Raw genomic sequence first — 53,697 nt, 5'->3', positions numbered from 1 at the left:
CCCCAATTGTGGCTGGGGGCTTGGTCGCGTATGCGGTATACCAATCTCACTCTTCAGCGACTGACCCACCGCTTTCGCGAGCAAGCCCGCTCCCACAGTTTCAACCGAGTTCGACAGGCAACACCGAACAACTCCAAGGCCGCCATGTTACTGAGGAAGTGGAAAGCTCACCGCCTCACCAGCCCTCTTTCAACATCCGCAACTCCAGGTGCTGCAGTAGCAGGATGGTCTTCCCATCCACAATCTCCCCAGCCTGTACCATCGCCAGCGCCTGTTCGAATCCCAGCTCCAACACTTCGATATCCTCGCCCTCTTCTTCCAGCCCGCCGCCATCCCCCATCCGGTCACCCGGCTGATATTCGCCGATAAAGAAGTGAATCCGCTCAGTCACCGACCCGGGACTCATGAACGCCGCATAGACCTTCTCCACCTGCCCCACGCGGTAGCCGGTCTCTTCCTCCGCTTCCAGCCGAATGCGCTCCTCGGGGCTGGCATTGTCCAGCAGCCCGGCGGCCGTCTCGATCAAGTAGCCGGGGTAATCGTTGACGAACGTCGGCATGCGGAACTGACGAATCAGCAGCACCGTGCGCTGCTCGCGGTTGTACAGCAGGATCGTCGCGCCATTGCCCCGGTCATACACCTCACGGGTCTGGGCCTGCCAGCTGCCATCACGGCGACGCAGGTCGAAGCTGTATTTCTTCAGGATGTACCAGTTGTCCGAAAGGGTCTCTTCGGCCGTGATGCGAACGGGGCTGTTGTCCATGGTCAGGTCTTTGCTCAAGGGAGTCATCGGGTTCACGCCTGTTTGATGCGAGGCCACGCGGCGGCGACAGCTTCGGCGCTGTCCGCCTTGATCCGGGCGAGATTGCGCGGGTACTCCACGCCGGGATTTTCAGTGAAGCGCGTGGCAGTGAATTGGCCATTGCTGGCGCGCAGGATGTAGCCCGTGTCCTCGCACTGCGCGGAGGCCAGGAAGACCACGCCCGGCGTCACCCACTCCGGCTTGAGTTCGTCCGGCTCCTCGCTGACACCCCACATGCGCGTCTTGGCCACCGGCGAAATCGCGTTGACGCGGATCCCGGCCTCGGCGCCCTCATGGCTCAACGCGTTCATGATCCCCAGTTGCGCCATCTTGCCAGCGCTGTAGGCCACCAGGCCGGTCTGCTCGTACTGCGCATACATCGCGCGGTCGGACGTGGTGAGGATGATGCGCGGCGAGGCCGATCGCAGCAGGTGTGGCCACGCGTGCTTGCACAGCCACAGCGGCGCGTAGAGGTTGATGTCCATGGCGCGCTGCAGGAACGCGGCATCCAGGTCGGCAATGTTCTGGTAACCGACCCAACCGGCATTGTGGATGAGGATATCGAGCTGCCCGAACGCCTCGATGGCCGAGGCGATCAGTTGCCGGCTGCCTTCTTCGGTGGACAGGTCACCTGCGTGACCGATCACCTGCAAGCCTTCGGCCTGCAAGGCCCTGGCCGCCGTCTCGACCACCGTGGCGTCGTTGCCGGCGCCGACCGGGTCGGCACCAATGTCGCTGATCACCACCCGCGCCCCGCCCAAGGCCAGCGCCCGTGCATAACTGAGCCCCAACCCGCGGGCGCCGCCGGTGACAATCGCGGTTTTGCCTGTGAAATCCATGTGCTTGCTCTCCTGTGTAGCCGCCCACCCTAACAACCGGTGCAGGGGTAATTCAATGCTGTAACACTTTGCAAGCAATCGCCGTGGACGGCTGTCGAATTAATTCCTGCCTGCGCGGGCCATCTGGTAAAACCCGTGCTTCACCTTTGTCCTGGAACCTTCATGTCTTCTCGTTTTCTGTCTCGCCTGGGCCTGCGCTGGTTTCCCCTGCTGTGCATGGCGCTGCTGATCGTCGGCCTGCCGGTGGGGTGTGCCGTGCTGCAACACAAGGAGCGCGAGCTGGTGTTTCGCATAGAGCCGGGGACTGCCAGCTGGTACAGCGGTTTGCCCAAGGCAGTGCAGGAGTTCGAACTCAAGCCTGCCAGTTTCAAGTCCGGGCAGAACATCCATGGCTGGTGGTACCCGGCGGCCAAGGCCGAAGCGCCGGCGATCCTCTACCTGCACGGCGTACGCTGGAACCTGACAGGGCAGCTGTTTCGCATTGAGCAGTTGCACGCCCTTGGCTACTCGGTGCTGGCCATCGACTATCGCGGGTTTGGCCAAAGCCACGGCGAGCTGCCATCGGAAACCACCGTGTACGAAGACGCCCGCATCGCGTGGGAGCGTTTCCAGGTGCTGCAACCGGACCCGAGCAAACGCCTGATCTACGGACATTCCCTGGGCGGCGCGGTGGCCATCGACCTGGTCGCCGAACTGGGCAAGCAAACGCCGTTGCCGGTGCGCGGGTTGGTAATTGAATCGACCTTCACCTCCCTGGCGGATGTGGCCACGGCGGTGGCGAATACCTCGTTGCCGGTACGCTGGCTGCTGTCACAGAAGTTCGATTCCATCGACAAGATCGCCGCTATCCATATGCCCCTGCTGGTGGTCCACGGGCTGGCCGATCAATACGTGCCGCCGCGTTTCAGCCAGCAGTTATTTGAAGCCGCCCAGGAACCCAAACGGCTGTTGCTGGTGCCCGGCGCCACGCACAACAACAGCATGAGCCTGGCCGGTCGCAATTATGGCCAGGCACTCGATAGCCTGATGCAAGCGAAGATGCCGCCGCAGGTTGTCACCCACTCCACAGCACGCAACGGCGACTCATAAAAGCGCTTTTCGGCACTGGGTTCGCGCTTGCGTGTCAAGCGCAAACCCTGCCCATACTGGCCCGCGTCGAAAGTTGATCAAATATTAACCGAGGGTTAAATCACCAACCCTGCCGGGCCTTCGCAAAGTTATCCACAGAGATACCCACGGTTTTCGTGGACAACTCTTTTTATTTTTTTACGATTTTTTTGCTCAGTAAACGTTTTCGGGAAATGTACCGGGCAACAAAATCTCGCGATTCACATCGCGTATATCGTTATAGCCGCACAATGCCATCGACACGTCCAGCTCACGCGCAATGATCTGGAGTGCCTTGGTCACGCCCGCCTCGCCCATCGCGCCCAGGCCATACAGGTGCGGGCGACCGATCATGGTGCCCTTGGCGCCCAATGCCATCGCCTTGAGCACGTCCTGGCCGGAGCGAATGCCGCCGTCGAGCCACACTTCGATGCGCTCGCCTACCGCGTCGACAATCGCCGGCAACTGGCTGATGCTCGACGGCGCACCGTCCAGCTGACGGCCACCGTGGTTGCTCACCACCAGTGCATCGGCACCGGAATTCGCCGCCAGGCGCGCATCCTCCACATCGAGAATGCCCTTGATGATCAGCTTGCCGCCCCAGCACTTCTTGATCCACTCCACATCGTCCCAGCTCAGGCGCGGGTCGAATTGCTGGGCGGTCCACGACGACAACGAACTCATGTCCGCCACGCCCTTCACATGCCCGACAATATTGCCGAAGCCGCGCCGCTGGGTGCCGAGCATGCCCATTACCCAGCGCGGTTTGGTCGCCATGTTGAGGATATTCGGCAGGGTCAGCTTGGGCGGCGCCGACAGTCCGTTGATCAAATCCTTGTGGCGTTGGCCGAGGATCTGCAAGTCGAGGGTCAGCACCAGCGCATCCACGCCAGCGGCCTTGGCGCGTTCGATCAATTGCTCGACAAACGCGCGATCACGCATCACATAAAGTTGGAACCAGAATGGCTGGCCGACGTGTTCGGCGATATCTTCCAGCGAGCAGATGCTCATGGTCGACAAGGTGTAGCGCAGGCCAAACGCGGCGGCGGCGCGAGCGGTGAGAATCTCGCCATCGGCATGCTGCATACCGGCCAGGCCGGTGGGTGCGAGGGCGACCGGCATGGCCATGTCCTGGCCGATCATGCGGGCGCGGATCGAGCGCTCATCAATATTGCGCGCGACCCGCTGGCGGAATTTGATCCGCGCGAAATCGCTTTCATTCGCCCGGTAGGTGCTCTCAGTCCAGGAGCCGGAATCGGCGTAATCGTAGAACATCCGTGGGACACGTTTTTGCGCCAGCTTGCGTAAATCTTCGATGGTTGTAATCAACGACATCTAGGTCACCTCTCCCTGAACTGAACACAGAGAGTAACCGCCCATCGGCTGCGCAACCAGCCATTGCGTTTAGATGGGCAGGAGACTAATCTCGCATAAAACCGCAAAAAAGCGCAAAAACATGCACGCCACTCATCAAGCCATTGACCTGCCTTCGTTGCGCAAACAAAAGATCCTGTTGCTGCTCGAGCGCGATGGCAAAGTCACCGCCGCCGACCTGGTGGAGCATTTCGCCGTGTCCCAGGACACCATCCGCCGCGACCTCGGCGAACTCGCGGCTGCTGGCCTTCTGCAACGCGTGCATGGCGGCGCCCTGCCCCGGCCCAAGGACACCGGCAAGGACTTCTTCACCCGGGTCGGCGAGACCAACGACGCCAAGCGTCACCTTGCCCACCGGGCCGCCAACCTGGTGGAAGACGGCCAGATCGTGTTGTTCGATTCCGGCTCCACCACACTGCAGATTGCCCAGTCGTTGCCGCGCTCGATCCGCCTGACCGTAGTCACGCCGTCGCCGATGATCGCCATCGCGCTGGCCGATCATCCCGAAGTGAAGGTGATCCTGGCCGGTGGCCAACTCAACCCGGCGACCTTGTCCACCACGGGCCAGGACGCCGTGCGCCTGATCCAGAGCGTCAAGGCCGACCTGCTGTTCACCGGCGTATGCGCACTGCATCCGCAGGTGGGTATCAGCTCGCTGCATTTTGATGAAGTGGCGGTCAAACAAGCCCTGCTCGACAGCGCCTCGCACGTGGTAGCAGTGACCATGGCCGACAAGCTCGGTGCGGTGGAGCCGTTTGTGGTGGGGCCGTGTGAGCGTATCCACACATTGATCACCGAGTGGCACGTGCCGAGCGTCGAAGCGTACCAACGGTTAGGCCTGGAAGTGCTGCAGGTGGAGGTCGAGTGACCTGTGGCGAACAGCTTTTGGGGGTGAGCGGGTTTGCCAACAAAGATCGCTCGCCGCGAAAGCTCATAGGCGGCGAAGTGCTGAAGAGATAATCGAAAGCCTCCTTGTGGTGAGCGGGCTTGCCCCGCGTTGGGCTGCGCAGCAGTCCCAAAACCTGCAACCGCGTTTTACCTGAAAGAATTGCGCTGGCTGGGTCAGGGCCGCTTCGCGCCTCAACGCGGGGCAAGCCCGCTCGCCACAAAAAGCGGGCTTTCCACAGCTAATTTGCTTGCCACTAGAGCGGGCTTGCCACAATCAAACTGCTTGCCAACACAGGTCGCTCGCCGCGAAAGCTCATAGGCGGCGAAGTGCTGAAGAGATAATCGAGAGCCTCCTTGTGGTGAGCGGGCTTGCCCCGCGTTGGGCTGCGCAGCAGCCCCAAAACCTGCAACCGCGTTTTACCTGAAAGAATGCGCTGGCTGGGTCAGGGCCGCTTCGCGCCCCAACGCGGGGCAAGCCCGCTCACCACAAAAAGCGGGCTTTCCACAACTAATTTGCTTGCCACTAGAGCGGGCTTGCCACAATCAAACTGTTTGCCAACATATGTCACTCGCCGCGAAAGCTCATAGGCGGCGAAGTGCTGAAGAGGTAACAATCGAGGCCCCCTTGTGGTGAGCGGGCTTGCCCCGCGTTGGGCTGCGCAGCAGTCCCAAAACCTGCAACCGCGTTTTACCTGAAAGAATGCGCTGGCTGGGTCAGGGCCGCTTCGCGCCCCAACGCGGGGCAAGCCCGCTCGCCACAAAAAGCCGGCTTGCCACAAAAAAGTCACCACAAAAAGGCCGCAGCACATCTGTCACAGCAGCCCCATGCTGCAATTAAAAAGCAGGGTCAAAACAGCACCGCAGCCGCATCGCGCATGAAAATCTCAATGGTCTTGGGCCCCACTCCGTCAAATTCGCCCAGGCGTTTTTCGAACGCCTGGCGGTCTTTGCTGGCACTGCGCATGTGGGTGATCTTGCCAGCGTATTCGGCGTTGAGCTTGGCACTGAGGTCGAGCAGGCGCTGCGCGGTGCTCTCGTCATAACGCACGTAATGCGCACGCCCGAGCATCGAGACCAGCTCACGCGATGTGCAGTGCTGCAACTTTCGCGGTGTGTCGCGGCCCTGCTCTTCGACGATCACCTTGTAAGCCTGTGCCGCGATGGGCGCCTGGATGCGCTTGCCCATCAGGAAACTGGCGACAAACCATTTGAACAGGCTGGCGTCATCCGCAGGCTTGAGATCAATCCCCAGTTCCGACGCGGAAATTGCCTTGGCCATGTTCAGTGGCCCAGCTTGCGCTCGGCCTTGGCGGCCTGCTCGTTGATCGCATCGGTCTGACGCTCGGTGTCCTTGATCGAGGTCGGCGTGAGCACCTTGTCGACGGTTTCGGTCTTGGGGTTCGGGCGCTCCAGCGTCTCGCCCTTGGCGGCGGTGCCGGCACCTTTCTGCGCCTGTTCGGAGCTGATGGGGTCAGGGGTTTTATCGGCGGTCTTGTGATCGGTCACGGTGTCTCTCCTGGCAGTTGAAGGCGTGCAAGAAAATCGCACGCATCTGTGCAGCAGAGGCCAACGGATTTCGATAGTTCAAGGAATTTGCCAGCCATGCCCGCTGGTGAGAAAAGCGCGAATTAATTTAAACCTTTTGCAGTCGGGCCGGCTCAACACTCAGGTAACGGCATCCCGCCATGTTCAAGGAGATCCACCATGACCACGCAACTGATCAAACAAATGGGCCTGACTTTCGTGCTGGTTGCCGGCTCGATTTCCACGGCCATGGCCGCGACGTCCAACAGCTTCGTAGAAGACGCGGCACAAGGCGGCATCACTGAAGTCGAGGCCGGCAAACTCGCCCTCGAAAAAAGCAGCTCGGCCGATGTGAAAACCTTTGCCCAGCACATGGTCACCGACCACACCAAGGCCAACCAGGAACTGGCAGCCTTGGCGAAAAAACTCGATATCGAAGTGCCGGACGATGCCGCGCTGACCGACAAGGCCAAGAAAGCCATTCTCGAACTGCGCGATGAATCGTTCGACAAGGCCTACGCCAACAACCAGGTGGCGGCCCATGAAAAAACTGTCGAACTGTTCCAGAAAGAAGCCGCTTCCTCGGACAACGCCGAGCTGAAAGCCTTCGCCACCAAGACCCTGCCGACCCTTGAAGCCCATTTGAAAATGGCCAAGGAACTGCAAGCCAAACACGACCATTAATCTACCCCTGACCCAAGGAGACACTCGACCATGAGCGCGCAACTCAACGGCAAGCACATCCTGATCATCACCTCCAACACCGGCATCGAGCGCGACGAGCTGGTCAAGCCGCTGGAAGCGCTGCGCGGGTTCGGCGCCACCGTAACCCACGCATCCAGCAAGGGCGGCACCACCCAGACGTTTGTCGGCGATACCGAGAAAGACAAGACGGTGGAATCCGACGTGCAACTGTCGGACGTGGTCAGCAGCGAATTCGATGCGCTGGTCATCCCTGGCGGCACCGTCAACGCCGACACCCTGCGCCAGGATGCCTCGGCGCTGCGGGTGATCAACGACTTCGTCAAGGCCGGCAAGACCGTGGCCGCGATCTGTCACGGCCCATGGGCGCTGATCGACGCCGGCGTGATCAAGGGCAAGACGCTGACTTCCTACAAAAGCGTGCGCATCGACCTGGAAAACGCCGGTGCCGCCGGCTGGGTGGATGCCGAGGTCAAGGAGTGCAAGGCCAATGGCTGGACCTTGATCACCTCGCGTACACCGGATGACTTGCCGGCATTCAACCAAGCCATCGCCAAGGCACTGGCGAGTTGATATCGATGGGTTGAAACGCAAACAGGCGCCTCTCGGCGCCTGTTTTTTTACCTATGAACCTTAACTTCTGCGCTGCTGCGCCATCTCTCGCTTGGGACCAAACATCGCCCAGGCAATCAGCCCCAACAGCGGCACGAAAATCAGCACTACCACCCACAGTCCCTTGGTCTCCCAGCCACCGGTGCTGCGCAATACGACGTTGATCGCCCACAATTCCAACAGCAGCAAAATCACCGCCAACGCGATCCAGATATATTCTATTTGCATGGTTCACCTCCTGAGGTCTATGCATTAGGTCAAGCATCTGGCCCGAGGGTTCCATCCGATTTGCACCCGGGCACATCGCGGGCAACCTTCTAGACTCAACCTCAGTCACCCCTCTTGCACTGAATTCCGGAGGTTCAGGATGACCGAGCATGTTATCCACTTTCATTGCCAGATCGACCAAGGCACCACCGAGCGTTTTCGCGACTGCTGCCTGGATGCGATCGACGAAGGCGCCAGTTCGCTGCTGCTGAACCTGTCGACCACCGGCGGCAGCACCAACTTCGGGTTTACCCTCTACACCTTCCTCAAGGCGCTGCCGGTGCCGCTCTGCGCGATCAACGCGGGCAATATCGAATCCATGGGCATCATCATGTTCCTGGCAGCGAACCGGCGTATCACCACGCCGCATTCGCGCTTTCTGATCCATCCGATGAACTGGTACTTCAGCCAGAGTTCGGTGGACCACCAACGGCTGCGCGAGTACCTGTCGAGCCTGGATAACGACCTGGCCCGCTACGTGAAAATCTATGAACTGGAGACGTCCCAAGCCGACACCCAGCTGGATATTTTCAAGTGCCTGTCAGCCGAGGAAAAGGTCATTGCCGCGCACGAATCGCTCGCCTACGGGATTGCCCATGAGGTCAAGCAGGTGGTGTTCGCTGAAGACATCAAGCATTGGAAAGTCAGCGGCGGCTAGGGACGGCGTAATGCAACTCAAACCTTGCACGACCATGCAAGCTGCACGACCGCCATACTCACGCTCATGACATAAGCTACTGATTCATAAATAATTTATAAATACGTTCAAGTTGGTATAACTGATGCACTACCTACCTGACGAGGCGCGCACTTCGACGCGCCCGCTTGCTATCCGTGAGGTTCCACCATGAATGCCATCGACCTTCTCAAGGCTGACCACGAACGCGTCAAGGCGTTGCTGACCCAACTGAGCGAGTCCACCGAACGCGGCGTCAAGAAGCGCACCGAGCTGCTGGCCAAACTCGAGATGGAGATCAGCCTGCACACCAAGCTCGAGGAAGAGATCCTCTACCCGGCCTTCCGCAAAGCCGGCGGCAAGGAGCAAGACATCATGTACCACGAAGCCAAGGAAGAGCATCGCACGGTCGACGCCCTGGTGCTGCCCGACCTGAAGCAGACCGAGCCATCCACCACCGAGTTCTCCGGGCGCGTCAAAGTGGTCAAGGAACTGCTGGAACACCACATCGAAGAAGAGGAAACCGAGATGTTCCCCCAGGCCAGGAAGCTGCTGGGCAAGGCGGTGCTGGAAGAACTCGGCGCTGAAATGGAAGCGATGAAAGCGGCGCACAAGAAATCCATGGGCGCCAAGCCGCTCGCGGCGTGACGTCCATTCGTCGCATGGTCGCGAACTTTTTCAAACTTTGCTTTCGGTTGAGTATTCCCAATTAAGCGACACCATTGATTCACTCATTGATGAGGGATTTGAAAATGGCTACCAGCGGAAAAACCACCACGGGTGCAGGCGGCAAAGCCAAGCCCGACACACAGAAAAAAAGCGGCGGTCAAGGTTCGGGCGGCAACTTTGCCAATGACCGCGAAAAGGCTTCTGAAGCCGGCAAAAAAGGCGGGGCGCACAGCTCCGGCGGCGGCAAGAAGTCTTGATTGAAGCAGTACTGGAGCCCGGATTTTTCGGGCTTCAGTCATGATCAGAGCAACAAGGGGATCGCGTCATGAAGACCAGAATGTCCCAAAGGATTTTGCTTATCGTCGGCCTGTCGGTCCTGCTGGCCAGTCCGGCCTTCGCCGCCTTCGGCGATGACACCGCGCCGTCACCGAATACGCTGAGCGACAGCAGCGCCGCGGGCTCTGCCCTGCCGCCGGGCACCTACCCCAGCAGCCCATCAGACAGCGACAAAAAAACCGAGACTGCTCCCAAGGAAAAAGCCTCGCCGAGCCCTGCGCCGCACAAACAGCCCAGCAGCAAGGCGACGAAAAAGAAAACCGCGCATACCGGCAGTTGACGCTTTACATCAGCGGGATGCTGTAGCTGACAATCAGGCGCGTTTCATCTTTGTCTGCGGTGTCATTCCCGCGCAGCACCGCACTGCGCCAGGTAAACCCCAGGCCCTTCAACCTGCCGGCGGGGATCACATAATCCAGGCGCAGGTCGCGTTCCCATTCGCTGTTATCGCGGCCGGCGGTACGGATATGACTGCCGTGGATATAAGTCACGCTTGAACGCAGGCCAGGAATGCCCAGGCCGGCAAAGTCATAGGCATAGCTGCCCACCGTCGCCTGCTCGCCGGCATTCACGAACTTCAGTGACTGCGAATTGGTGATCAGGTAGAGCGAGCGGCCCTGGCCTTGGTTGATATGCGGGAAGTCACTTTCGCCCGTGGTTTTCTGGTAGCCAAGACTCAACGCGTGCCCGCTCAGACCATACGTGAACAGTGCGCTCCACAAGCGGTTGTCGACCTTGCCCGTGTTGATGCCCGGCGCGTAGTAACCCGAACTGACATACCCTTCACTGCGCCCCGCCGCGCTGCCATTCTTGCCATCAGCGGTGCTGTAGAAATAGCGCAGGTCGCTCTTGAGCTGCCCCACTGGCAACTGCCAGTTGTGCACCAGGCCGAGGAAGTGCTGCTGGTAGAAATTCTCCAGGTTGGCGTAGTAGTACTGCAGCTGCAGCTGCTTGGTGACGCTGTAATCAACCCCGCCGTAATAGAACTGGTTGCTGGACTTGCCTTTGATCGGGTCATTGGCGCCGGCAATCGACATGCCCTGGCCGTTGCTGGAATTGCGGTCGACAACCTGCTCAAGCTTGCCGGCAACCAGGTTCAAATCCTTGAAGTCCTTGGAATCCAGTTGATAGCCACGAAAGGTCTGGGGCAGCAGGCGTCCGTCTTCGGTGGTCAGCACCGGCAGCTTGGGCATCAGGCTGCCGACTTTCAATTGAGTCTGAGCGATGCGCATTTTGCCGGTGACGCCAGTCTTGCTGAAGTCATGTGCAGCCTTGCCGTCGTCCAGGGGGAAAACGCTGCCAGGAGTGTTGTCTGCACCGGCCTTGCCGGCGCGGCCCGACGCATCCAGGCGCAGGCCATACCATTGTTGCAGATCCAGGCCCAGGCCGACCAAGCCCTCAGTGAAACCGGACTGGTAATTGAACATGAAGGCCTGGCCCCACTCCTTGTCCGAGGCGCCCCTGGCATTGCGGGTGTCCTGGTTGTAGTAGAAATTGCGCAGGTCGAGGCTGGCTTTGCTGTCATCGATAAAACCGGCGGCAGCCGCCTGCTGCGCCGCGCCGATGGACACGGCGAGCGCCAGGCAAGTGGTGTGCTTCATGAAGGCTCCGAGAAGTGATTGAGGCGACCCCGTCACGGCCCGACCCTGTTCTTTGTCAGTCGGGTCGGTGCCGCATTCAACGGGAGCGCGCACGGTATAGAGTTGAGCGGCACAGAAACAGCCGCCAAAACCGCCAATCACTTTTTCAGTTTGCGTAACAATCCAGGCCTGCCTCCGCTCGCGTCTGCCCGGCTGTTTCCCGATCAAGCCTGATCAAACTGCTCCCGCGCCTGGCGAAACGCCTCGCCGTTCTCCACCACCCAGGTCCACAGCGGAATCATGTGCACCAACAACTGCGTGCCGAGGGGCGACAGGGCGTATTCGACCCTTGGCGGCACTTCCTGAAAGTCATGGCGCAGCACCAGGCCGTCGCGTTCCAACTGGCGCAAGGTGCGAGTCAACATGCGCTGGGTGACGCCTGTCATGCGTCGACCGATCTCGGCATGGCGCAGGCGACCGGACACGCCGAGCACGTGCACGATGCCCAATGACCAGCGGTTGCCAGCGTGGCTCAACACCTCGCGCTTGAGGCCGTCATCGTCGGCGCTGAGGGCGTCGCAGGCGGCCTGCGAGCGGCGGATGATTTCGTCGTTATCCATGGGGGGCTCTCGGTATCACGCGTGTGCCTTCTTATGCGCGGCGTTTAATTCTGCAAGCATGCCACGACTTTCACTGTTGACGGAGAACCCTATGACTTCCCCTTCCATCCTGGTGCTCGGTGCCGGTGAACTGGGCATGGCCGTGCTGCGCGAACTGGTCGCGCTGGCGCCGCAGGGCACCCGCATCGCCGTGCTGTTGCGTGCGCAGTCGACTACTGCGAATGGCTTGAGTGAGCTCGGCGTCGAGCCATTGGCCGGCGATCTGCAGAACGATAGCCAGGACACGCTCGCCGCGCTGTTCGCGCCGTTCGACACGGTGATCAGTTGCATCGGATTTGCCGCAGGCCCAGGCACCCAACGCAAGTTGGCACAGGCGGCGATCCGCAGTGGGGTCAAGCGCTATGTGCCGTGGCAGTTTGGCGTGGACTACGACGTGATCGGCCGTGGCAGCCCGCAGGACCTGTTCGACGAGCAACTGGACGTGCGCGACCTGCTGCGCGGCCAACAGACCACCCAGTGGCTGATCATCTCCACCGGGATGTTCACCAGCTTTCTGTTCGAGCCATCGTTTGGCGTGGTCGACCTCGCGCAAAACACCGTGCATGCCCTGGGCGACTGGGACACAGCCGTCACCGTCACCACGCCCGAGGACATCGGCCGGCTGACGGCGCAGATCGTGCTCGCTGAACCCGCCATCGCCAACCAGGTGGTGTACACCGCTGGCGACACCCTGACCTACGGGCAGTTGGCCGACACGGTCGACGCCGCCATGGGCATCCAGCTCCAGCGCGAACCCTGGTCGGTGCCGGCGCTACTGGCTGACCTCGCCAGCAGCCCCGACGACAACCTGAAGAAGTACCGCGCGGTGTTCGCCCAGGGCAACGGCGTGGCCTGGGACCCCGCCGTCACGTTCAACGCCCGGCACGGCATCGCCGTGACCGACGTCGACGCGTGGATTCGCCAGCACCTTACGGCACCGGCAACCAGCCGCTGAATTCGCCCCGCGTGTCCAGTGAGCCCCAGACAAATTCCCCCGCCGGCACCGGCATGCGCGGTGGCTCGACGGTCGCTAGCGGGGTGCCCTTCCACTCCAGTACGGTCGAACCTTGCCAGGCCAGGATCACACCCTGTGCCGGGCTGTCGTCGGTATTGATCCAGCGCGCTGCGGCGGCGGCCATGAAGGCTTCGATCGGCTCATCGTCGATCTGCGTGCGATACGGCGAGCCCAGCAGCCAGCGACCGATGTTCAGGTGATAGGTCCAGTCCTGCGCTGGCTGGTTGCGGTAAGCCCAGGTCATGAAGCTGCGAAACAGGTTCAGGCCCTCGGGTGGGTCGAGCTTGAGCAGCGCCGGGCAGATGTCGAACACGCTGTGCCAATACGGCAACAGGCGCGCATCCAGGTGTACGAAACAACGGGAATTGCTCGGGTAGTCAGGCTGCACAGGTTCCGCGCGCAGGCGACGCGACGCCTTGCGGACCAGGCGGCTGGCGCCGGCAGGCAACAGGTGGTTCATGAAACGCACTCTCAGTCGTGACGATAGAACGCCCCCTGGTTACAGGGAGCCCAAGGCACACGTCAGAAAGTCGGGGAAGCGCGGGGGTTGGCCGAGGGCCAGGAATAACGCGGTGGCGCCTTGTTGCGCCGCTCATGCGCCGGACGCGGGGTTTGCGCCAGGCCCAACAGCCAGGCGAGACCGATCAGGAACACCAGCGCAACGGTGACGGCGTTGCACACAGGGCAGGCAAAGTAGTTCGAGATGTTGCTGGAAGACGGGCTGCCCAACCCTTTGTCGGAAAGTGGCGCCTGGCTACCGTCCACCGAACAGAACGCCCCGCCAATCCCGTTGAGTTGCTGGCCGAGCATCTGGCCATGCCCCAAACCGCACGCGAACAGGTTCATCAGCACGCAGAAGTACAGGGTCCAGACGATCAGCGGACGGGCGGGATGGCTCGATTTCATGGCGGCGACTCTACCATCAGAGCCGCAAAAGGATGAAGCACCGCATGCCCCTGTGGCAGAACGTCGCAGATTACGTGCGCTTCCCAGGGTTGGTAGACTTGGCGCCCTCAAAGCCTGATGTGTAGATCCAGAGCAATGCAGGCGTTTCACAGGATGCACAGTTGATGAGTACGTTATTTACCCGCCGCAAGGTCCTGACCGGCATGGGCCTGCTGGGTCTGGGCCTGCTGGCCGGTTGTGACAACAGCCCCAGGTTGAACTTCAAGTACGGCAAGGACTTGAGCGACAAGATCATGGGCCGCACCTTCAAGCTCAAGAACACCGAGGGCGAAACCGTCACCCTCAGCTCCTACCGTGGCCTGATGCCGGTGGTGTTCTTCGGCTTCACCCAGTGCCCGGCCGTGTGCCCGACCACCCTCGCCCGCGCCGCCCAGGCCAAGAAGCTGATGGGCCGCGACGGCGAGATCATGCAAGTGATCTTTATCACCCTGGACCCGGAACGCGACACCCCGGAGATTCTCGACAAGTACGTGAAAGCCTTCGACCCCAGCTTCGAAGCGCTGTATGGCACCCCGGAAGAAATCGCCGTGGCCGCCAAGGAGTTCGGGATCTTTTATGAAAAGATCCCCGCCGGCGACACCTACACGCTGTCTCACACGGCCACCAGTTTCGTGTTCGACACACGCGGCAACCTGCGCCTGGGCCTGCAGGCATCCCTTAACGCTAAAGAGTGCGCAGAAGACCTGCTCACCGTCATGGAGGTCTGCTAATGACTGCCGTTCAACACCTCAAGCGCACCCTGATCGGCCTGTCCCTGCTGGGCCTCGCAGCGCACGCCAGCGCCCAGGTACTGGTCACCGACGCATGGGTACGCGCCTCGGTGCCGGGCCAGCCGTCCAGCGGCGCGTTCATGACCCTGACCGCCGACAGCGACAGCCAGTTGCTGAGCGTCGCAACGCCTGCGGCCAAGGACGTGCAGATCCATGAAATGAGCATGAAGGATGACGTGATGCGCATGGGCCCGGTGGATTCCGTCGCCCTGCCGGCGGGCAAGGCCGTCAAGCTCGACCCGGATGGTTATCACGTGATGCTGATGGGCCTGACCAGCCAGATCAAGGAAGGCGACCAGGTGCCGCTGACCCTCACGGTGAAAAACGCCAAGGGTGAGAAACAAGCCATTGAAGTCAAGGCCACCGCACGCGGCCTGGATGGGATGGACCATAGCAAGATGCATTGATCTGGTGTCGCTGGGTTTTCTGGGCAGCACCAGGTTTCAGTGGCAAGCATTGCTGTAGTGGTGAATTGGGTTGTTGTGGCAAGTGGGACTGTTATTGCTAGTGGGTTTGTTGTGGCTAGCGAGCTTTTTGTGGCGAGCGGGCTTGCCCCGCGTTGGGCTGCGCAGCAGCCCTGAAACCTGACAACCCAAATCCACCTGAAGAACCGCAGTGCATGCCTGGGGCCGCTGCGCGCCCCAACGCGGGGCAAGCCCGCTCACCACAATAGCCCCCGTTCACCACAACAACCTCATTCACCACAACTGCCCCCGCTCACCACAACAATCTTATTCAACACAACAGCCCTCTCCCTACAACAACCTCATTCACCACAACAGCCCCTCACCCAACACCCCCCTTCATTCAACGCAAACCCTCCCAACGCCATACCTAAAACCTCTGCCTTCAACACTTACTATATATTTTCAATCTGCAAACAGACCCGATAGCCTGATCCTGCCGCCTGTGCCCTGCGCCCGGCTGGCCCCCAATTCCAAAAATAAATCGGGTACTCCTGTGAACACATCCCCCCGCGCCCTGAAAAGCCTGCTGCCTCTGGCGGTGGCCTTCGCCCTCTTCAACAGCTTCGGCGCCCAGGCGGCCAACACCGGCGAATTGCCGTGTACCACCACCGAACAATGCGCGGCCCAGGCGGCGAAAGTCGGCGCCACGCCCGACAGCTCGCAAACCGAACACAAGGCCAAGGCCGATCCGACCCAGACGCAATTCGCCTGGCTGAATCGCATCAACAAAGCCTCGATCGTGATGCTCACCGAAGAAGGCATCGTCAAGCCGGACATGGGCCAGAAGATCGCCGGCGGTGTGCGCTACGCCATTGCCCAGGCCGATCAGCCCGGCGGCACGCGCCCCAGCGATGTGCTGCAACTGGAAAAGATCATGACCGACAAGATCGGTCCCGAGGCCTCGCTGATCCACTCCGGGCGCAGCCGCCAGGACATGCTCGCCACCTACCGCCTGGCCGCGTTGCGCAGTCAGGTGCTGGCCTACAGCGAGGCACTCAACGCCACGCGCCTGCGCCTGCTGAACATTGCCGACAAGAACGTCGACACCCTGGTGCCCGCCTACACCAACGGCGTGCAGGCCATGCCGATCAGCTATGCCCACTACCTGCTGGCCTTCGAAGCCGCGTTTGACCGCGATGGCCAGCGCATCCGCGAACTGTACGCACGCTTGAACAAGAGCCCGATGGGCACCGCAGTGTTGGCAAACTCGGCCTACCCGCTGAACCGCGAGCGCCTGGCTGAGTTGCTGGGGTTTGATGGCGTGCGCGAGAACTCGCTGGATTCGAGCCAGGTGTCGACCTACGACATCCCGATCGAAGCAGCCAACCTGGCGTCGTCCTCGGCGATTCGCGTCGGCGCCATGATCGGCGACATCCACACCCAGTATCACCAGATCCGCCCGTGGCTGCTGCTCGATGAAGAAGCCACCTACACCAGCAGCGCCATGCCGCAAAAACGCAACCCCGGCTTGCTGATGCGGGCGCGGGAGACCGCCTCGGACGTGGTCGGCCTGGCCCAGGCCGTGACCTTGCGCGCGCATAACGTCACCACCGGCATGACCGACTACAAGTTCGCGTTCGATTCGCTGGGCGTGTTCCGCTCGACCAAGGAGATGTTCCAGGCCATGGACGCAGTGCTCGACGCGCTGCAGATCAACCCACAGCGGGCCCTGGAAGAACTGGAGTCGGAGTGGACCACGTCGATGGAGCTGGCCGACACCCTGGAGCGTCAATACAAGGTGCCGTTCCGTATTGGTCACAGCTTTGCCTCGCTGATCGTCACCGAAGCACGCAGCAACGGCACCACGCCGAAGACCTTCGCTTACGCCGACGCACAAAAGCTGTATAGCCAGGCAGCGGACAAGTACAAGTGGACTCCCAACACCTTGCCGCTGGACGAGGCCGGTTTTCGCGCGGCGTTGTCGCCGACCACCATGGTCCAAACCCGCAAAGGCACCGGCGGCCCGCAGCCGCAGGAGGTCAAGCGCATGCTGGTGGAGGCGCGCAAGACGCTGGAAGCGGATCAGCAGTGGCTGAAGGAGCGGCGTGAGAAGCTGCAAAGTGCAGAAGGCAACCTCGACAAGGCCTTCGACAAACTGGCCAATACCAAAGGCTGACCCCTCACCAGTAGGAGTCGGCTTGTCGGCTCCTACTGGGTGGGCAGTGCCTGTTTCAACACCTCACGATCAATCGACTTCTGCCACCCGCAAATCGCCAGGCACGCCACGCAGTTGCCCAGCACATTGGTCAGCGAGCGGCACTTCATCAAGCGCTCCACTCCCAGCAGCAGGCCCACCCCTTCCAGAGGGACCAGTTGCAGGATGTTCAAAGTGGCGATCAAGGTGAACAGCGCCGACCCCGCCACACTGGTGGAACCCAGTGACGTCACCAGGCAGATCACCAACACCGCGAGCAGCTCCGGCAGGGCAATCTCGACCCCGGCCATATGCGCCAGGAACATGATCGCGGTAGTCAGGTAGAGGTTTGTCCCGGCCAGATTGAAGGTGTAGCCGGTGGTCAACACCAGGCGCACTAATTGGCGATCGCAGCCCAGGGCTTCGAGTTTATCCACGCAACCGGGAAGTGCCGCCACGGAAGAACCGGTGAATGTCACCAGCAACAACTCTTCTTTCAAATAACCCATCAAACGCGTGAGCTTTATTCCAACTAAACGCGTAATAAAGGCCAATACCACGACCACAAATAACGCACTCACCAGGTATATAACCAGCACGAACTTCAACAGCGGCAAGACCGAACTAAGCCCATATTTACCCACCACAAACGCCATCGCCCCAAACGCCGCCAGCGGGGCAAACGTCAAGATTATCCGCAGTACGAAAAATACCCCCTGCACGCCCGCCTCCAGCCAGCCCAGGCAGCGATTGCCGAGGCTGCTGCCGCGCCCCAGCAGCAGCCCGCAGAGCACGGCGGCGAACATCACTTGCAGCACCAGGCTCTGGGTAAACACGCGGTACAGCGTGGAGGATGCCGACAGCAGCGACAGTTCATGCAGGAAGCTTTCGGGCGGTAACGGCGGCGCCGAGACCGCGCTGGTCTCGAGGTTGAACACCCAGCCCGTGGCCATGCCCAGCATCAGCGCGGCACACGACATCAACTGGAAATACACAATGATGCGCCGTACGACATGGCGGTGCTGCGGCGCGCGCTTGATACCGGCAACACCGGTGGACACCAATACAAACAACAGGAACGGCATCAATAAGCCGACGCACTTGATGAAACCGTCACTCAACACTTTCATTTCAATCGCCAGGCTCGGAGACACCAGGCCCAGCGTCATGCCAAGTGCGATGGCAATCAAAATAGGCAGGGTGGCGTTCTTGGCGTATCGGGTCGGCATCGGTACTCCAGCCTGTTTTTATTTATTGTTATTGTCGCTGCGCGCCGCTTTCGGCATATTGGGCGCCTGGCCGCTGCCGGCCGCAAATAATAAAGTCTTGTCACGGGATATACCACCATGGAACTTCGCCATTTACGCTATTTCATCATGGTGGCTGAAGAGCGACATTTCACCCGTGCCGCTGCGCGCCTGAACATGCAGCAACCGCCCCTCAGCCAGCAGATCCGCGCGCTCGAGCAAGAGCTGGGCTTCGACCTGTTCAAGCGCCACCCCAAGGGCGTCGACCTGACGGCCGGTGGCCTGGTGTTTCTCGATGAAGCGCGGATCATCCTCGCCCGTGTCGAACAAGGCTCGCTCAAGGCGTCCCGCGCCGCCCAGGGCATCGAGGGCACGCTGGTGATCGGTTTCACCAGCTCCGCCGCCGCCCACCCGCTGATCCCACGGATCATTCGCGCGTACCGCGAGCGCTACCCCGGCGTGGAACTGTCGATCAACGAAGGCAGCGCCCGGGAAGTGACCGAGGACAGCGTCGAAAAGCGCATCGACATCGGCATCCTCCGCGCGCCGGTCAGCACTCACCAAAGCCTGACTTTCCACCGCCTGCTCAACGAAGCAATGCTGCTGGCGCTGCCCACCGGCCACCCACTGCTGAAAGCCCCCGGCACCGACATCGCGCTCGACGCGCTCAAGGATGAACGCTTCATCCTCGTGCGCCGCCCCGGCGCGCCGGGCATGTACGCCAACCTGATCAAGGCCTGCCAGAACGGCGGCTTCGAACCGAAGATCGCCTTTGAAGTGGAGCGCATGCTCACCAATCTCAGCCTGGTGGCCGCCGGTGAAGGCATCTCGGTAGTCCCTGCGTCGATGCGCGACGTACACCGCGAAAGCGTGGTGTATTGCCGGATCAAGGACGCACGGCCGAAGCTGCTGGCGCCGATTACCCTGGTGCGGCGCACATTCAATCCATCGGCGCCGCTGCAGAACTTTATCGGGCTGGCGCGGGAATTGGCCGGGGTGTATCGCAAGCAGGCGCTCAATCCACACTAAACAGCGTCGCACTCACCTGGCGCGGCACCCGATAGACATAGATAGCGGTCGGTCATCCGGCTTGTTTGCCGGCAAGCCGCCCCCTACAAAGTGTGGTCTCAGGGGCTGAGCTGTTTGGTCATCGGGATACATGCCAGCTGCAAACCGGACGGCGAATGGTAAATCGCCTGCTCATCCCCCACGTACCCGCACGCCCGATAGAAACTGGCCGCATTCAACGTCGAGTCCAGGACCAATGCGGTCATGTCGAGCTCGCGTGCCAAGTCTTCCAGAAACGCCAGCATCGCCTTGCCATAACCGTGGCCGGTGTAATCGGGCAACACGAACAGCGCGCCCACTTCGTTATTGCGCGGGTCGAGCATTCCGGTGGCTACCGCCTCGCCGTTGACCCAGCCCAGGTAAAACGGTTGATCCATCAGGGCGTCGTAGCCGTCCTCGGCTTTACCCCGCGTCCACAGCAGCATTTGCTCGGACGTATAGGCGCCGATACATTGGCTGCGAATGGCCCGCAAGCGGATGTCGAACGCCACCTGGGCGTGCTCCGGGGTGGCGCGTTTTATCTCCAGCATGTGCATCTCCCTGCATGAAATCATCGTGCCACTAGCACACTTGTGCTAATCGACCGCTTCCCCCGGCGGCGCTATATTCGCCGCCACTTCCAACGTTCCCCAGGCACCGCGCATTCATTGCGCGCGGGTTCGTTGTGCGTTGGAAAAACCATAACAACCCAAGGAAGAATCACCATGAAACTGCACGCCTCCATTACCCGTCTCACCCTGCTCGGCGCCCTGATCATCGGCGTCGCCGGCTGCAGCAACGTCAAGCCCAACGAAGACCACCTCAAGACCCTGTCGGAAACCAACCTGGGCGAACCGGTCAAGCGTATTTCCAATGTACGCAGCGATTCGATGACCACCTACTACATCGCCAGCGCTGCCTCCGGCGAGTACAACTGCTCGGTGCCCAGCGGCGCCAGCGGTGGCTTGTTCACGGTGGCCAGCTTTGGCTTGATGAAGCCCGCCGCTTACTGCCAGCCCAAGGGCGCACGCGGCAACGCACTGCAAGGGTTCACCCAGTAACCGTCTCCTGGCTCAGGTCCCGCAGGGTGCCGCGCAGTTCAGCGGGACGCACGGGCTTGGAGAGAATGGCGATCTGACGGTCGTGCAAGGCGGCCTGGATTTTCTCCACATCGTGCCCGGTGAGGATCAGGGCAGGGACCGCCCAGCCGCGTTGTTCGCGCAGGGCATCGATGCATTCGATGCCGGTGGCGTGATTCCCCAGGTCGTAGTCGGCGACGATGATGTCGCAATCGCTGACCAGGTCGCGTCCCGATGATTCGGCCTGGACCACGCAGCCCCAGCGCTCCAGCAGGGCCTGGGTGGCGAGCAAGACGTTGTGATCATCTTCCACCAGGCACACTTTCAAACCGGTCAGCAGGCCCGCCTGGCGCGTTTCGTCGCGGGCGGCCGGTGCACGCGGTGCGGTGGCGAGGGTCAGGCCGTAGAGGCTCACGGACGTGCCATGGCCAACCCGTGAACGCAGGCTCACGTGTACCCCCATCAACTGCCCCAGGCGCTTGACGATGGACAGCCCAAGGCCGACGCCTTCGACGTCTTTGTCACGCAGGTGGCGTACCCGATAAAACTCCTCGAAGACCTTTGACAGATGCTCCTCGGCAATCCCCCGACCCCGATCATGCACCTCCACCGCCAAGCCACCGCCGCGAATGCGCACGCCGATCAACACGGGACGGTGCGCACCGTATTTGAAGCAGTTGGACAGCACGTTCTGCACCATGGTCGCCAAGAGCGCCGGGTCGACCAGCACCCAGTATGCGCAAGGCCGCAGGCGCAATTCCACGCCGGCCCAACGCGCCGCCTCGGCGTTCTGGCGCACCAGATCAGCGAGGAATTCACCCAGGTGGATCGCCTGGTATTTGGGCAACAGGCGGCCGTTGTCGAGGGTGTAGAGGTCGAGGATCGAGCGGAACAACTGCGACACGTTGAGCAGCGAACGGTCGATGTTGTCCACCAGCCGCCGCTCTTCATCGCCGAGCCTGGCTTCGCGCAGGCACGCAGTGAACAGGCCGATGGAGTGGATGGGCTGGCGCAGGTCATGACTGGCCTGGGCCAGGAACCGGGACTTTTCCAGATTGGCCGCGATGGCTTGTTCGGACGCCTTGCGCGTACGTTCCAGGAGGATATGCGCGTACACCGGGATCACCGTGCTGGTGATCATCAGCATCAGCACCATGAAGGGTTGCGCCTGCCATACCGGCGTGAGCCGGTACACCACCAACAACGCCAGCAACGCCAATGCCGTGGCAATCGCCAGGTAGCGCGAGCCATAGCGCATGCCGTTGCCGAGGTTGACCCACACCATCACCGCATACAGCGGCAACGCCGCCTCACCGCCGATGACCATGCCGAACGAGGTGCCGGTGTAGTCGTGGAGCATGCCGAAAATCCGCCGCGCCGGGTAATGCCCGGGCCACCGCGCGATGACCTGGCGCAAGACGATGGAGGCCAGCAGGAACAGCACGATGTACAGGATTACCGGCAGGTAGGTGTCCAGCGACTGTCCGGGCAGGAAGCCCAGCGCGCCGATATACACGATAGCAATGGCGGCCACCACGATGCGCAGGTTGGCCTGGTCGAGTTCGGAGTTGGTCTCAAGACTCATGGGTTACGTCCTTGTGCGGCAGTCAACAAATCCATCATGCCCCCCAGGCAGAACCTGGGCGCGGTGGTAAGGTAGCATGCCAGCGCACAACCTTGCCCCAGGGAGGAGCACGCCATGACCGATCGCATCATCATCGCCGACGACCATCCGATGTTCCGTGAAGGCATGCGGCGCACCGTGCAGCGCTTGCTGCCCGAAGCCGTGGTGCAAGAGGCCGGCGACCTGGACACGGTGCTCGCGCTGATCGGCGACGGCCACGACGTCGATACGCTGATCCTCGACCTGCGCTTTCCCGGCCTGACCTGCATGAGCCAACTGGTCGAGCTGCGCCAGCGATTGCGGCGCACCACCCTGGTCGTGGTGTCGATGGTCGATGACCCGGCGCTGATCGATCAAGTGATGGCCCTGGGTGCCGACGGGTTTATCGGCAAGAACATCGCCCCCGACGAGATCGGCCAGGCGCTGCTGGCGATCCGCGAAGGCGAGGTGCTGGTCAAGTTCGCGCCCTCTGGCCTGCTGCCCCTCGACACTCACACCCTCACCACCCGCCAGCAGGAAGTGCTGCGCCTGATCGCCCAGGGCAAGACCAACAAGGAAATCGCCAAGGCCCTGGATATCTCGCCGTTTACCGTGCGCATCCATGTGTCGTCGCTGCTGCGCACCTTGGATGTACCCTCGCGGGCAGCGGCAGCGGTGAAGTATTCCGGCGAGTTCTAGGCGTTTTCATTGCCCGGGCGCGTGAAGGAATACCGGTCGATATCGGTGCGCAGCTTCCAGCCTTGGCCCTGCCAATACTGGGCGGCGTGGGTGTTGGTCTTGAACACGTCGAGGTGGCATTTGTGGATACCCAACTGTTCCAGCGCCTCAAGGCAGCGCCGGGTCAACGCCTGCGCGAGGCCTTGGCGACGGTAGTCCGGCAGCACCAGCAAGTGCTGCAGATACCCGCGACGCCCGTCATGGCCGCACATGACGCACGCGATCAATTGGCCTTCGATTTGCGCGACAAAACTCATCCCGGGGTTGCGCGCCAGGTAGCGCTCGGTGGCCTCGCGGGAGTCGGCATCACGCAGGGAGATGCCGGGGGTGTTTTGCATGAGGGTAAGCACGGCGTCGTAGTCGGACGCGGTCATGACGCGAATGTCAGGCATGGCGAAAACCTTGTGGAAGCGGGCGTGCCCGCGCTGTCGGTGAGTCAGATGGAACGCTATCGCCGGGCAGATTGCAATCGCGGGCAAGCCCGCTCCCACATCGAAAGGAGGAGGCCCGTTAACACCGCGGGCGACGGCTCTGCATCCGATATTTATGCTCACTTCCCAGCTTAATAATATTTTATTAATAACCGCCCTCCCCCTAGCCTTGAAGTCATGCCCGAGCTGAATCCAACTGCATTACGGAAGGACAGACACATGACTGTAGCGATAACAAAAATAGACACCCTGGTGGTGGGAGCCGGTCAGGCTGGCGTGGCCATGAGCGAGCATTTGAGCAAGCAAGGCGTGCCCCACCTGGTGCTGGAACGCAGCCGGATTGCCGAGCGCTGGCGCACCGGGCGCTGGGATTCGCTGGTCGCCAACGGGCCGGCCTGGCACGACCGCTTCCCTGGCCTGGAATTCGATGACGTCGCCGCCGATGGCTTTGCGCCAAAAGAACGGGTGGCGGATTACTTCGAGGCCTATGCACGCAAATTCAACGCGCCGATCCGTACCGGCGTGGACGTGACCTCAGTGGTGCGCAATGTCGGCCGCCCAGGCTTCACCGTGCACACCAGCGAAGGCGTGATCGAAGCCAACCGCGTGGTGGCCGCGACCGGGCCTTTCCAGAAGCCGGTGATCCCGGCGATTGCGCCCAAGGACACCGCGCTGCACCAGCTGCATTCCGCCGACTACCGCAACCCCGCGCAACTGCCGGCCGGCGCCGTGCTGGTGGTGGGCGCCGGCTCGTCCGGTGTACAGATCGCCGATGAACTGCAGCGCTCCGGTCGCCAGGTGTACCTCTCAGTCGGCGCCCACGACCGCCCGCCGCGCGCTTACCGCAACCGTGATTTCTGCTGGTGGCTGGGCGTGTTGGGCGAGTGGGACCAGGCGGCGATGAAACCTGGCCGCGAGCACGTGACCATTGCGGTGAGCGGCGCCCATGGCGGCAAGACCATCGATTTTCGCGAGTTGGCCCAGCACGGCATGACCCTGGTCGGCTTGACCCAAGCCTTCAACGGCAGTGTCGCCACCTTCCAGCCCAATCTGGTCGAGAACCTGGCGCGCGGTGACGAGAATTACCTGGCCCTGCTGGATGCGGCCGATGCCTATATCGAGCGCAACGGCCTGGACCTGCCGCTGGAGCCTGAGGCGCGCCGTGTCTTCCCCGATGCAGACTGCATCCGCCAGCCAATCCTGGAACTGGACCTGGCCAAGGCCGGCATCACCTCGATCATCTGGGCCACCGGGTTTGCCGTGGATTACAGCTGGCTGCAAGTCGACGCATTCGACGCTGCCGGCAAGCCGCAACACCAGCGCGGCGTGTCCAGCGAAGCCGGAATCTACTTCCTTGGCTTGCCCTGGCAGTCACGTCGCGGCTCGTCGTTTATCTGGGGCGTGTGGCACGACGCCAAGTACGTGGCCGACCACATCGCCATCCAGCGCCAATACCTCGAATACCGCGACGCCGCCCCGGTGGCTCACAAAACACCTGTCAGTGCCTGACCCTTATTTTTCGGAGTTTTCCAGATGCCTACCCACACTCGCATCCGCATGTTCAACACCAAGGAAACCTACCCCAACCAGAGCCTGGACAATGACCTGTGCCAGGCCGTGCGCGCCGGCAATACCGTGTACGTGCGTGGCCAGGTCGGCACCGATTTCGACGGTAACCTGGTCGGGCTCGGCGACCCGCGCGCCCAGGCCGAACAGGCCATGCGCAACGTCAAGCAACTGCTCGAAGAAGCCGGCAGCGACCTCAGCCATATCGTCAAGACCACCACTTACCTGATCGACCCGCGCTACCGCGAGCCGGTGTACCAGGAAGTCGGCAAGTGGCTCAAGGGCGTGTTTCCGATCTCCACCGGGCTGGTCGTCTCGGCCCTGGGCCAGCCGCAGTGGCTGATGGAAATCGATGTGATCGCGGTTATTCCCGAATAAGGAGCTGCCCATGACGTTTTCCATCGTCGCCCGATGCGCCGACACCGGCCAGTTGGGTATTGCCATCAGTTCCTCAAGCATTGCCGTGGGCGCCCGTTGCCCGTGGCTGCGCCCCGGCGTGGGTGCGGTGTCGACCCAGAACATCACGCTGCCGGCGCTGGGCCCGGACGTGCTCGATTTTCTCGAACAAGGCCTCGCCCCTGCCGAGGCCATCGACACCGCGTTGACGCGTAATGGCTACAGCCAGTACCGACAGCTCACGGCCATTGATCACCTGGGCCGCAGCGTGCATTTCAGCGGCAGCGAAACCCTCGGCACCCACAACGCCGTGTCGGGAGAGCAATGCGTGGCGGCCGGCAATATGCTCGCCGACCGCGCGGTGATCGACGCGATGGTCACCGCCTTTGAACAGGCCGAAGGGCAGTTGGCGGACCGACTCCTGGCCGCCATGCACGCCGCCATCGCCGCCGGTGGCGAAGCCGGCCCGGTGCACTCCGCCGCACTGGTGGTGGTGGGCGAACTGACCTGGCCGATCATCAACCTGCGGGTCGATTGGGCGGACGAGGCGCCAATCGGCGCGCTGCAAAAACTCTGGGACGCCTACCGCCCGCAAGTGCAGGACTACATCGACCGCGCCCTCGCCCCCGACCGTTCGCCCGGCTACGGCGTGGCCGGAGACGAGCGATGAGCCAGAGCCAGGCGTTGCTGCGCACGCTGGTGGGGTTCGATACCACCAGCCGCGAATCCAACCTGCAGTTGATCGAGTTTGTGCACGATTACCTGGCGAGCTTCGGCGTGGCCAGCGAGCGGATCTACAACGAGGACCGCAGCAAGGCCAACCTGTTTGCCAGCATCGGCCCGGTGCAATTGCCCGGCATTGTGCTGTCCGGGCATACCGACGTGGTGCCGGTGGACGGGCAGCCCTGGACAGTGCCGCCGTTCGAGTTGACCGCACGCGACGGCAAGTTGTTTGGGCGTGGCACGGCAGACATGAAGGGCTATATCGCCTGTGTGCTGGCGCTGGTGCCGGCGTTGGTCGAGGCGCCGTTGCGGATGCCGGTGCATATCGCCCTGTCGTATGACGAAGAGGTCGGCTGCCTCGGTGTGCGTTCGTTGCTCAAGGTGCTGGAGCAACGCCCGGTGAAACCGATGCTGTGCATCATCGGCGAACCCACCGAGCTCAAGCCGGTGCTGGGTCACAAGGGCAAGTTGGCGATGCGCTGCGACGTGCATGGCGAGGCCTGCCATTCGGCCTACGCGCCTTACGGGGTGAATGCGATTGAACATGCCGCCGAGTTGATCGGTGAACTGGGCCGCATCGGGCAACAGCTGCGCGGCACCCAGGACGCGCGGTTCGATCCGCCGTTCAGCACTGTGCAGACCGGCGTGATCAGTGGCGGCAAGGCACTCAACATCGTACCCGCCGATTGCCGCTTCGACTTCGAGATTCGCGCGTTACCGTCGCAGGACCCAGGCGAGGTGGCCGACGCGTTGAAAGCCTATGCCACGCAGCAGGTGCTGCCGCGCATGCAGGCGGTCAGCGCGCAGAGTGCGATTCACTTTACCGAGCTGTCGGCCTATCCGGGGTTGGTCACCGACGAACGCAGCCAGGCCGCAGAGTTGATTGCCGCGTTCAGTGGTTCACGTGAGTTCGGCACCGTGGCCTTTGGCACCGAGGGTGGCTTGTTCGATGCGGTGGGCATCCCCACCGTGGTATGCGGGCCGGGGAGCATGGACCAGGGGCATAAGCCGGATGAGTTTGTGAGTATCGACCAACTGGCGGGGTGTGACGCCATGCTGCGGCGGATGCTCGATTCAATCCGTGCGTGAACCGCCCATCTGCAGGCAACACAGGTCACCAATGTGGGAGCTGGCGTGCCTGAGATAGCGGTACGTCCGCCACATCCGGGGCGACTGCTCCACCGCCATCGCGGGCAAGCCCGGCTCCCACAATGATCTCCTCTACTGTGGGAGCTGGCTTGCCTGCGATAGCGGTACATCCGCCACATCCGGGCAACTGACCCACCGCTTTCGCGAGCAAGCCCGCTCCCACATTTTTGCCCTGCGCTCACTCCAGTAAGCGCGCGCTCTTCCGGCAGCCCCCCTCTACTGTGGGAGCTGGCTTGCCTGCGATAGCGTCACATCAGCCACACCTGGGGCGACTGACCCACCGCCATCGCGAGCAAGCCCGGCTCCCACATTGATCTCCTCTACTGTGGGAGCTGGCTTGCCTGCGATAGCGTCACATCAGCCACACCCGGGGCGACTGACCCACCGCCATCGCGAGCAAGCCCGGCTCCCACATTGATCTCCAGTGCTTGCCAGAAAACCGTGCAGATTCACCCCAGCAAGCGCGCCAGTTCTTCGCGGCAGTAATCCACAAACAACTGCACCGGCTTGGTCAGCGGCGCCCGGCGCAACCACACCGCCGACAACCCCGACCCGGTCACCGTCTCCGCCAGCGGTACGCACGCGACTTTCTGCCCATCATAGGTGTACTCGGTAAATGGCTTGGTCACCAGAATCGAAAAGCCAAAGCCCCGTCCCACCATGCCCCGCACCATCTCGATCGACGGCGAGCTGAACACGATATTCGGCGTCAGCCCGCGCTCTTCAAAGATGCTCACGAAGTACGTGCGGCTCGGCAGCACGTCCAACAAGATCATCGGCTCCAGCACCAAATCCGCCAGGGATACCTTGGCCTGCTGCGCAAAGCGGTGATCCGCCGGCAGCAACGCGTACGGCTGCTGCGGCGGCATCAGCGGCGTGGTCTCGATGGTCGCGCCCAGGTCATGTTCGAAGAGCATCGCCACATCGATACTGCCCGCCGTCAGCGCCTGTACCAGTTCTTGCTGCTCGCCGTCACGGATGCGGATTTCCACCCCCGGCCAGCGCGCCTTGAAACCGGCGATCAAACGCGGCAAGTACAGCGGTGCCACCGTTTCAAAACAGCCGATATCGATCTGCCCCGCGACCACGTCATTGTCGGCCAGGGCGTTCTGTTCGAACTCATGGGCCACCCGCAGCAGCTCCAGGGCCTTGCGATAGAAGCGCGCGCCGCTGGGGGTGAGTGACACGCCCTGGGCGTGATGGCGGATAAACAACTGCACACCAAAGCTGTCTTCGAGCTGCTTGATCGCAGTGGACACCGACGGCTGCGCGATATACAGCTTGCGCGACGCTTCGGCGACGCTGCCGCACTCGGCCGTGGTGACAAAATATCTGAGTTGGCGCAAGTTGTAGGCAGCCATCGGGACCTCCAGAAACGTGGGACTTCGCCCGCAAAACAGGTGTAGGCAACATACCGGAGCGCGTCAAAGCGCGAGCGATATTTTTTAAGGTCTATAGCAACAAACTTACTAATTTACCTCCCTGCGCCCATTGCAGATGATCACTCCAACAACAAAGCGCCGCGCAGGCGGCGCACAGCGAAGTACGTCCACGTACTCACCTTGCCTTGGAGCTCGTCATGGTTACCACTGCAACATCCTCCGCCCCGCTTATCGAAAAACACACGATTGGATACGTGCCCCCGGAAGATCGCCACGGAAAGGTAAGAGACCTGTTCACCCTGTGGTTCGGCGGCAACATCGCGCCGTTGCCGATCGTCACCGGTGCGCTGGGTGTGCAACTGTTCCACCTCAACCTGATCTGGGGCATCGTCGCTATCCTCGTCGGCCACCTGGTCGGCGGCGTGCTGATGGCGCTGCACTCAGCCCAAGGCCCGCAAATGGGCATCCCGCAAATGATCCAGAGCCGCGCGCAGTTCGGCTCCCTCGGCGCGCTGCTGGTGGTGGTGATAGCCGGCGTTATGTACATCGGCTTCTTCGCCTCCAACATCGTGCTCGCGGGTAAATCCCTGCACGGCGTGGTCGATGCCGTGCCCGTGCCGGTGGGCATCGTGATCGGCGCCATTGGCTCCGGGATCATCGGCATCATCGGCTACCGCTTCATCCATGTGCTCAACCGCATCGGCACTTGGGTGCTCGGCGCCGGCATCGTGCTGGGCTTCGGCTACATCTTCACGCATGTGCAGACCACCGACTTCCTGACACGCGGCAGCTTCAACATTTCCGGCTGGCTGGCTACCGTGTCCCTCGCAGCGCTGTGGCAGATCGCCTTCGCGCCCTACGTGTCGGACTACTCGCGCTACTTGCCGGCCGACGTGCCGGTGGCCTCGACCTTCTGGACCACCTACCTCGGCTCCGCCCTGGGCTCCAGCCTGTCGTTCATCTTCGGCGCCGTCGCCGTCCTCGCCACCCCGGTGGGCATGGACACCATGGACGCGGTCAAACTCGCCACCGGCGTCATCGGCCCGCTGATGCTCGTGCTGTTCTTGCTCAGCGTGATCAGCCACAACGCCCTCAACCTCTACGGCGCCGTGCTGTCGATCATCACCCTGGTCCAGACCTTCGCCTACCGCTGGATCCCCACGGCCAAAAGCCGCGCGGTAATCTCCATCCTGGTGCTCGCCGCCTGCGCGATTGCCGCCGTGTTCGCCTCCAAGGACTTCATCGGCCACTTCGTCGACATGGTGCTGGTGCTGCTCGTGGTGCTGGTGCCGTGGACGGCGATCAACCTGATCGACTTCTACGCGATTCACAAAGGTCAATACGACATCGCCTCGATCTTCCGCGTCGATGGCGGGATTTACGGACGCTACAACCCCCAGGCGCTGCTGGCCTACGCGGTCGGGATCGCGGTGCAGATTCCGTTCATGAACACGCCGCTGTATGTAGGGCCGATTTCCGAGCACATCAACGGCGCGGATCTGTCCTGGGTGGTGGGGTTGGTGGTGACGTCGCCGTTGTATTTCTGGTTGGCGAGTCGCGACAGTGCCTATAAACGCCGTATGCATGGCGGGAAATTGGTGGAAGGGGTGTGAGCTGACGGCTTGAAGTGATTCGATTGTGATGTCTGGAACCCTCCATATCGTGGCATCGAGGCCAGGGTGTGGAGGGTTTTAGTCCCCGTAATGACCGCCACGGTGATGCTCACGACCGTCGATGAACTTCGAACGCCGCCGGCAACCAGCGCAGCAGATCCACATCACTCATCGGCCGCGCGAACAGGTAGCCCTGCCCTTGCGTACATCCCATCGTCAGCAGTGCCTCGCGCTGCGCCTCGGTTTCGATACCCTCCACCACCACCGACATACCCAGGGTTTCCCCCAGTGCCAGGGTGCTGCTCACGATCGCCTGGCAGCGCGGTTCATGGAGCAACGTGCGGATAAACTCACCGTCGAGCTTGATCTCGTTGAACGGCAGTTGGCACAGGCGCTGCAACGATGAGAAGCCGGCGCCGAAATCGTCGATGGACAACTTGCAGCCCATCATGCGCAGGCGCACCAGGGTTTCCAGGCTGGTCGCAGGGGCTTCCAGCAGGCCGCTTTCAGTCAGTTCAAAGGTCAGGCTGGCAGGTGCCGTACCGTGCAGGGAGAGGATGCCTTTGATAACGGCGATCAGGTTGCTGTTGGCCAACTGGCTGGTGTGCAGGTTGAACGACAGATCAAGCGGGAGCCCGCTATTTTTCGCCAGCCGCTGCAGGCTCAAGGCCTGGTTCATCTGCATGAACAGCAGCGTATCGAGCAAGTCGCAGCGTTCCAGCACCGGCATGAACACCGCCGGCGACAGGATGCCGCGCAGCGGGTGCACCCAGCGGGTCAATACCTCCACGCCGCAGACGTCATCGGTGTGCATGTCGACCTTGGGCTGATACCAGGCTTGCAGTTGCTGTTCGTTGAGCGCCCAGCGCACTTCTTCATCGCTGGCCACGCGTACCGGCGCGGCCTTGGGCAGCGCAGTGCCGGGGCCACTGGAGCGTTTTTTCAGCAGGTGCTCCAGGCTGTGTGCCTGCAACGGCTTGCCGACGTCACCGAGCATTTCAAGGCCCAGCAACGAAACGATCTGCTGCACAGTGCGGCGTACATCCGCCGACAATGAGCTGCTGATAATCACGGAGCCGACCAGACCCGAGTGCCCCACCTGCTGAAGAAACTCCAGGCCATCCATACCCTCCATGCACAAGTCGCACAGGGCAACATCCACCCTGCCCACCTGTTGCAGCACCGTCAGCGCCTGCACACCATCCGCGGCCTCATAGACCTCGTGACAGCCCAGTTGGCGCAGCATGCTCACCGCCACGGCACGTTGGAAAGGATGGTCCTCAAGTACCAGCACACGTATCGGAAGACTCGTCATTGCAGTCGGCTCATCTGAAAGGAATAAGGCCGCCCGGGTCATACGCCGGGCGGGTCGCAGCGATTCAGCGCACAGGCAGCTTGATGATCTGCGCGGTGGTCATCACGTCGCCGAAGGTGTCCTCGACTTCGGCCAGTGCCGCTTGATGCAAGGCGTCCTTGTCGACGCCCTGGCCATTGACACGGGTGATCGCGCGGGTGGCGGAGGCATCGGATGCGACAATCACGTTGAAGCCCAGAGGCGCGGCATCACGGGCGGCACCGGCGACACAGGCGTGGGTCATCAGGCCGCTGATGATCAGCGTGTTGATCCCGGCCTTGCTCAGTTGTGTGGCCAGGTCGGTGCTGGCGAACACGCTTACGGTGTTCTTCTGCACCACGTGATCCTGAGGGCGTGGCTGCATGGCCTTGTGGAACTTTACGGTCTCGCCATCAATGGCAAACACCGCAGCGCCGGCCGGCGACACGTGCTGCACGTGGTAGACCGGGATCTTGTGGCTGTCGGCATAGCTGATCAGCTCGCGGGCTTTCGCCAGGGCGCTGGCGCCGTCCGGGATCGGCATGCGTCCGGTGAAGTATTCGTTCTGGAAGTCGATCACGATCAACGCGGTCTTGGCAGCCGGCAATTGCTGGATTGGCTCGGCACCGGACATGGCGCGGATGGTCGGGTGATCGTTGGTCACGGTGGCACCGCTGGCAACCACGGTGGTACCACTGGCAACCACGGTGGACAGTACGCAAGCGGCCATGAAGCGACGGGTAAAACGTTGCATGGGATCGTTCCTATTTGTAGGTGATGGTGAAATTCGCGGTGGCGTTGGCAATACCGGGCTGCGGCCCGGAGGCGTCGCCGGCGGTCTGGATGTAGCGGGCACCGAACTGCAGGTTGGTGGTGCCGTCCTGGACTGGCATGATCGGTACATCGACGCCCAGCGGCAGCACGGTTCCGTCCTGCTTGAGCACCTGTACCGCCACGCCGCTGGCGGTGGCTTCGGAGTTGAGCCCCAGGATTCCCTGGCCGGCATCGACAATCACCGATCCCTTGGCGCCATCCAGGCGGATGTTGGCGGTGTTGCCCTGGAAGTAGTTCCAGGTCGGATTCCCCGCGTACGTCCCGGCAATGCAGTTATTCAGCGGGATATTGAAACTTTCGGTTGGCGTGACGCTGCCGGGACCGTTGAACACGCGCTTTTCCCAGTTGTTCAACGGAACGTCGATGATGCTGCCCACGCCTTCGGGCATGCTGCAGCCGGCCACGGTCACGCTGCCGGTCAGGCGACCGTCGATCCAGTCGAACGGCGTACCGTTGTTGTTGATCGTGACGGTGTACACCTGCAGGTTGCCGAAATCATTGACGCCTGCCGGGATCGGTCCGGTTTTGATCAGGATCAGGCTGTTATTGGTATTGGAGGCGAAACCACCGGTATTACAGCTGGCGTACGTCAGCGGGAAGTACCAGTTGCCGGAGGTCCGGCACAGAAAGCTGGGGCGGCTTTCGTTGACCACTCCTACCCCGATCCCCGGTATGTTCGTCGCGTACAGTTGGCTGCCTTGCACCGCGCCAATGGCCGCGGTGACCGCGGGTAACTTGGCACCGAGCATGTTGGCCTGGATCGAAAACGGTACCGTCGTCGTGCAGTTGATGATCGGGAAGCGGGTGTACTTGACCAGCCCGATGGTTGAGCCCACCGGCGCATCCTGAGGAATGTACACATCCCCGATGGGGTGCACGCTCTGGGTCGCGCTGGTTGCCCCACAGTCGGCCAACGCCATCTCTGAAAGGGCAAACGGTGCCACCGCCAGCGCGCTCAACAGCACGCGTTTTTTCCACTTGTTTATCGGTTTCATGGACGAACTCCTACGCACACAGCGTCCATCACCCGATAACCATCGGTGGCTGGCGTGCTGCTGATATCCAAATTGATTTCACACTGCTGCGCGGCCTTGCCACCCCACTTCATGGTGTAGGTGACGCCTTTGCCCGCCGACAGCAGCACCTGCCCTGCCTGGCCGACCACGCCGACACTGGCGCCCTGGTCGTCCTGCACGGTGGTGCCGAAAGGCAAGAGCGAGCCGTCCTGCAGGCGGACGTTGAGCAGTATTTTTTCCGAACGGCTGGCGGCGAATACCGCCTTGACCACCGCACCGCGACGCGGCACCACGTTGGTCACGCCTTCGGCGATGTCGACGCTGGTGTCCAGTTCGCTGGTGTCCACGGCCACGCGGTTCTTGCGATACGGCGTGACGTATGGCACCAGGGTATATCCGCGGTCGTTGGTCAGGGTGCCCGGGGCATTCAGCAGGCCGACCTTCGGCGTGTCCTTGACCTCCACCAGCGCCACGGTTTCACCCAGGGTCTGGCCGAACTCCACACCATCGCCATGGGCCAGCACCGAGCCCGCCGCGCTGACCGAGGTCTGCCGGTAGCCCGAGCCGACGCTCACACCGGCGCCCAACTGGGCAAACGGTGCGCGGTAGCCCAGCAGTGCCGAGCCGTTGTTGCCGGTGTTTTCCACGCGGTTGGCGTTGACGTTGTAGTTCAGGTTGCCATCGCGACCACTGAGGCCGGCCCGTTGATCCAGGCTGCCGTCATTGTTGCGGGTGACGCTGAACGTACCGGTACTGCGGGTTTGTCCCAGGGGCATGGACACAGTGAAGACCACCTGGTTGTTGGAGCCGAAGTCGTCTGTCAGGGTCTTGCTGGCGTACACGCCATAGGTCACGCCCTTGTACTGGGTGTTGAAACCCAGCTGCATCTGCTTGTCTTCCCGGGACGTGCCCCAGTAGTTCTGCTTGCTCAGGTTCAAGTACAGCGAGCCATAGTTGTCCAGGGCCTGGTTGACGCTGGTCTCGACCTTGCTGCGCTTGGAGAACTGGCTGTAGTCGTTGGGTTGCTGCAAATCCACGGCTTCGCTGAAGTCGCGATAGCCTTCGGTGGAATAGCGATAACCGGCGAAGCGCACCGAGGTGCCGCTTTCAAAGGCCTTGCCGTAGCGCAGGCCGATGCTCTGGCCTTTTTTGCTGTCGCCTTGGGTGGTGACGGCCTTGGGCACGTCGGTCTGCGCCTGGGTGACGTCAACCGAGACGGCGCCGATGCTGCCCAGGCTCTTGCCCACGCCAACCACACCGGCACGGTAAAAATCAGCCCCCAGAAAGCCGCCGTACAGGGTCAGGTCGAACGGCAAGCCGTAGGCCAGGGACGCCTGGGTAAACAGAGGCCGCTCACCGCCGTTGGCCGAGTTGTATTCGCCCACTGTCGCGCTGTAGCGCCAGGTGTTTTCCCGCAGCATGTTGGCCAGGGTTGCGTACGGCTGGGTGAAACGGCGCTCGCGACCATCGGCTTCGGTGATGATCACTTCCAGGTCGCCGCTGCCCGAGGCGGCGTTGAGGTCGTTGATTTCAAACGCACCCGGCGCCACGTAAGTGGTGTACAGCGAGTAGCCGTTCTGGCGCACTTCGACCTTGGCCTGGGTTTCGGCGATGCCACGGATCACCGGGGCGTAGCCCTGCATCGAGTCCGGCAACATGCCCATGTCCGAGGCCAGTTGCACACCGCGAAACGGCACGCTGTCGAACACATCGCCAGGGGTGAAGCTCTCGCCCATCGTCAGCGTGGCTTTCAGCGGCGTGATGTCCCGTTGCGCGTAGGTATTGCTGCGCTGCCATTGGCGGCCACCTTCATCGCCCTGGCGGAACGAGGAGCTGGAGCGAAAACGCCAGTCGCCGAGGTTGAAACCACCGGTGGCATACAGGTTGTACTGATTGCCGGTGCCCCGGGCGTCGCTGTTGGTCTGCGCGGCGGAAAACTGGTAGTTGAGCATCGCGGCATTGATGCCGCGGTCCCATTCCGACGGTGCCACGTAGCCGGCCGCATCCCGGCTCAAGGCGATCTGCGGCACGCTGATATCCAAAGCCAGGTAGTTGGCGTTGAAGGTCACCGAGGCGCCTTCGATCAGAGCAGCCAGGTCTATGCACGCGGGCAGTGTTTCGCCGGGCACCTTGAACGCATCCAGCTTAACCCCGAGCTCCTTGAGAAAGGCTTCGGACAGGCATACACGCACGTCACCACCCTGCTCATCCTTGATGAAGGTCATGTCACGCCGGTCGAAAAAGCTCTGGTTCAGGCGAATCAGCACCGGGTAGGTACCAGGACCGATGCTGCCGCTGTTGGCCACCGCATCCAGGTCGAGGTTGGGCCCGGCACCGGCGCCGCCAAACGACTGCATGAAGCCGGCATCGAACTTGGCAGGCTCACCGGCCACGGCCAATTCACCGGCACAGGCGGCCGCCACCGCTACCCATAAAGGCAAACGACTAAAGCTGAAGGAGTTATCGATTCGCATGGCAATACCCGGCCGCCGCGCCACAGCCGTGGCACGCGCAAACGTCTACAGGAAGAAAAGGAATCAGCGGTTCAGTGGCACGGTTTGCGGCTCGCTGTAGCCGCCGTAATCATTGATGGCCGAGAACACCACTTCGCCGGTAGTGCCTTTGAAGCCCGGCAGCGGATAACGCTGGCTGCTCAGCGGCGCGACCATCGTCGGCTCGTTGACCTCGACGCTCTGGCCGGCAGACTTGGCGGTGACGCCAATGAACGAAATATGGAACGGCGACGGGTTGTTGACCACCAGCACTGCCCTGCCCTGCTCCTGCGCGAGGGCCCAGGTCAGCTGCGACGGTGCTTCGATCGCATTGCCCTTGAGACCGGCCGGGCGATAGAACAATTTGACGCGGGTGCGCATGGCGATCTTCAGCGTATTGGCGTTGCCTTCGCTGGCCACCGGGATTTCCTGGGCGTTGAAATAGAACACCGATTCACGGTCGGTCGGCAGGTTGCCGGCGACTTTCTGGATGCGCACCATTTGCTCTTTGCGCGGGTCCAGGCGGAACAGCGGCGGCGTCGACACAAAGGGCGTGGCGGTGGTCATGTCATCGGCTTCGGTGTTGACCCAGGTCTGCACCATGTACGGCTGCGCCGTGGTGTTGCTGACGGTGATCGCCGCGTCGCGTTTGTTGCCGTCGAACACGATCCGTGTGCCGCCGAGCATCACACCGGCCTGGCTGGCCGTGCTGAGCAGTACAGCACTGAGCAACAGCGCCAGGGCCGATGCTTGCTTGAAGGGGGAAACGTTCATTTCGATCATCCTCTTGCCGTGAGCGAGGGGATGGCCGCCGCGCGCATCAGCGCTGCAGCGGCGCATCAACAGGGCTTACTGGTACTCGACGGTGAACGCAGCCTTGGCGTTGGCCGGGCCGGAGGTCGCAATGCCGGTAGCGATGTAGTTGGCGGTGAAGCGCAGCGGTTGGGTCAGGTCCAGGTAAGGAGCCGACTCCAGGCCCAGTTGCACGTCCTTGTCGGTGGCGTCCTTGATCTGTACTGCAACGTTGGTGGCGTGACCGGCGTCCGGAGTGATGCCGATCCACTGGCCGCTGGCGCCGGCGGTGCCGCTCAGGGACAGGAATTTGACCACGGCGCTCTTGCCGGTGACGCTGCAACCAGGGGCAGTGGTGTCGATGGTCAGGCTGAACGCGCCGCCACCGGCAACAGCGCCGACGGTAGCCAGGGAGGTGGCAGGTACGTCGCCCAGGCCTACATCGCCGGCACCGGCCGAACCGTTCAGGTCAGTCACGACCACCGGGCAAGTGTTGTCGGTTACGGAACCGACGAAGTTGATTTCACCGTCAGCAGCCATGGCAGCCTGGGAACCAGCGGCGAGGATGACAGCGGCAAACAGACCTTTGAGCGCAAACTTGTTCATAACGTAATCCAGATAATGAGGAAAGTTCGAAGCCCAGTGAGGGCTTCAATCAGGTTGCAGGGCCCGGTCCGCTTGGTCGGCGGGGCCGTTCAACGAGGCTCAGTATCGGAGTTGGGAGGGGTTGATTACGTATGAATGGTGCCGCGTTCTTGTAGGAAATTTCCTAGTGATGACTCAAGCCAGGTAGCGCTCCAATCGCTCTTCGAGCCGCTCCATCTGTTGATGCAGCGCATCCACGGCTTCGGTCAGCTGCGCCGAGTCCAGCCCATTGCAGGCGGCCTCCAGGTCTTCACAGCAGCGAATCAGCCGCTGGGCCTTGATAATCCGCGCGCCACCCTTGACCCGATGCGCGATGTCCGCCAGGCCTTGCAGGTCGTGACGGGTAAACAGCTGCATCAGGCGCGCCATGTCCTGCTCATTGCTGGCGGCCAGGTCGCCCAGCAGGCTTTTGATCGAGTCAATGTCGCCACCGGCCAGGTGTTCAACGCTGGTCAGGTCGATATCGTCATCCGCCGAAAACCCGGCGGCGTCCCCCTGCTCGGTTGCGAGGCCTGCCAGGCGTGCACTCAAGTCCTTGAGGCTGATGGGTTTGAACAGGCAGTCGTCCATACCGGCTGCCAGGCAGCGACCCTTCTCTTCCGGCTGCGCATTGGCGGTAAAGCCCAGGATCAGGCTGGGCGGCGAGCCACGGGCAGTCTCTTCGGCGCGGATCGCCCGGGCCAGTTCGTAGCCGTTCATCAGCGGCATATTGCAGTCAGTAATCACCACATCGAACTGGCCGTTGCGCCAGGCGCGCAACCCGTGGGCGCCATCCTCGGCATCCTCGACCCGGTGCCCCAGGTAGTTGAGTTGCTGGGTGAGTAACTGACGGTTGGCCGGGTAATCATCAATCACCAGGATGTTCAACGCGTGGTTCGTGAGGGCCGGTTCGTCCTCGACCGGAACAATATCGGTCAACGGCTCCAGGGTGGTCAGGTCCAGCCGCACGTCGATGCGCGTGCCTTGGCCCAAGGTGCTGTCGAGGGTCAGGCGCCCGCCCATCATTTCGCAGAGTGTGCGGCTGATGACCAGGCCCAGGCCGGAGCCGCTGCGGGCCGACTGGTCATTGTTGCCGGCTTGGGTAAAGGGGCTGAACAGGCGTTTCTGGTCCTCTTCGCCAATGCCCATGCCGGAGTCCTCCACCTGCAGCCTGACCCCCAGTTGCTCCTTGCTCATCTGCGTTCGAACACTCAGGCGCACGTGGCCCTGGGCGGTGAACTTGATGGCGTTGCTCAGCAGGTTGGACACGATCTGCTTGAAGCGCAGCGGGTCGATCAGCACATCACCATTGACGCCGGCATCGAGGTCCAACTGCAATTGCAGCTGTTTCTGCCGCGCCAGGCCTTCGAAAATGCGCACCACCGACTCCAGCAGCTCACGCAGGTTGGCGCGCTCCGGATTCAACGACAATCGCCCGGATTCGATGCGGGCAATGTCGAGGATGTCGCCGATCAGGTCCAGCAAGCCGCGCGCCGCGCCGGAAGCCACATCAATCGCAAAGCGATCCATCACGCCTTGGTCAGCCTTCTTCGTCGCCAGTTCGAGCATGCCGATCACCGCGTTCATCGGTGTGCGGATTTCATGGCTCATGTTTGCCAGGAAAGTGGTCTTGGCGCGGTTGGCGGCGTTAACGTCTTCCAGCAGCCGCTGGCGTTCGCTGATATCGATCCAGCCGGCGATCATGCCGCTGACGTCGCCGGTGCTGCTGCGGTACGGCAGCATCCAGTGATAGATAGTCAACACTCGGCCATCGGGCATGCTCAGGCTGCGATCCTGCAACTGTGCTTCGCCGCTGTCCATCACCCGCAGGTAGTCACGGTGATACGCGGCGGCTTCGTCCGGGTCGCCGAGCACACCGTCCAGGACGGTCTTGCCGATCACCTGCTCGCGCTCCACCGCGAACACTTCCAGGTAGCCACTGTTGCAGATCAGCAGCTTGCCCTCGCGATCACGCACGTAGATCGGGTGCGGGGTGCCGTTGATCAATACGCGCATGAATTCAACCTGGTCACTCAACGCTTGCTCGGCCTGTTTGCGCTTGCGCATCAACATCCGCAGGTAGGCGATCCAGCCCACGGCAATCACCAGCAACACGGCGGCAATCACAAAACCCTGGATGATTGCGCTGCGGTTGCGCAGCCAATAGCTGTCGCCCACCACCACTTCGCTGCGCCAGCGGTTGGTCAGCTCGTCCATTTCCTCCGGGGCGATGCTGAGCAGCGCCTTGTCCAGGATCGAGAACAGCTCCAGCGAGCCGCGGGCCGTGGCAAAGGCCATGCGCGAGTTGGTAACGCCCACGGTGCTGGTGATACGCAAGCGATCGCGATATTGCCGGGAAATCATGTAGCGGGCGGTGATCAGCGAATTGACCGCCGCATCGGCCTCGCCATTGGCGACTTTCTGCATGGCGTCGTGGGCGCTGTCGGCATCCACCAGGCGGATGTCCGGGTATTGCTCGGTGAGCATGTCGCGGCTGGAGTCACCGCTGATCACCGCCAGGCGCTTGCCGTGCATGTCGTCCAGAGTATTGGGGCTGCCTGCCGTGGTGCGACTGACCAGTACAAAGGGCGTGGCCAGGTACGGGCGGGTAAAGCGCAGGACTGCTTCGCGCTCCTCGCTGGGAGTGATGGTGATCAGCAGGTCTGCCTTGTTGCTGGTGATGGCGTCGATCATCTCGCGCACCGAACTCACCCGTTGGATATCGAACTTCAAGCCCGTGCGCAGGGCTACCTTGGCCAGGACATCGGCGCTGATGCCACGAAATTCACCCTCGTCGCTGTAGAACGACATCGGCAGGAAGTCTTCATCAATTGCTACCCGCAACCGCGGATTCCTGTCCAGCCAGCGCTGCTCACTGACGCTGAAATGCAACGGATGCTGACCGGGTATGCTCGCGCCGCCGGCGCTCCAGCGGCGCAGAATGGTCTGGCGCTCGGTGACCGGGATCGCCGCCAGTGACGCATTGATAATCCGCAGCAGGCGCGTGTTGTCGCGCTTGACCGAAAACGAAAAATTGCTGACTTCCATGCGCGAGAAGTCAGCCAACTGCACGTTGTTCAGGTAGTTGCGGTTGATCAGGTAGTTGGCACTGATCGCATCGCCCAGGTACACGTCGGCCTGCCCGAACGCCACGGCGCCGATGGCGCTGAGGGTGGAGGGGTAAAGCTGCAAGCTGGCCTTTGGGTAAAAGGCTTCGACAGCCTTGGGCGGCAGATAGTGATAGAGCATCGCCACGCGCTTGCCGGCCAGTTCCGGATCGAGGTTCTGGCTGTCGCCGACACGGCTGACCAGGGTCGGCTGGTCTTCGGCATAGGCCTCGGAGAGTTGAAGTTCCGGATCGGCTGCCTCGAAGCCGTTGGAGCTGCCGAGCATATCGACGTCGCCCGCCTTGAGCGCCGCCAGCACCTCATTGCGTGAGGCATACCGTTGCACCCGAACTTTCACGTGCAGCAATTGCTCCATCAACTGCGCGTAGTCAGCCGTGATGCCTTCGTAGTCATGACGGTTACTGGTGATGCTGAACGGCGAGTAGTCCGGCGCCGAAGAGCCGAGCACCAGCGTGCCCTTGCCGCGCAGCCAGCTCCAGTCGGCTTCGTCCAGGCCCACGCTGTAGTCGCTGACGTCGGAACGCCCGTGCAGCTTGAGCATTTGCGGCGCTGCCAGGGCATTGCCCAGGACGCCGAGCAACAGCAGGCCCAGCAAGCCATGTCGAAGAAGTGTATTCATTCAGATGAGGTTGTTGCGCTTGGCAAAGTCGGCCAGGTACACCACCGATTTGACGTTGAGCTTTTCGATAAGACGGGTCTTGTACGTGCTCACCGTCTTGTTGCTGATCAGCATGGCGTCACCGATTTCCTTATTGGTCAGCCCCTGGGACAGCTGTTGCAAGATGGTCAGTTCGCGGTCGGAGAGATTCTGGATCAACTCGTGATCCGTGGCCTCGAGGTCACTGCGACGTACCGAGCTGTTGGCCAGGTTGGGGAAAAAGGTGTAGCCGTCCATCACGGCCTTGATCGCCTTGGTCACCTCCTCCATGTCGTTGGTCTTGGAGATGAACCCGGCCGCACCGGCTTTCATGCAGCGCATGGAATAAAACAGCGCCGACTGCGAAGTGAACACGAGGATCTTGCTCTGCAGGCGCAGGGATGCCATGCGGTTGAGCACCTCAAGGCCGTCGAGCCTGGGCATGCCGATGTCGAGAATGATCAGGTCGGGAACATGCTCACGCGCCAATTGCACCGCATCTGCGCCGTTATCGGCTTCGGCCACGACTTCAAACTGAACTTGGCGCAGCAGCATTTTGACGGACGAGCGAATGAAGGGATGGTCATCCACAACCAAAGCGGTATACATGTAACCTCCTGTAAGGCGCGCCGGAAAGTTCCGGTGACAGAAGCACCCACGACGCAAAACAATGGATAAACGGCCAGCCGACGCGTTGCTCAAGTTACACGAACACGACTGAAGTGTAGGAAAATTCTGAAGTTTTGCCGCCTAAGCCACCGGCGAACTTATCGGCTGCACATCTTCGCGCGCCAGCCAATGCAGGAGGTCGTGGCCGGTCATTGGCCGGGCCAGGAAAAACCCCTGCCCGAGCTCGCAGCCAAGGCTGATCAGTGCATCACGAATCTGCCGGTTGCTCACGCCTTCGATCACCAGGCTCATGTCCAGCGAGCGGGCCAGGGCCAGGGTGCTACCGACCATGGCCTGGCTGCGCGGCTCGTTCAAGGTGTGAATAAAGTCGCCATCGAGCTTGATCTGGTTGAACGGCAATTGGCACAGCAACTTGAGTGATGAGAAGCCCACGCCGAAGTCGTCGATCGACAAGCCGCAGCCCATCAAGCGCAGGCGCAGCAGGTTTTCCTGGGTGGAAGACTGCAGATCCAGCAAGCCATTTTCAGCCAGCTCGAACACCAGCAACGAGGCGCACAGGCCGTGACGCTGCAGCGCGCCCTGAATATGCTCGATCAGGCCGTGGCGGGCCAGTTGCGAGGCATGCAGGTTGAACGACATTTCCAGCGCGGTGCCCTGGCGATGCAGCACGGCGAGCAATTTCAGCCCCTGCTCCAGCAGCTGTTTGAACATTTCATCGATCAGGTCATAGGCCAGCACCGCGGCGAGGAAGTCCTTGGGTAACAACAAGCCCCGGGCCGGGTGCTCCCAGCGCACCAATGCCTCGACGCCGGCGAGGCTGCCATCACTCATCATCCGTTTGGGCTGAAACCAGCCGCGAAACTCCCCCAGGGCCAGGCCCAGTTGTATTTCTTCTTCGCTGGGCAGCGGGGCCATGGCCGCAGACTTGGGGGCTGCTGGTGGTATCGCGCGATAGCGCTTGAGCAACCTGTCCAGCACTTGCGGCTGCAACGGCGTGCTCAAGATACCCAGCAGTTGCACACCCGACAAAAATTCCAGGTGGCCCAGCGCCCGACGCAGTTCAGGACGCAATTCGTTCGACAACCCCACCGCCTGCACCAGGCCAATCTGCCTGGCATAGCGCAGGAACTCCACCTGCTCGGAGCCCTTGTTGCCCAGGTCGCACAGCACGATATCCACGCCGCCGGTGCGCTGCATCAGCAACATCGCCTGTTCGCTGTTGCTGGCCTGCAACACCTCCCGCACCCCGAGCCGTCGCAACATATTGACCAGGGTGCTGCGCTGGGCACTGTGGTTTTCCATAACCAGAACACGTGGTGGGGCCATCGTCATCAACCGTTTTGCAGACTCGAGGGCGCTCATAGTGGCGAGCCTGGATAACCTTCAGCGAAGGAAGTCGCCTGCTAAAATGTAGGAAATTTCCCTATGCATGGATGACTCGAACTGTTCCTTCGGCATCAACCATGATGAAAACCAGCGTTATGGGTTTGAAAAGCGCGCTTGATGCTGTCTGTACCACCGCCATCGCGGCCTCGCTGGGGCTCGAGCGCTCCCACATTGAAATAAGGCCGACACCGCAAATCCCCTGTGGGAGCCGTCGAGCTTCAGCGAGGCTGCGAAAGCGGCCGCATGGGCGATCGAGAGGGTGGCCGACCCAATGCCATCGCCGGCAAGCCATATATTTTGAACATGGTCTCACCACAGATCTCATCGCCATCCCCGCGATCCCCTGTGGGAGCTGCCGAGCTTTAGCGAGGCTGCGAAAGCGGTGTGTCAGCCGAAGAAAATGCCAGCAATGCCGCCGCCTTCGCCACCTCGCCGGGCCTCGACAGTTGCTCCCACATTTTTGCTTGTGTGCTCGCCGCAGCCCCCGCCATGGCGATGGCTGGGGCACGCCGTTATCATGGGGTCTTTCGCTCAACCCTCCAGGAAACGCCCATGCCCGCCCTCACCTTCCGCAACGCCCTCCCCGCCGATGCTGCCCGTTGCTTCGAGATTGAAATCACCGCCTATGAAGGCGACGAGGCGGCGACTCTGGAGAAGATCGCCACGCGCATTGCGCAGTACCCGCAGGGCTTTTTGATTCTGGAAGCCGATGGCGAGGTGGTGGGCTTTATCAACTCGGGTTGCGCCCATGACGTGGTGATGTCGGACGAAGCGTTCAAGGAGTTGGTGGGCCATTCGGCCGAGGCACCGAATGTGGTGATCATGTCGGTGGTGGTCGACCCGGCGCATCAGGGCCAGGGCTATTCCAAGCGGCTGATGACCGAGTTTTCGCAGCGCATGCAGGCGCTGGGCAAGCAGACGATTCACTTGATGTGCAAGGAACAGCATGTGCCGTTGTACACCCGCATGGGCTACACCTACGTGCGCCCTTCGCCTTCGGATCACGGCGGCATGGCGTGGCATGAAATGGTGATGGCTTTTTAATAGCAACGCTTGGAACTTATGCTTTTGGCGACGTCCAACAAGGCACCACGAATTGACTCGGAGTGCCTTGATGTCCAGGTATCGGATTAGCCGCGTTACCGCTGTGTTGTTCGCCGCCACCTTGATCTCGACCGTGCCGTTGGCCTTCGGCGCCACGGCCCAGGACATTGAACACCTACGCAACGGTTCCTTCGCACAGTTTCAGCGCGAAGCCAGCCAACGGGCCGATGAGCAAGCGCGGCAGAACCGCGAGCAGATGCGTCAGTTTGCCGAGCAGAATCGCCAGCAGATGAAGGACATGGAAGCGCAAATGCACCGCGACCAACAGGCGCGTGAAGAGGCCGACAACAAAGCACGCCTGGCGGCCCGGGAGAAGCAATTGGAAGAGGAGGCAATGCAGGCTAAAGTGCCTGCCTCCTCGACTGAGATACCCGACGATGACGCCACCGCTCATTGAAATCAGCGACCACGCCAACCCCGACGCCGAGCGCCTCCTGGGCAACGGCCTCGCCGCCTTCAATACGGCCGCCACCGGCGGCAACGACCGCCGGCCGCTGAACGTGCTGATCAAGGATGCCAGCGGGCAAATCCTCGGTGGCATCACCGGCAAGACCACCCTGGGCACCGCTTTCCTCGACCTCTTCCACCTGCCCGAGGACCTGCGCGGCAGCGGCCTGGGCAGCCAGTTGCTGAACGCCTTCGAAGACGAAGCGCGGCGGCGCGGTTGTACGAATGCGGTGCTCTACACCCTCAGCTTCCAGGCACCGGGTTTCTACGAGCGGCATGGTTGGCTGCGCTTTGGTGAGATCCCCTGTGAACCGGCTGGCAGCTGCCGCGTATTTCTGTCTAAGCGGCTATAGCGTCCAGGGCTTTGCCGAACAAGCGGTTCTCATGGGTTTCGCCCTGGAACGTGTACGTCGGCGCGCCCAGCACGGCGTAGCCGCGCCGAGGATAGAACCCCAGCGCCCGCGCATTCCCCGCCCACACCGTCGCCCACAACAACGCAGCACCCGCCGATGCCGCGCGCTGCTCCGCCGCGTGCAGCAACTGATTGCCGATACCCCGCCCGGTGAATCGCTCCTGGATGTACAGGCGTTGCAGTTCGGCGACGTTGGCCGCGTCGATCAGCGCGTGGCCGGCCTCGAGTTGGATCTGGGCAAAGCCGACCAAGTGGTTATTCACCTCGGCCACGATCAATACCGTGCCCGGTTCGGCGATCAGTTGGGCGATGGATTCCGGTGCAAAGGCGTGCAGCGCTTCCTTGGCGATGGCGCTGCGGATGCCTTCGGTGGCGTAGGTGTCGAGGAACACCTGCATGCCCAGCACGCCGATGCACAGGGCGTCCTGGGGGATCGCGTCGCGAATCAGGCTGGTCATGGCAGGCGGGCCTTCGGCACGTGATGGCCGGCCGTTTGCGCACTCAGGCCGTGGGCATCAATCATTGGAGATCAACGTGCCGGTGCCGGCGCTGGGATAGATGATCTCCTGGGAGTCAAGGTCCTTGATGCTCGAATAGGTGCGGTATTGAGTGCTGTAGTTCGGCCCCACACCGCGGGTGCTGGCGGTCAGGCGGTAGCTGACCAGGTAGCGTCTGCCGGCCTTGAACTCCACGTCGTCCGCGCCTTCGTTGCAGAACGCACCGCCGGTGCCGAGGGCGTTCATCGACACGTTGCACCAGCGCAGCGAGTGTTTGCCTGGGCTGAGCTTGAGGGCCTGTTCGCCGCTCACGTTGAGAATCGACTGGCGACCCGCCCCCGGCAACGTTACGCCGTCGACTTCCACCGCAAGTGCCAGGCGGTGAAACGGCACGCCCAGTTCGCGTTCGCGCCAGGTGTCGAAGTACACCAGCACCGCGTCCGGCGCGTTATTGGAAAGGTCGACAGGGTGGAGTTTTTCCGGCGCCCAGTCGCCCTGGTAGTTCTTGTAGTGATAGTCGGAGCAGGCGCCGAGTAGTGGCAGGGTCAAGATGGCAGCGAGTTTCAGCAGTTTCATCGGGGGGAACGGTCCTTGTGGTCGATGAGATCCTATCGACATCATCGTGGATTTCTTGAACCGATTGCCACTGCCGATTTGCCACAGTAGGGTTTAGCCCTCGCCAATCCCGCAGGAGCCCTGCCATGAGCTTTTTTTCCGACCCCGACGCCGTCGCCCGTTACGCCGAAGGCCCTGTGCGCCTGGTGCCGGGCTTCGATGGCCTGCAGCGCATGACCACCCTGCTGCTGCGCGAAAGCGTGCCGGCCACCGGCACGGTTCTGGTACTCGGCGCAGGTGGCGGCCTGGAGCTGAAGCGCTTTGCCGATGCCGAGCCGGGTTGGCGCTTTGTGGGGGTGGACCCGGCGGCCGAGATGTTGAAACTGGCGCAGGCGACATTGGGCCCGCTGAATGAGCGCGTCGACTTGCACGAGGGTTACATCGACACGGCGCCGCTGGGGCCGTTCGATGGGGCCACGTGCTTGCTGACCTTGCACTTCATCCCGCAGGAGCAGCGCCTGCAAACCCTCAAGGCATTGTGGCAGCGCTTGCTGCCAGGGGCACCGTTGATTGTGGCGCACCACAGCTTCCCGCAGGCCGCGCAGGACAAGGCCCGTTGGTTGCAGCGCTATGCGGCGTTCGCGGTGGATTCGGGGGTGCCGGCGGCGGACGCCGAGCGGGCGATTACCGCGATCAGCGCGCAGCTGCCGGTACTATCGCCCGAGACGGATGAAGCCTTGATGCGCGAGGCCGGGTTTGAAGGGGTGGAGCTGTTTTATGCCGGCTTCAGCTTCAAGGGCTGGGTCGGCTACAAGCCGCGCTAGCGGCTTTACCAGCTCCCTGAAGCCCCGCCGCCGCCGCTGGAGCCGCCGCCACCGGACGAGCTGCTGCTGGAGCTGGAACCGCTGGAGCTTGATCCGGATGAACTGCCGCCCGAACCGGAACCCGAGCCGGCGGCGGTCTTGCCAAAGATGAACAGCGCCACGAACGAAGCAATCGGAAACGCCACCAGCCAGCCGTCACGACCGGCGTCGGCGATCAACCCGGCGGCCACGTACACCGCGATCGCCGCCAGCAGCCGCACGGCAAACCCCATGGGGCTGGTCTTCCAGGCGTCTCTCATGACCACCCACAGCGCCAGGTACGCCCCCAGCACGGCCAGCGCGCCCAGTGGCAAGGCCAGCCAATGGACAAAGCTGACCGCCACGAAACGGTCCGCCACCAGCAAGGCCGCGATGTAGGCCAGCAACCCGATCACGCAGTAAAACACCGTGCGCGCCAGCCACAAGGCGCCGAAGGTCGCGCCGCCGATCAGGATCGTCAACGGCAAGAGCAGCAGGTACATCGGCCAATCCCGCCCACCGGCCAGTGCCGCCAGCGCCACCGTGACCCCGACGGTGAGCATCAAGGCCTGGCGCCAAGGCAGCTTGCCGGCGGCCATCAGCACGCCGCCGATGCCGCCGACGATAAACGCCAGCAACACCGCCACCGCCTGGGGATTGATGCCGGGGCCGGCGACCTTGGGCAAGTCGCCGCCGTCCACCAGCACCACCAGGTCGTTCACGCCCAGTGCCACGCCGCCGGCGAAGTCGCCCTGGCGAAATGCCGGGGTGATGTGTTCTTCGATGATGCGGTGGGCGAGCAAGTCGGTGACGGTGCCCTCAAGGCCGTAGCCGACCTCGATGCGCACCTTGCGGTCCTCCTTGGCCACCACCAGCAGGATGCCGTCGTTGACGTCCTTACGCCCGAGTTTCCAGGCGCGAAACAGTTGGTTGGCATAATCCTCGATGCTGCTGCCGCCCGTGGTGGGCACCAGCACCACGGCCACCTGCGCGCCTTTGCGTTGTTCAAGGGCGGCAAGTTGCTCCATCAGGCGGGTGGTGGTGCCAGGGTCGAGGGTGTTGGTGAGGTCGATGACCCGTTGGTCGAGGGCCACGCCGATCGGCGAAGTGTCGGCCTGGGCGCTGATGAAGAGGCTGCAGGCCATCAACACCAGCAGACTCAAGACGGATTGCTGCAACCACCGCATCATGATTGTTACCTGAAGTTTCTTCCTGAAGGCGCCGACTTTACCTGATCAACACTCGAACGCGTAGGCGCTGCCCTGCATCACCGGCGCCACACTGCCGGTCAGCACGACACCGCCCTGCCCGTCCCAGTGCACCGTGACCGTACCGCCATCGCACTGCACCTGCACGGTGGCGTCGAGCAGCCCACGCCGGATGCCATTGACCACCGCCCCGCAGCAGCACGAGCCGGACCCCAGCGGCACGCCGCCACCGCGCTCCCAGATGCGCAGGCGGATATGCCCGCGATCGAGCACCTGCACAAAATGCACATTGGTCTTGGCCGGGAACAACGGATGGATTTCCAGCGCCGGCCCCAGCGCCGCGACGTCGACAGCGGCGATGTCCTGCACAAAAAACGTGCAATGCGGGTTACCCATGCTGCACGCCGCAGGACGTCCCTCGATGGGCAACGTGCGCGTATCCATGGCCTCGGCAAGCGGCACCGCGGCCCAGTCCAGCGATGGCGCGCCCATGTCCACCGACACTCGCCGCCCCGCCTCGCGCACGCACGTCAGCAGGCCGCGATCGGTGCGCAGCACCACCGAATCGGCGCCGGTTTCATGCATCAGCCGATCAGCCACGCCACGGGTGGCGCTGCCGCACGTGGCCAAAGGCGTGCCGTTGGGGTTCCAGAACTTGATGCGTGCGGCGGCGTCTTCGCAATCGAGCACCACCGCCAGCTGGTTGAAGCCGATGCCGGTGTGACGGTTGCCGAGGCGGCGGGCGACTTCGGGGGTGATCGGGTCATCGAGGCCACGGCGGTCGATGATGATGAAGTCGTCGCCATGGGCGTGCATCTTCACAAAGGGCAAGGTCATGGCGCGTCCTGGGATCGACCGGTGGGGTGCGCCAGCATACTGAGTTGACGGGAGTTTCATCAAACGCTCGCAGGCTGCGTGCTAGCGTGACGGGGTTCGCGTCCGGCAGAGCCTTTCATGAAAAAAACCATCTTGACCCTGGCTGCCATGCTGGCGGCGTTTACCCATGCGGCCTCGGCGGCAAGCCTTTGCCAACCCGTCGCGACAAATCCTGCGTCCCCCGCGCTGCTGGCGGCGGCCCAACGTCACTTGGGTGACCTGCCCCAGACCCTGGCGCATGTGCACACCGAAGGCACCCTGCCGCACCACGGCATTCGCGAGCAGAGCATCGCGGCCGAGCAGGATTGGCCGGTGATGCGCCAGGCGGCACTGGCCTGGCGCTTGAGCGGCGACGCGCGTTACCTCAAGCAGGTCGATGCCTACCTCGCCGCGTGGGCCGGGGTGTACCAACCGGACTTCAACCCCATCGACGAGACCAACCTCGACATGCTGATCAGCGCCTACGCGCTGACCGCCGACCATCTGAACCCGGTTACCCGCGAGGCCAGTCGCCGCTTGATCAGCCAACTGGGCAACGGCTACATCGCGCGTATCGAACAGTTTCACCCGCCGAAAAAAGGCACGCAGACCAATAACTGGCAGAGCCACCGCGTCAAGTTGGTCAGCGTGGCGGCGGCCGCCTTGGGGGACCGGGTGATGCTGGAGCAGGCCTTTCACCTGTTCCAGCAGCAGGTCGCCGACAATATCCTGCCCGACGGCTCTGTGACCGACTTCCAGGACCGCGACGCCCTGCATTACGTAGTCTACGACCTTGAGCCGCTGGTGCAGGCCGCGCTGGCAGCCAAGCCCTACGGGGTGGGCGGCAACTGGCTGACCACCACCGCCAATGGCGCGTCCCTGGGTGCCGCCCTCGATTGGCTGGTGCCGTATGCCACGGGTGAGCGCAGCCATCAGGAGTTCGTACACACCCATGTTCAATTCGACAAGGACCGCGCCGGCGTTGGCGAGGCTGGCTACAGCGGCGCCTGGCAGCCCAGGAGCAGCGCAAGCCTGTTTTGGCTGGCTGCGCAACTGGACTCGCGCTACCGACCCGTGGCAATGCAGCTCTCGGCAAAGCCGGCAGACTGGATCAGCGCCTGCTATTTGAGATAGGGCATCTGGGCGTGTGGCCGTCGGGGCGGGAGCAGTTGCAGGGATGCACGGTAGTCGGCATCAGCCATCAGGCGGGATTGGATGTTGGGGGTGTGATGGGGCTGCTGCGCAGCCCAACGCGGGGCAAGCCCGCTCGCCACAGGGGGCGAGGCAAGGAGCCCAGGGGACAGGGGGCGGGGCCAGGGTTGGGGTGGGTTAGAGGACGCTGCCCATCGCCTTCATCAATACCGGGTCACGCGCGTAGATGTCCGGCGCGTAGACCAGGTCGCCCTGGCCGTCGACCTGCACGGTCCAGTAGCCCAACAACACCGGTACCGGCGTGGCCAGGCGGAATTCGTGGGTCAGGCCGGTAGCCAGCAGTTCGTCGGTGCGCGCGCGTTCGGCCGGGCTCACCAGCAGGTCGCGCAACAGCAACGGCTGCTCGACCCTCACGCACCCCGAACTGAACGCCCGTGGCCCTTTGGTAAACAGCGGCTGGCTCGGGGTGTCATGCAGGTACACCGAGTAGGGATTGGGGAAGCGCATCACGATCTTGCCCAGCGGGTTGCGCGGGCCGGCTTCCTGGCGCAGGAGGATATTGCCGGGGCGCGCCCAGTCGACCTGGTCGGGCGCCAACGGGTGGCCTTGGGCGTCGAGCACCTGCAGGTTCTGCTGGCGCAGGTATTCGGGGTTGAGGCGGATCGCTGGCAACTTGTCCTCGCGCATGATGGTCGGCGGGATGGTCCAGGTGGGGTTGAGGGTCAGGCGGGTAATGCGTGACTTGAGCAGCGGCGTCTGGCGTTCGGCGCGGCCCACTTGCAGGCGGGTTTGCCACACCGGGATGCCGCTCTGGTACACGCTCAGTTGCGCGGCCGCCACGTTGACGAGCACGCCTTCGGGTTCCAGGTCCTGGGCCAGCCAGCGGAAACGCTCGAGGTTGATGCGCAGTTGTTCGCGGCGCACGGCCGGGCTGACGTTGAGTTCGGCCACGGTGCCGGTGCCGATCACGCCGTCGGCCTGCAGCGAGTGGCTGAGCTGGAAGGCCTTGACCGCCTTGACCAACTCGTCGCGATATTGCCTGCTGCTGCCGGTCGGTGCCTTGGCCAGATAGCCGCCGCTGTACAGGCGCCGCGCGAGTTCGGGCACGCGCGGGTCTTCCATGCCCGGGCGCAGCAGCGGGCCGGTGGCGACCGGGTCCCAATGCGGCAACGGTCGTTGGCGCACGGCGGAATAGGCGTTGCGCAAGCTGCGATAAAGATCGGCGCTGGGGCGCGCCTGGTCGAAGGCCTGGGCCATGTCCTGCAGGCCGGCGGCGGCAAAGGCCAGCACTTCGGTATCCGGGTCATGGGCCGGCGGCTGCGAGTGCCACAGGGGCTCGAAGCGCGACTGCTGCAGACGCCCGTAATGCAGATCCTGCAGGGCTTGCAGGTACTGCCGGCTGCTGTCGATATCGCTGCACAGCACGTTAGCCGTGGCGTCCGCCGCAGGCAGGCTATAGTGGGTGGGGTCCAGGCCGTCGTCGGCGAGCATCAGCAACTGAGCGTGCAACGCTTGCCGGCGCTCATCGGCGGTCCACACAGGTATATCGCCCTGCTGCTGGTAGAAGGCTTGCAGACGGGCTTGCACGGCGGCATCGATCTGCGGCGCCAGGCTGGGACAAACACTGGCCAGTTGCGCCAAGGCCTGCTGCACCGGCGCCGTGGCGACCAACGTTGGCGGCGCGACGGGTAACGCGGCGTCCGGCAGCGCATCGGCTGTCGCGACCAATGGTGCAACGAGCAGGCAAATGCTCAAGTAACATGCGTGTTTTTTGAACAATGGCTTTGCTCCAATCCACAGTGGGGGGATGTACTGTAGATGCTGACTTTTTTCTGCCGCCTCGGTTTGATAGCCGTAAGCCTGGCCGCGTTGAGCAATACTGCGCTCGCCGCCAATGGCAACCCTCCTTCCTTGTATAGCAGCCTGGCGCGCTCGGCTCCAGAACTCAATCCCACTGTGCTCAAAAGCGCCCTGAGCGCGGTGCAATGCGCGGTCAACAACGGCGAGGAACGCTCAGAGCGCCTGGCCGTCATTGACTATTCGCAGCCATCGACCGCTCGTCGGCTGTGGATCTTCGATTTGCGCAAAAAGACCCTGGTACTGCGCGACCTGGTGGCCCACGGTGCCAAGTCCGGGGAAAACTTCGCCACCCAGTTTTCCAACCAGGAAGGCAGCCACCAATCCAGCCTGGGCCTGTTTCGAACCCAGGAAAGCTACCTCGGCGCCCACGGCTACTCGCTGCGCATGGACGGCCTGGAGCCGGGCTTCAACGACCAGGCCCGCGACCGCGCCCTGGTAATTCATGCCGCCGACTACGTCAGCCCCTTGTGGAGCAAGCGCGAAGGCCGTATCGGCCGCAGCCAGGGTTGCCCGGCCGTGCGCCCGCAGGTGGCACGCCAGGTGGTGGATAAGCTCAAGGATGGGCAGTTCATGTTTTCGTGGTACCCCGACCAGCGCTGGCTGAAGTCCTCGACGTACCTCAATTGCAAACCCCAACAGGTGGCGAGTAGTCGTACAATCCGTGGCGGATAGCCTGTCCCACAGATAAAAGAGAGCATCGCATGCTGCTACACAAATCCACCTGGATCGAGATCGGACAGTTTCTGGAACGCAGCCGCACGGTGGTGATCCCCATCGGCTCCAACGAACAGCATGGCCCAACCGGCCTGCTCGGTACCGACTGGATGTGTCCGGAAATCATCGCCCATGAGGCGCAGAAAAACGCCGACATCCTGATTGGCCCCACTTTCAATATCGGCATGGCCCAGCATCACCTGGGTTTCCCCGGCACCATTTCGCTGCGCCCTTCCACCTTCATTGCCGCGATTGGCGACTGGGTGCGCTCGCTGGCGGGGCATGGTTTCGAAAAGATCCTGTTCCTCAACGGCCATGGCGGCAATATCGCCACGATTGAAGCGGCGTTTTCCGAGCTGTACGCCGAGGCGAGCTTCGGCCGTCGCCCCGCCGGGTTTGCGCTGAAGCTGGTGAACTGGTGGGATCTGGAAGGCGTCAACGAGTTGGCTCACCGCCAATTCCCGGTGGGCCATGGCAGCCATGCCACGCCGTCGGAGATTGCCGTGACGCAATGGGCGTACCCGGAATCGATCAAGTCCGCCGACTACTCGCCGCAAATCGCCAACACCGGGCCGATCCGCGAAGCCCTCGACTTTCGCGCACGCTTCCCCGACGGACGCATGGGCTCCGACCCCGCGCTGGCGACCGTGGAAAAAGGCGGTGAACTGGTGGCATTGGCGGCGCAAGGGTTGGTCAAGACAGTCAACACCTTCAGCAACGAAGCCAAGCCCTAGGTCCTGCACCGACTAAAAATGTGGGAGCGGGCTTGCTCGCGAAGGCGGAGTGTCAGTCACCGAAACTATTGACTGAACCACCGC

General features: G+C 62.3%; 55 protein-coding genes and 1 pseudogene. 27 read left to right on the top strand and 29 right to left on the bottom strand.

What is annotated here, in order from left to right; genetic code table 11:
* Positions 1–175 precede the first annotated feature (175 nt).
* Positions 176–763: an NUDIX domain-containing protein gene (locus QMX97_RS15275; protein WP_120450760.1), complete on the bottom strand. Its 588-nt coding sequence runs from the start codon at positions 761–763 to the stop codon at positions 176–178.
* 32 nt (positions 764–795) lie between these two features.
* Complete coding sequence (locus QMX97_RS15270; RefSeq protein ID WP_282397176.1) at positions 796–1,641, bottom strand: SDR family oxidoreductase; 846 nt, start codon at positions 1,639–1,641, stop codon at positions 796–798.
* Between the two features lie 162 nt (positions 1,642–1,803).
* On the opposite strand from QMX97_RS15270, the gene QMX97_RS15265 reads away from it, so the two are divergent.
* The gene (locus QMX97_RS15265; RefSeq protein ID WP_282397175.1) at positions 1,804–2,730 is read left to right on the top strand and encodes an alpha/beta hydrolase; all 927 of its coding nucleotides are present in this window, start codon (positions 1,804–1,806) and stop codon (positions 2,728–2,730) included.
* A gap of 192 nt (positions 2,731–2,922) precedes the next feature.
* Here QMX97_RS15265 and QMX97_RS15260 read toward each other — a convergent pair whose 3' ends face one another.
* The gene (locus tag QMX97_RS15260; RefSeq protein ID WP_065907689.1) at positions 2,923–4,083 is read right to left on the bottom strand and encodes an alpha-hydroxy acid oxidase; all 1,161 of its coding nucleotides are present in this window, start codon (positions 4,081–4,083) and stop codon (positions 2,923–2,925) included.
* 121 nt (positions 4,084–4,204) lie between these two features.
* Between QMX97_RS15260 and QMX97_RS15255 the strand changes: the two genes are divergently transcribed.
* Positions 4,205–4,990, top strand: coding sequence for a DeoR/GlpR family DNA-binding transcription regulator (locus QMX97_RS15255; protein WP_282397174.1), 786 nt, complete (start codon positions 4,205–4,207; stop codon positions 4,988–4,990).
* A gap of 867 nt (positions 4,991–5,857) precedes the next feature.
* Here QMX97_RS15255 and QMX97_RS15250 read toward each other — a convergent pair.
* Positions 5,858–6,289, bottom strand: a complete 432-nt coding sequence (locus QMX97_RS15250) for a DNA methylase (protein WP_106803554.1) — start codon at positions 6,287–6,289, stop codon at positions 5,858–5,860.
* Between the two features lie 2 nt (positions 6,290–6,291).
* On the bottom strand, positions 6,292–6,516 hold the full coding sequence (locus QMX97_RS15245) for a hypothetical protein (protein ID WP_106803553.1): 225 nt from the start codon (positions 6,514–6,516) through the stop codon (positions 6,292–6,294).
* Between the two features lie 198 nt (positions 6,517–6,714).
* Between QMX97_RS15245 and QMX97_RS15240 the strand changes: the two genes are divergently transcribed.
* Both QMX97_RS15240 and QMX97_RS15235 read left to right on the top strand, forming a co-directional pair.
* A complete protein-coding gene (locus tag QMX97_RS15240; RefSeq protein WP_065907683.1) occupies positions 6,715–7,218 on the top strand; it encodes a DUF4142 domain-containing protein in 504 nt (167 codons plus the stop codon).
* A 30-nt stretch (positions 7,219–7,248) separates the two neighbouring features.
* Positions 7,249–7,809 (top strand): type 1 glutamine amidotransferase domain-containing protein, encoded by a 561-nt coding sequence (locus QMX97_RS15235; protein ID WP_282397173.1) that lies wholly within the window; start codon positions 7,249–7,251, stop codon positions 7,807–7,809.
* Positions 7,810–7,869: 60 nt separating this feature from the next.
* Here the strand turns inward: QMX97_RS15235 and QMX97_RS15230 are convergent, their stop codons facing one another.
* Complete coding sequence (locus QMX97_RS15230) at positions 7,870–8,076, bottom strand: PLDc N-terminal domain-containing protein (RefSeq protein ID WP_065907680.1); 207 nt, start codon at positions 8,074–8,076, stop codon at positions 7,870–7,872.
* 139 nt (positions 8,077–8,215) lie between these two features.
* Here QMX97_RS15230 and QMX97_RS15225 point away from each other — a divergent pair, with 139 nt between their 5' ends.
* The 4 genes and pseudogenes from QMX97_RS15225 (at position 8,216) to QMX97_RS15210 (ending at position 10,076) form a co-directional block, all read left to right on the top strand.
* Positions 8,216–8,773, top strand: coding sequence for an ATP-dependent Clp protease proteolytic subunit (locus tag QMX97_RS15225; RefSeq protein ID WP_065907679.1), 558 nt, complete (start codon positions 8,216–8,218; stop codon positions 8,771–8,773).
* Between the two features lie 189 nt (positions 8,774–8,962).
* Positions 8,963–9,439 (top strand): hemerythrin domain-containing protein, encoded by a 477-nt coding sequence (locus tag QMX97_RS15220; RefSeq protein ID WP_065907677.1) that lies wholly within the window; start codon positions 8,963–8,965, stop codon positions 9,437–9,439.
* A 167-nt stretch (positions 9,440–9,606) separates the two neighbouring features.
* A pseudogene (locus tag QMX97_RS15215) lies at positions 9,607–9,717 on the top strand (KGG domain-containing protein); the annotation flags it as partial.
* A gap of 68 nt (positions 9,718–9,785) precedes the next feature.
* A complete protein-coding gene (locus tag QMX97_RS15210) occupies positions 9,786–10,076 on the top strand; it encodes a hypothetical protein (RefSeq protein WP_201145017.1) in 291 nt (96 codons plus the stop codon).
* Between the two features lie 4 nt (positions 10,077–10,080).
* Here the strand turns inward: QMX97_RS15210 and QMX97_RS15205 are convergent, their stop codons facing one another.
* Positions 10,081–11,397 carry an OprD family porin gene (locus QMX97_RS15205; RefSeq protein ID WP_282397172.1) on the bottom strand — a complete coding sequence of 439 codons (1,317 nt, stop codon included), beginning with the start codon at positions 11,395–11,397 and terminating at the stop codon, positions 10,081–10,083.
* A gap of 203 nt (positions 11,398–11,600) precedes the next feature.
* Positions 11,601–11,996 carry a helix-turn-helix domain-containing protein gene (locus tag QMX97_RS15200; RefSeq protein ID WP_065907670.1) on the bottom strand — a complete coding sequence of 132 codons (396 nt, stop codon included), beginning with the start codon at positions 11,994–11,996 and terminating at the stop codon, positions 11,601–11,603.
* Positions 11,997–12,087: 91 nt separating this feature from the next.
* Between QMX97_RS15200 and QMX97_RS15195 the strand changes: the two genes are divergently transcribed.
* Positions 12,088–12,990, top strand: coding sequence for an aromatic alcohol reductase (locus QMX97_RS15195; protein ID WP_120448888.1), 903 nt, complete (start codon positions 12,088–12,090; stop codon positions 12,988–12,990).
* On the opposite strand, the gene QMX97_RS15190 is transcribed toward QMX97_RS15195, so the two are convergent.
* Positions 12,965–13,510, bottom strand: coding sequence for a putative natural product biosynthesis protein (locus QMX97_RS15190; protein WP_282397171.1), 546 nt, complete (start codon positions 13,508–13,510; stop codon positions 12,965–12,967). The two genes, QMX97_RS15195 and QMX97_RS15190, sit on opposite strands and share 26 nt — an antisense overlap.
* A gap of 62 nt (positions 13,511–13,572) precedes the next feature.
* Positions 13,573–13,956 (bottom strand): DUF2946 domain-containing protein, encoded by a 384-nt coding sequence (locus tag QMX97_RS15185; protein ID WP_065907665.1) that lies wholly within the window; start codon positions 13,954–13,956, stop codon positions 13,573–13,575.
* Positions 13,957–14,120: 164 nt separating this feature from the next.
* Between QMX97_RS15185 and QMX97_RS15180 the strand changes: the two genes are divergently transcribed.
* From QMX97_RS15180 to QMX97_RS15170, 3 genes are all read left to right on the top strand, one after another.
* Entirely contained in the window at positions 14,121–14,726 is a 606-nt protein-coding gene (locus QMX97_RS15180) for an SCO family protein (RefSeq protein ID WP_106803547.1), read from the top strand.
* Entirely contained in the window at positions 14,726–15,193 is a 468-nt protein-coding gene (locus QMX97_RS15175) for a copper chaperone PCu(A)C (RefSeq protein ID WP_065907662.1), read from the top strand. The genes QMX97_RS15180 and QMX97_RS15175 overlap by 1 nt, the downstream gene beginning before the upstream one ends.
* Before the next feature lie 553 nt (positions 15,194–15,746).
* Positions 15,747–17,369, top strand: a complete 1,623-nt coding sequence (locus tag QMX97_RS15170) for an argininosuccinate lyase (protein ID WP_262135100.1) — start codon at positions 15,747–15,749, stop codon at positions 17,367–17,369.
* A gap of 32 nt (positions 17,370–17,401) precedes the next feature.
* Here QMX97_RS15170 and QMX97_RS15165 read toward each other — a convergent pair whose 3' ends face one another.
* Positions 17,402–18,616: a cation:dicarboxylase symporter family transporter gene (locus QMX97_RS15165; RefSeq protein ID WP_282397170.1), complete on the bottom strand. Its 1,215-nt coding sequence runs from the start codon at positions 18,614–18,616 to the stop codon at positions 17,402–17,404.
* Between the two features lie 117 nt (positions 18,617–18,733).
* Between QMX97_RS15165 and QMX97_RS15160 the strand changes: the two genes are divergently transcribed.
* Entirely contained in the window at positions 18,734–19,663 is a 930-nt protein-coding gene (locus QMX97_RS15160) for a LysR family transcriptional regulator (protein WP_201145032.1), read from the top strand.
* Positions 19,664–19,761: 98 nt separating this feature from the next.
* On the opposite strand, the gene QMX97_RS15155 is transcribed toward QMX97_RS15160, so the two are convergent.
* Positions 19,762–20,232: a GNAT family N-acetyltransferase gene (locus tag QMX97_RS15155; RefSeq protein ID WP_065907653.1), complete on the bottom strand. Its 471-nt coding sequence runs from the start codon at positions 20,230–20,232 to the stop codon at positions 19,762–19,764.
* A gap of 174 nt (positions 20,233–20,406) precedes the next feature.
* On the opposite strand from QMX97_RS15155, the gene QMX97_RS15150 reads away from it, so the two are divergent.
* Entirely contained in the window at positions 20,407–20,742 is a 336-nt protein-coding gene (locus QMX97_RS15150; RefSeq protein WP_282397169.1) for a hypothetical protein, read from the top strand.
* Here the strand turns inward: QMX97_RS15150 and QMX97_RS15145 are convergent.
* Positions 20,732–22,345 carry a hybrid sensor histidine kinase/response regulator gene (locus QMX97_RS15145; protein WP_120448893.1) on the bottom strand — a complete coding sequence of 538 codons (1,614 nt, stop codon included), beginning with the start codon at positions 22,343–22,345 and terminating at the stop codon, positions 20,732–20,734. The genes QMX97_RS15150 and QMX97_RS15145 overlap by 11 nt on opposite strands.
* A 114-nt stretch (positions 22,346–22,459) precedes the next feature.
* Here QMX97_RS15145 and QMX97_RS15140 point away from each other — a divergent pair, with 114 nt between their 5' ends.
* Positions 22,460–23,062, top strand: a complete 603-nt coding sequence (locus QMX97_RS15140; protein ID WP_106803541.1) for a response regulator transcription factor — start codon at positions 22,460–22,462, stop codon at positions 23,060–23,062.
* Here the strand turns inward: QMX97_RS15140 and QMX97_RS15135 are convergent.
* On the bottom strand, positions 23,059–23,493 hold the full coding sequence (locus QMX97_RS15135) for a GNAT family N-acetyltransferase (RefSeq protein WP_120448894.1): 435 nt from the start codon (positions 23,491–23,493) through the stop codon (positions 23,059–23,061). The genes QMX97_RS15140 and QMX97_RS15135 overlap by 4 nt on opposite strands.
* Before the next feature lie 258 nt (positions 23,494–23,751).
* Here QMX97_RS15135 and QMX97_RS15130 point away from each other — a divergent pair, with 258 nt between their 5' ends.
* The 4 genes from QMX97_RS15130 to argE are packed head-to-tail and all read left to right on the top strand — an operon-like array spanning position 23,752 to position 27,306.
* Positions 23,752–25,041: an NAD(P)/FAD-dependent oxidoreductase gene (locus tag QMX97_RS15130; RefSeq protein WP_282397168.1), complete on the top strand. Its 1,290-nt coding sequence runs from the start codon at positions 23,752–23,754 to the stop codon at positions 25,039–25,041.
* A 24-nt stretch (positions 25,042–25,065) separates the two neighbouring features.
* A complete protein-coding gene (locus QMX97_RS15125; RefSeq protein ID WP_010171793.1) occupies positions 25,066–25,476 on the top strand; it encodes a RidA family protein in 411 nt (136 codons plus the stop codon).
* A 10-nt stretch (positions 25,477–25,486) separates the two neighbouring features.
* Positions 25,487–26,164 carry a DUF1028 domain-containing protein gene (locus QMX97_RS15120; protein WP_282397167.1) on the top strand — a complete coding sequence of 226 codons (678 nt, stop codon included), beginning with the start codon at positions 25,487–25,489 and terminating at the stop codon, positions 26,162–26,164.
* Complete coding sequence (argE, locus tag QMX97_RS15115) at positions 26,161–27,306, top strand: acetylornithine deacetylase (protein WP_282397166.1); 1,146 nt, start codon at positions 26,161–26,163, stop codon at positions 27,304–27,306. The genes QMX97_RS15120 and argE overlap by 4 nt, the downstream gene beginning before the upstream one ends.
* Before the next feature lie 509 nt (positions 27,307–27,815).
* Here argE and QMX97_RS15110 read toward each other — a convergent pair.
* A complete protein-coding gene (locus QMX97_RS15110; RefSeq protein WP_065907639.1) occupies positions 27,816–28,727 on the bottom strand; it encodes a LysR substrate-binding domain-containing protein in 912 nt (303 codons plus the stop codon).
* Positions 28,728–28,945: 218 nt separating this feature from the next.
* Here QMX97_RS15110 and QMX97_RS15105 point away from each other — a divergent pair, with 218 nt between their 5' ends.
* Entirely contained in the window at positions 28,946–30,361 is a 1,416-nt protein-coding gene (locus QMX97_RS15105) for a cytosine permease (protein ID WP_282397165.1), read from the top strand.
* A gap of 109 nt (positions 30,362–30,470) precedes the next feature.
* Here QMX97_RS15105 and QMX97_RS15100 read toward each other — a convergent pair whose 3' ends face one another.
* The 9 genes from QMX97_RS15100 to QMX97_RS15060 all read right to left on the bottom strand — a co-directional run bounded on the left by QMX97_RS15100 (position 30,471) and on the right by QMX97_RS15060 (position 43,149).
* Positions 30,471–31,676 carry an EAL domain-containing response regulator gene (locus tag QMX97_RS15100; protein WP_282397164.1) on the bottom strand — a complete coding sequence of 402 codons (1,206 nt, stop codon included), beginning with the start codon at positions 31,674–31,676 and terminating at the stop codon, positions 30,471–30,473.
* A 64-nt stretch (positions 31,677–31,740) separates the two neighbouring features.
* Positions 31,741–32,424 carry an isochorismatase family protein gene (locus QMX97_RS15095; RefSeq protein WP_242485977.1) on the bottom strand — a complete coding sequence of 228 codons (684 nt, stop codon included), beginning with the start codon at positions 32,422–32,424 and terminating at the stop codon, positions 31,741–31,743.
* A gap of 34 nt (positions 32,425–32,458) precedes the next feature.
* On the bottom strand, positions 32,459–33,523 hold the full coding sequence (locus QMX97_RS15090; RefSeq protein WP_106803534.1) for a fimbrial protein: 1,065 nt from the start codon (positions 33,521–33,523) through the stop codon (positions 32,459–32,461).
* Entirely contained in the window at positions 33,520–36,018 is a 2,499-nt protein-coding gene (locus tag QMX97_RS15085; RefSeq protein ID WP_282397163.1) for a fimbria/pilus outer membrane usher protein, read from the bottom strand. Before QMX97_RS15085 ends, QMX97_RS15090 begins: the two co-directional genes overlap by 4 nt.
* A 63-nt stretch (positions 36,019–36,081) precedes the next feature.
* Entirely contained in the window at positions 36,082–36,810 is a 729-nt protein-coding gene (locus tag QMX97_RS15080; RefSeq protein WP_348775369.1) for a molecular chaperone, read from the bottom strand.
* Positions 36,811–36,885: 75 nt separating this feature from the next.
* Positions 36,886–37,434 carry a fimbrial protein gene (locus QMX97_RS15075; RefSeq protein WP_201145044.1) on the bottom strand — a complete coding sequence of 183 codons (549 nt, stop codon included), beginning with the start codon at positions 37,432–37,434 and terminating at the stop codon, positions 36,886–36,888.
* 174 nt (positions 37,435–37,608) lie between these two features.
* A complete protein-coding gene (locus QMX97_RS15070) occupies positions 37,609–41,199 on the bottom strand; it encodes a transporter substrate-binding domain-containing protein (protein WP_282397162.1) in 3,591 nt (1,196 codons plus the stop codon).
* Entirely contained in the window at positions 41,200–41,826 is a 627-nt protein-coding gene (locus tag QMX97_RS15065; RefSeq protein WP_106803530.1) for a response regulator transcription factor, read from the bottom strand. It lies immediately after the preceding gene.
* Positions 41,827–41,967: 141 nt separating this feature from the next.
* The gene (locus tag QMX97_RS15060; protein ID WP_240435228.1) at positions 41,968–43,149 is read right to left on the bottom strand and encodes an EAL domain-containing response regulator; all 1,182 of its coding nucleotides are present in this window, start codon (positions 43,147–43,149) and stop codon (positions 41,968–41,970) included.
* 636 nt (positions 43,150–43,785) lie between these two features.
* Here QMX97_RS15060 and QMX97_RS15055 point away from each other — a divergent pair.
* The 3 genes from QMX97_RS15055 to QMX97_RS15045 all read left to right on the top strand — a co-directional run bounded on the left by QMX97_RS15055 (position 43,786) and on the right by QMX97_RS15045 (position 45,137).
* Complete coding sequence (locus QMX97_RS15055) at positions 43,786–44,277, top strand: GNAT family N-acetyltransferase (RefSeq protein WP_282397161.1); 492 nt, start codon at positions 43,786–43,788, stop codon at positions 44,275–44,277.
* Positions 44,278–44,347: 70 nt separating this feature from the next.
* The gene (locus QMX97_RS15050; RefSeq protein ID WP_282397160.1) at positions 44,348–44,734 is read left to right on the top strand and encodes a hypothetical protein; all 387 of its coding nucleotides are present in this window, start codon (positions 44,348–44,350) and stop codon (positions 44,732–44,734) included.
* Complete coding sequence (locus QMX97_RS15045) at positions 44,715–45,137, top strand: GNAT family N-acetyltransferase (RefSeq protein ID WP_282397159.1); 423 nt, start codon at positions 44,715–44,717, stop codon at positions 45,135–45,137. Before QMX97_RS15050 ends, QMX97_RS15045 begins: the two co-directional genes overlap by 20 nt.
* On the opposite strand, the gene QMX97_RS15040 is transcribed toward QMX97_RS15045, so the two are convergent.
* The gene (locus QMX97_RS15040; protein WP_282397158.1) at positions 45,124–45,654 is read right to left on the bottom strand and encodes a GNAT family N-acetyltransferase; all 531 of its coding nucleotides are present in this window, start codon (positions 45,652–45,654) and stop codon (positions 45,124–45,126) included. The two genes, QMX97_RS15045 and QMX97_RS15040, sit on opposite strands and share 14 nt — an antisense overlap.
* Before the next feature lie 57 nt (positions 45,655–45,711).
* Positions 45,712–46,269, bottom strand: a complete 558-nt coding sequence (locus QMX97_RS15035) for a hypothetical protein (protein WP_083221467.1) — start codon at positions 46,267–46,269, stop codon at positions 45,712–45,714.
* A 125-nt stretch (positions 46,270–46,394) separates the two neighbouring features.
* On the opposite strand from QMX97_RS15035, the gene QMX97_RS15030 reads away from it, so the two are divergent.
* Positions 46,395–47,072: a class I SAM-dependent methyltransferase gene (locus tag QMX97_RS15030; protein ID WP_282397157.1), complete on the top strand. Its 678-nt coding sequence runs from the start codon at positions 46,395–46,397 to the stop codon at positions 47,070–47,072.
* A 5-nt stretch (positions 47,073–47,077) separates the two neighbouring features.
* Here QMX97_RS15030 and QMX97_RS15025 read toward each other — a convergent pair whose 3' ends face one another.
* Both QMX97_RS15025 and dapF read right to left on the bottom strand, forming a co-directional pair.
* Positions 47,078–48,280, bottom strand: a complete 1,203-nt coding sequence (locus QMX97_RS15025) for a YgcG family protein (RefSeq protein WP_282397156.1) — start codon at positions 48,278–48,280, stop codon at positions 47,078–47,080.
* 45 nt (positions 48,281–48,325) lie between these two features.
* Positions 48,326–49,135: a diaminopimelate epimerase gene (dapF, locus tag QMX97_RS15020; protein WP_282397155.1), complete on the bottom strand. Its 810-nt coding sequence runs from the start codon at positions 49,133–49,135 to the stop codon at positions 48,326–48,328.
* A gap of 117 nt (positions 49,136–49,252) precedes the next feature.
* Here dapF and QMX97_RS15015 point away from each other — a divergent pair, with 117 nt between their 5' ends.
* Positions 49,253–50,287 carry an alginate lyase family protein gene (locus QMX97_RS15015; protein WP_282397154.1) on the top strand — a complete coding sequence of 345 codons (1,035 nt, stop codon included), beginning with the start codon at positions 49,253–49,255 and terminating at the stop codon, positions 50,285–50,287.
* Between the two features lie 195 nt (positions 50,288–50,482).
* Here the strand turns inward: QMX97_RS15015 and QMX97_RS15010 are convergent, their stop codons facing one another.
* The gene (locus tag QMX97_RS15010) at positions 50,483–52,084 is read right to left on the bottom strand and encodes a L,D-transpeptidase family protein (RefSeq protein ID WP_282397153.1); all 1,602 of its coding nucleotides are present in this window, start codon (positions 52,082–52,084) and stop codon (positions 50,483–50,485) included.
* Positions 52,085–52,123: 39 nt separating this feature from the next.
* On the opposite strand from QMX97_RS15010, the gene QMX97_RS15005 reads away from it, so the two are divergent.
* Positions 52,124–52,837 (top strand): murein L,D-transpeptidase catalytic domain family protein, encoded by a 714-nt coding sequence (locus QMX97_RS15005; RefSeq protein ID WP_065907619.1) that lies wholly within the window; start codon positions 52,124–52,126, stop codon positions 52,835–52,837.
* Positions 52,838–52,866: 29 nt separating this feature from the next.
* On the top strand, positions 52,867–53,613 hold the full coding sequence (locus tag QMX97_RS15000) for a creatininase family protein (RefSeq protein ID WP_065907618.1): 747 nt from the start codon (positions 52,867–52,869) through the stop codon (positions 53,611–53,613).
* Positions 53,614–53,697: the final 84 nt, after the last annotated feature.

Origin of the sequence: Pseudomonas sp. PS01298, from assembly GCF_029959745.1 — a bacterium.
GTDB classification, from domain to species: domain Bacteria; phylum Pseudomonadota; class Gammaproteobacteria; order Pseudomonadales; family Pseudomonadaceae; genus Aquipseudomonas; species Aquipseudomonas aylmerensis.
This window is presented reverse-complemented; position numbering and strand designations above follow the sequence as displayed.

What these genes read in the sequence shown, in the direction of transcription:
- QMX97_RS15125 (WP_010171793.1), top strand. Translation starts at nt 25,066, where the DNA reads ATGCCTACCCACACTCGCATCCGCATGTTCAACACCAAGGAAACCTAC.
- QMX97_RS15005 (WP_065907619.1), top strand. Translation starts at nt 52,124, where the DNA reads ATGCTGACTTTTTTCTGCCGCCTCGGTTTGATAGCCGTAAGCCTGGCC.
- QMX97_RS15110 (WP_065907639.1), bottom strand. Translation starts at nt 28,727, where the DNA reads ATGGCTGCCTACAACTTGCGCCAACTCAGATATTTTGTCACCACGGCC.
- QMX97_RS15015 (WP_282397154.1), top strand. Translation starts at nt 49,253, where the DNA reads ATGAAAAAAACCATCTTGACCCTGGCTGCCATGCTGGCGGCGTTTACC.
- QMX97_RS15240 (WP_065907683.1), top strand. Translation starts at nt 6,715, where the DNA reads ATGACCACGCAACTGATCAAACAAATGGGCCTGACTTTCGTGCTGGTT.
- QMX97_RS15155 (WP_065907653.1), bottom strand. Translation starts at nt 20,232, where the DNA reads ATGCTGGAGATAAAACGCGCCACCCCGGAGCACGCCCAGGTGGCGTTC.
- QMX97_RS15105 (WP_282397165.1), top strand. Translation starts at nt 28,946, where the DNA reads ATGGTTACCACTGCAACATCCTCCGCCCCGCTTATCGAAAAACACACG.
- QMX97_RS15000 (WP_065907618.1), top strand. Translation starts at nt 52,867, where the DNA reads ATGCTGCTACACAAATCCACCTGGATCGAGATCGGACAGTTTCTGGAA.
- QMX97_RS15065 (WP_106803530.1), bottom strand. Translation starts at nt 41,826, where the DNA reads ATGTATACCGCTTTGGTTGTGGATGACCATCCCTTCATTCGCTCGTCC.
- QMX97_RS15130 (WP_282397168.1), top strand. Translation starts at nt 23,752, where the DNA reads ATGACTGTAGCGATAACAAAAATAGACACCCTGGTGGTGGGAGCCGGT.
- QMX97_RS15135 (WP_120448894.1), bottom strand. Translation starts at nt 23,493, where the DNA reads ATGCCTGACATTCGCGTCATGACCGCGTCCGACTACGACGCCGTGCTT.
- QMX97_RS15180 (WP_106803547.1), top strand. Translation starts at nt 14,121, where the DNA reads ATGAGTACGTTATTTACCCGCCGCAAGGTCCTGACCGGCATGGGCCTG.
- QMX97_RS15205 (WP_282397172.1), bottom strand. Translation starts at nt 11,397, where the DNA reads ATGAAGCACACCACTTGCCTGGCGCTCGCCGTGTCCATCGGCGCGGCG.
- QMX97_RS15090 (WP_106803534.1), bottom strand. Translation starts at nt 33,523, where the DNA reads ATGAAACCGATAAACAAGTGGAAAAAACGCGTGCTGTTGAGCGCGCTG.
- QMX97_RS15175 (WP_065907662.1), top strand. Translation starts at nt 14,726, where the DNA reads ATGACTGCCGTTCAACACCTCAAGCGCACCCTGATCGGCCTGTCCCTG.
- QMX97_RS15195 (WP_120448888.1), top strand. Translation starts at nt 12,088, where the DNA reads ATGACTTCCCCTTCCATCCTGGTGCTCGGTGCCGGTGAACTGGGCATG.
- QMX97_RS15025 (WP_282397156.1), bottom strand. Translation starts at nt 48,280, where the DNA reads ATGATGCGGTGGTTGCAGCAATCCGTCTTGAGTCTGCTGGTGTTGATG.
- QMX97_RS15255 (WP_282397174.1), top strand. Translation starts at nt 4,205, where the DNA reads ATGCACGCCACTCATCAAGCCATTGACCTGCCTTCGTTGCGCAAACAA.
- QMX97_RS15150 (WP_282397169.1), top strand. Translation starts at nt 20,407, where the DNA reads ATGAAACTGCACGCCTCCATTACCCGTCTCACCCTGCTCGGCGCCCTG.
- dapF (WP_282397155.1), bottom strand. Translation starts at nt 49,135, where the DNA reads ATGACCTTGCCCTTTGTGAAGATGCACGCCCATGGCGACGACTTCATC.
- QMX97_RS15145 (WP_120448893.1), bottom strand. Translation starts at nt 22,345, where the DNA reads ATGAGTCTTGAGACCAACTCCGAACTCGACCAGGCCAACCTGCGCATC.
- QMX97_RS15035 (WP_083221467.1), bottom strand. Translation starts at nt 46,269, where the DNA reads ATGAAACTGCTGAAACTCGCTGCCATCTTGACCCTGCCACTACTCGGC.
- QMX97_RS15030 (WP_282397157.1), top strand. Translation starts at nt 46,395, where the DNA reads ATGAGCTTTTTTTCCGACCCCGACGCCGTCGCCCGTTACGCCGAAGGC.
- QMX97_RS15060 (WP_240435228.1), bottom strand. Translation starts at nt 43,149, where the DNA reads ATGGAAAACCACAGTGCCCAGCGCAGCACCCTGGTCAATATGTTGCGA.
- QMX97_RS15275 (WP_120450760.1), bottom strand. Translation starts at nt 763, where the DNA reads ATGGACAACAGCCCCGTTCGCATCACGGCCGAAGAGACCCTTTCGGAC.
- QMX97_RS15040 (WP_282397158.1), bottom strand. Translation starts at nt 45,654, where the DNA reads ATGACCAGCCTGATTCGCGACGCGATCCCCCAGGACGCCCTGTGCATC.
- argE (WP_282397166.1), top strand. Translation starts at nt 26,161, where the DNA reads ATGAGCCAGAGCCAGGCGTTGCTGCGCACGCTGGTGGGGTTCGATACC.
- QMX97_RS15220 (WP_065907677.1), top strand. Translation starts at nt 8,963, where the DNA reads ATGAATGCCATCGACCTTCTCAAGGCTGACCACGAACGCGTCAAGGCG.
- QMX97_RS15165 (WP_282397170.1), bottom strand. Translation starts at nt 18,616, where the DNA reads ATGCCGACCCGATACGCCAAGAACGCCACCCTGCCTATTTTGATTGCC.
- QMX97_RS15210 (WP_201145017.1), top strand. Translation starts at nt 9,786, where the DNA reads ATGAAGACCAGAATGTCCCAAAGGATTTTGCTTATCGTCGGCCTGTCG.
- QMX97_RS15250 (WP_106803554.1), bottom strand. Translation starts at nt 6,289, where the DNA reads ATGGCCAAGGCAATTTCCGCGTCGGAACTGGGGATTGATCTCAAGCCT.
- QMX97_RS15235 (WP_282397173.1), top strand. Translation starts at nt 7,249, where the DNA reads ATGAGCGCGCAACTCAACGGCAAGCACATCCTGATCATCACCTCCAAC.
- QMX97_RS15260 (WP_065907689.1), bottom strand. Translation starts at nt 4,083, where the DNA reads ATGTCGTTGATTACAACCATCGAAGATTTACGCAAGCTGGCGCAAAAA.
- QMX97_RS15085 (WP_282397163.1), bottom strand. Translation starts at nt 36,018, where the DNA reads ATGCGAATCGATAACTCCTTCAGCTTTAGTCGTTTGCCTTTATGGGTA.
- QMX97_RS15050 (WP_282397160.1), top strand. Translation starts at nt 44,348, where the DNA reads ATGTCCAGGTATCGGATTAGCCGCGTTACCGCTGTGTTGTTCGCCGCC.
- QMX97_RS15200 (WP_065907670.1), bottom strand. Translation starts at nt 11,996, where the DNA reads ATGGATAACGACGAAATCATCCGCCGCTCGCAGGCCGCCTGCGACGCC.
- QMX97_RS15140 (WP_106803541.1), top strand. Translation starts at nt 22,460, where the DNA reads ATGACCGATCGCATCATCATCGCCGACGACCATCCGATGTTCCGTGAA.
- QMX97_RS15225 (WP_065907679.1), top strand. Translation starts at nt 8,216, where the DNA reads ATGACCGAGCATGTTATCCACTTTCATTGCCAGATCGACCAAGGCACC.
- QMX97_RS15160 (WP_201145032.1), top strand. Translation starts at nt 18,734, where the DNA reads ATGGAACTTCGCCATTTACGCTATTTCATCATGGTGGCTGAAGAGCGA.
- QMX97_RS15045 (WP_282397159.1), top strand. Translation starts at nt 44,715, where the DNA reads ATGACGCCACCGCTCATTGAAATCAGCGACCACGCCAACCCCGACGCC.
- QMX97_RS15100 (WP_282397164.1), bottom strand. Translation starts at nt 31,676, where the DNA reads ATGACGAGTCTTCCGATACGTGTGCTGGTACTTGAGGACCATCCTTTC.
- QMX97_RS15265 (WP_282397175.1), top strand. Translation starts at nt 1,804, where the DNA reads ATGTCTTCTCGTTTTCTGTCTCGCCTGGGCCTGCGCTGGTTTCCCCTG.
- QMX97_RS15095 (WP_242485977.1), bottom strand. Translation starts at nt 32,424, where the DNA reads ATGGCCGCTTGCGTACTGTCCACCGTGGTTGCCAGTGGTACCACCGTG.
- QMX97_RS15120 (WP_282397167.1), top strand. Translation starts at nt 25,487, where the DNA reads ATGACGTTTTCCATCGTCGCCCGATGCGCCGACACCGGCCAGTTGGGT.
- QMX97_RS15270 (WP_282397176.1), bottom strand. Translation starts at nt 1,641, where the DNA reads ATGGATTTCACAGGCAAAACCGCGATTGTCACCGGCGGCGCCCGCGGG.
- QMX97_RS15190 (WP_282397171.1), bottom strand. Translation starts at nt 13,510, where the DNA reads ATGAACCACCTGTTGCCTGCCGGCGCCAGCCGCCTGGTCCGCAAGGCG.
- QMX97_RS15230 (WP_065907680.1), bottom strand. Translation starts at nt 8,076, where the DNA reads ATGCAAATAGAATATATCTGGATCGCGTTGGCGGTGATTTTGCTGCTG.
- QMX97_RS15075 (WP_201145044.1), bottom strand. Translation starts at nt 37,434, where the DNA reads ATGAACAAGTTTGCGCTCAAAGGTCTGTTTGCCGCTGTCATCCTCGCC.
- QMX97_RS15185 (WP_065907665.1), bottom strand. Translation starts at nt 13,956, where the DNA reads ATGAAATCGAGCCATCCCGCCCGTCCGCTGATCGTCTGGACCCTGTAC.
- QMX97_RS15055 (WP_282397161.1), top strand. Translation starts at nt 43,786, where the DNA reads ATGCCCGCCCTCACCTTCCGCAACGCCCTCCCCGCCGATGCTGCCCGT.
- QMX97_RS15080 (WP_348775369.1), bottom strand. Translation starts at nt 36,810, where the DNA reads ATGAACGTTTCCCCCTTCAAGCAAGCATCGGCCCTGGCGCTGTTGCTC.
- QMX97_RS15070 (WP_282397162.1), bottom strand. Translation starts at nt 41,199, where the DNA reads ATGAATACACTTCTTCGACATGGCTTGCTGGGCCTGCTGTTGCTCGGC.